Raw genomic sequence first — 57,671 nt, forward strand, 5'->3', positions numbered from 1 at the left:
GCTCCCTCGCCACATGAACCGGGTTGCAGCCCTCTTGTGGTGAGGGGATTTATCCCCGCTGGGCTGCGCAGCAGCCCCAAAAAGGATGGACACGGTCAGCCTGTTACCCAGAGGTGTCTGGTTCTGGGGTTGCTTCGCAACCCAGCGGGGATAAATCCCCTCACCACAGGGTGGTGTTTGGTCATAAATACTTTGTTGGCCTGATACACCTAACCCTCCAGCCAACCACAAACCCGTGGCGAGGGAGCTTGCTCCCGCTGGGCTGCGTAGCAGCCCCCAAAAAGGCTGAACACGGTCAGCCTGTTACACCGAGGTGTCTGGTTCTAGGGTTGCTTCGCAACCCAGCGGGAGCAAGCTCCCTCGCCACATGGTCCGGGTGGTGGTTCTGTTACCACGGGTCATTGCCCTGCCTTGGCTTCTTGCAACAACTGCTGGATGACCTGTTCCTGCTCACCGTAGCGCCCTTCGCCGAAGTGGCTGTAGCGCACCTGCCCCTTGGCGTCGATGAAGTAATGGGCCGGCCAGTACTGGTTGTTGAAGGATCGCCAGATCGCGTATTGGTTGTCGATCGCTACCGGGTATCGGATATCCAGCTTGCGCACCTGCTCGCGGACGTTGTCGATGATCTTTTCGTAGCCGTACTCCGGGGTATGGACGCCGATGACCACCAGCCCGTCCTTTTCATACTTTTTCGCCCAATCGTTCACGTAGGGCAATGTGTGCTGGCAGTTGATGCAGTCGTAGGTCCAGAAATCCACCAGCACCACCTTGCCCCGCAATGACTCGCTACTCAGTGCTGGCGAGTTGAGCCATTGCACCGCGCCGTCCAGCGAGGGCATGGCGCCTTGGGCCTCAAGCGTTGGCATCGACGCGGCGCCCGCCTTGCTCACCACGTAATCGATCGCCATGGGCACTTTTTCCAGCAGGCTCTGTTCCAGGCTCGCCGAGCCCTGGGAAGACGTACTGGCCAGCAGGCGATCATCGACCCCCGTGCCAATCGCCACGGCAGCCAGCAGCACCACGGCACCGGTACCACGGCGCAACCAGGTGGTCACCGGCAAGGAGAGTCTGAGGCGCCCGACCAACCCGCGCCCGGCGAGGATCAGCGTTCCCAGCGACAAGGCGCTGCCCAGCCCATAAGCAAGCAACAACACGCTGGTTTCAGCGCTGGCCCCCTGCAGCATGGCCCCGGTCAGGATCACCCCCAGTATCGGCCCGGCACACGGTGCCCAGAGCAATCCGGTGGCGACCCCGATCAACACCGACGCCACAGGCCCAGCCATCCGCCCTGCCCCCGCGTCAATGCGATTGCCCAGGCTGACCAGCGGCCGCGCCAGCCAGATGCCGACCCGGCTGAAGATCAGCGACAGGGCGAACAGCACCATCACCCCCAGGGCGACTTGCCGGCCGACGCTGCTGGCACGCAACACCCACTCGCTGCTGACCACCGCCAGGCTCGACACCAGGGCAAACGTCAGCACCATGCCGCCGAGGGTCAGCAGCACCGAACGGCGAGAACGATCGGCCCGGGCGAACAAAAACGGCACCACGGGGAGAATACAGGGGCTGAGGATCGTCAGGATCCCGCCGAGAAAAGCGATCAGAAGCATGGCATCACCTCAACAGTGAGTAGTGAATCAAGAAAATCAGGCCTGCACCTGTGGCGAGAGAGCCTGCTCCCTCGCCACAGGACGGTGACCGCACCTCAGTTGTCGTTATTGCAGTTGTCGGCAAACTTGCGATAGTCCAGCGCCTGCTTATGCCCCGCCGAGTCCAGGTAGGTCATGTGGGCGTTGACCACGCCGCAGGCCGGGTTGGCGTCTTCGGACGTGGAGAGCACTCTCTGGATGTCCAGGTGGGTGCCGTAGTGGTAAGTCTGGGGCTGGACGTTGCTCTCGGCACGGGCCGACAGGGTGCAGATGTTCAGCGCGGCGAAAAGGCAGGCGGCGTAGATGGCTTTGGTGTTCATGGCATGGACCTCGATTCGTTCAATGGGAGTTTTCTGCCGAGGCCTGTTGTGTTGCCTCGATGGAAGCCATTGAATGCCGCTGAGGTATCGCGCCTGTATCGAGCCGGGTGGCTTTTTGCATCGCTGTGTATCCGCCGCGCGCCAGATACACTGCAATACAAACCGTCGCGAGCCGGGTTGGCCGGCGTCTGTAGACTGATCACAACAAAACGCCAAAGGGGTCTGGACACCATGGAACATGTCGATCACGTGTTGATAGTGGATGACGATCGCGAGATCAGGGAGCTGGTAGGCAACTACCTGAAAAAGAACGGCCTGCGCACCACCGTCGTGGCCGATGGCCGACAGATGCGCGCGTTCCTGGAAACCACCCCGGTGGACCTGATCGTTCTGGACATCATGATGCCCGGCGATGACGGCTTGGTGCTGTGCCGCGAGCTGCGCGCCGGCAAGCACAAGGCCACGCCGGTACTGATGCTCACGGCCCGCAACGACGAAACCGACCGCATCATCGGCCTGGAAATGGGCGCCGACGACTACCTGGTCAAGCCGTTCGCCGCCCGCGAACTGCTGGCTCGCATCAACGCCGTACTGCGCCGCACACGCATGCTGCCACCCAATCTGGTGGTCACCGAGAGCGGTCGTCTGTTGGCGTTCGGGCGCTGGCGCCTGGACACCACGGCGCGCCACTTGCTGGACACCGACGGCACCATGGTTGCCTTGAGCGGCGCCGAATACCGTCTGCTGCGGGTGTTCCTCGACCATCCGCAACGGGTGCTCAACCGCGACCAACTGCTCAACCTGACCCAGGGCCGGGACGCCGACCTGTTCGATCGCTCTATCGACCTGCTGGTCAGCCGCCTGCGCCAGCGCTTGCTCGACGATGCGCGGGAACCGGCGTACATCAAGACCGTGCGCAGCGAAGGCTACGTCTTTTCATTGCCAGTGGAGATCCTCGAGGCGTCGGTATGAACTTGGCGCTACGTTGGCCGCGGACCCTGGCGTCGAGGCTGTCGCTGATCTTCTTGATCGGCCTGATCCTGGCCCAGGCGCTCTCTTTCGGCGCCCAGTATTACGAGCGCTACGAGAGCGCCAAAACGACCATGCTCGGCAATCTGGAAACCGATGTCTCCACCTCGGTCGCCATCCTCGACCGCCTGCCCGCCGCTGAACGTCCGGCCTGGCTGCCAAGACTGGCCCGACGCAATTACGGTTATCTGCTTGACGAAGGCCAACCCGGCCAACCGATGGATCTTGCCGGCGCGCCCATTTCGGTAAGTTCTATCCAGGAAGCCATCGGCCAGGCCTACGACCTGAACTTCACCCATATTCCCGGCCCGCAGATGCACTACCAGGCCCACCTGCGCCTGGCTGACGGCAGCCCGCTGACCATCGACGTGCGGCCGGCGATGGTGCCCCTTTCGCCGTGGTTGCCGATGGCGTTGCTCGGGCAGTTGGCGCTGTTGATCGGTTGCACCTGGCTGGCCGTGCGCATCGCCGTCCGGCCCCTGACCCGACTTGCCGAGGCGGTGGAAACCCTCGATCCGAACGCCCATGGCGTGTGCCTGGACGAAAAGGGTCCGACCGAAGTCGTGCATGCCGCGAAAGCATTCAACACGCTGCAAGCGCGCATCGCGGCCTACCTCAAGGAGCGCATGCAGTTGCTGGCGGCGATTTCCCATGACCTGCAGACACCCATCACGCGGATGAAGCTGCGCGCCGAGTTCATGGACGATGGCATTGAAAAGGACAAGCTGTGGAGCGACCTGAGCGAAATGGAGCACCTGGTGCGTGAAGGCGTCGCCTATGCCCGCAGCATCCATGGCGCCACCGAAGCCAGTTGCCGCATCAGCCTGGATGCGTTTCTCGACAGCCTGGTGTTCGATTACCAGGACACGGGCAAGGACGTGGAGCTGTCAGGGAAAAATGCCGCCGTGATCGATACCCGTCCCCACGCCTTGCGGCGGGTGCTGGTCAACCTGGTGGACAACGCGTTGAAGTTCGGCGGCGCGGCGCAGATAGAAGTACACGTCGTTGATCATGGGCAACTGGCGATCCGGGTACTGGATCGTGGCCCTGGCATCAACGAACAGGAACTGGCCGAAGTACTCAAGCCGTTCTACCGGGTGGAAAGCTCGCGTAACCGAGAAACCGGTGGCACGGGGCTGGGATTGGCCATCGCCCAACAGTTGGCGATCGCCATGGGCGGTTCACTGACCTTGAGCAACCGCGACGGCGGCGGCCTGTGTGCGGAGTTACGTCTGAGCCCCGACGCCTCGCTCGCCAGTTAAACAAACCCCTGTGGGAGCGGGCTTGCTCGCGAAAGCGGTGTGCCAGCCGGCATTCGGTCAACTGACCTGACGCCCTCGCGAGCAAGCCCGCTCCCACAGGTGAATGTCAGGTTTTGTATTCCAGTGTGTCTGCCACGGCCAGGCATACACAAACTTGCACATTGGGCCATTGCCGACACACCCCGCTTACACCCGCTTGAAAGACTCCCTGTGTCCCCGGTCGCTGCCATGGCCGGGCCCCGACACCCAGGAGCTTCATCATGTCTACCGCCCCCCCAACCTCTGCCGTTCGCTTCCAAGGCTGGTCGCTGTTCGTCCTGCTCGCCGCCCTCGTGCTGCTGATGACCGCGCTGACCCTGGCATTCAACCCGGACCTCACCGAAGGCGTACGCAGTGCCATCCGCGCCACGGCTCGCTCATCCTTTGCCTTGTTCCTGCTGGCTTTCACTGCCTCGGCCTTCGCCGTGTTGGTGCCCTCGCCCTTGAGCCGGGCGCTGGTGCGCGAACGGCGCTTCATCGGGCTGGCCTTTGCCTTTTCCCACTTGGTACACGCCGTGCTGATCTACAGCTACGGTCAGCTCAACACCGAGTTCTGGCCCGGCCGAACCACGGTAGGCAACATCCCGGGCACCGTGGGCTACGTCTTCATCCTGCTGCTGGCCCTGACTTCCTTTAAAAGCACCACGCGCCTGATCGGTTTCAAGGCCTGGAAGCGCCTGCACGTCACCGGCATGTGGGTATTGGCGGCGATTTTTGCCTATTCCAACTTCAAGCGCATCCCGATGAGCGCCTGGTACGTGCTGCCGTTCGGGCTGATCTGCGCCGCCACCGCCATTCGCCTGGTCGGCAAGCTGGCCCAGGCCAGCAAACGCCGCCAACCCTTGCCACGCACCGTTTGATTCCGGAGATCCGTCATGTATTCAAGAACCTTGCAAGCCCTGCACACCCCTTTGGATCGAGCCGGAGCATGGCTTGCGCCGCTGAGCCTGCGCCTGTTCCTGGCCTGGGAGTTTTTCGAGTCCGGCCTGGAAAAATGGAACGGCACGAACTGGTTCGCCGACATCCAGTCCGCTTTCCCCTTCCCCTTCAACCACGTGCCGGCCAACTGGAACTGGGAGCTGTCGATGTGGGCGGAGCTGCTTTGCGCCGTCGCCCTGTTGATTGGCCTGGGCACCCGGTTCTCGGCGCTGGTGCTGATCATCGTCACCGTGGTTGCGACCGCTGCCGTGCATTGGCCGGCGGACTGGTCAAGCTTGGCCGAGCTGGCCCAGGGTTACGCGATCACCAATAAAGGCCATGGCAATTTCAAGTTGCCGCTGATTTACCTGGTGGCGCTGTTACCGCTGGTGCTGCAGGGCGCCGGGAAATTGAGTATCGATGCGCTGCTGGACAAAATATTGCAACGTCGCCACCGAGTCGCCTGAAAAAATCGAAACCTTGGGCGGCATGCAGGGGTCCAGTCTCGTATACACGCCAACCGCTGCAGGCCGCCCCGCGCCGCCGCAGCTCAGGAGACGAGGGGACAGACATGAGCATGACCGTCGGTGATTTTCTGGTGGAGCGCCTTTATGAATGGGGGGTTCGCCGCATCTATGGCTATCCGGGCGACGGCATCAACGGGGTCTTTGGCGCCTTGAACCGGGCCAATGGAAAAATCCGCTTCATCCAGGCCCGCCACGAGGAAATGGCCGCGTTCATGGCCTGTGCCCACGCCAAGTTCACCGGCGAACTGGGGGTTTGCATCGCCACCTCGGGACCCGGGGCGTCCCACTTGGTGACCGGTCTCTACGACGCCCGGATGGATCACATGCCGGTGCTCGCCATCAGCGGCCAGCAGGCCCGCGCCGCTTTGGGCGGGCATTACCAGCAGGAACTGGACCTGGTCAGCCTGTTCAAGGACGTGGCCGGGGCGTTTGTCCAGCAAGCCAGCGCGCCTTCCCAAGTGCGCCACTTGCTCGACCGCGCCGTGCGCACGGCGGTGGGCGAGCGCCGGGTTACGGCGCTGATCCTGCCTAACGATCTGCAAGACATGGAATACACCGCACCGCCTCACAAACACGGCACCGTTCATTCCGGCGTCGGCTATCGCAAGCCCAGCGTGGTGCCATACGAGGAGGATCTGCGCAAAGCCGCCGAGGTCCTCAATGCCGGCAAGAAGGTCGCTATCCTGGTCGGCGCCGGTGCGCTGCACGCCACGGATGAAGTCATCGCCATCGCCGACAAACTCGGTGCCGGCGTGGCCAAGGCCCTGCTCGGCAAGGCCGCCGTGCCAGATGACCTGCCGTGGGTCACCGGCTCCATCGGCCTGCTGGGTACCGAACCCAGCGACAACCTGATGGCCGGCTGCGACACCCTGTTGATGATCGGCTCGGGCTTTCCCTATGCCGAGTTCCTGCCGCCCGAGGGTCAGGCCCGGGGTGTGCAGATCGACATCCAGCCAGACATGCTCAGCCTGCGCTACCCCATGGAAGTCAGCCTGCACGGCGACAGCGCCGACACCCTGCGCGCCCTGTTGCCGTTGATCGAAACGAAGACCGATCACACCTGGCGCAAGAAAATCGAACACTGGCGGGAAAGCTGGGACAAGACCCTGGAAAAACGCGCCCTGCTCTCAGCCAAGCCGATCAATCCGCAACGGGTCGCGTTCGAGCTTTCGCCCCGGCTGCCGGAGCGCGCCATCATCACCTGCGATTCCGGCTCCTGCGCCAATTGGTACGCCAGGGACATCAAGATCCGTCGCGGCATGATGTGCTCGCTGTCTGGTGGCCTAGCCTCGATGGGCGCCGCCGTGCCCTATGCAATCGCCGCGAAATTCTGTCATCCGGACCGGCCGGTGGTGGCCCTGGTGGGCGACGGCGCCATGCAAATGAACAACATGGCCGAGTTGATCACGGTCGCCAAATACTGGCGCACCTGGGCCAACGGCACTTGGGTCTGCGCGGTATTCAACAATCGGGATCTGAACCAGGTGACCTGGGAACAACGCGTAATGGAGGGCGACCCGAAATTCGAGGCCTCCCAGGACATTCCCGACGTGCCCTACCACCTATTCGCCCAGTCCATCGGTTTGAAGGGCATCCTCGTGCTCGACGGAGACGACGTGGCCGCCGCCTGGGATGAAGCCCTGGCGGCGGATCGCCCGGTCTTGATCGAATTCCGTACCGACCCGGACGTCGCACCGTTGCCGCCGCATATCAAATTGGAACAGGCGAAGAAATTTGCCACAGCCCTGCTCCAAGGAGACCCGAACGAGGGCGGTATCGTCGTGGAAACCGCCAAACAGGTGCTCGGCGCCTTGTTGCCGGGCCATCGCAAGGACAAAGAGTGAGGCGTGACTGAATGCACACGGGTGAGCTGACTCGTCGGTATGAACGGGCCCTGCTACTGGCCTTCTGCATATTATGGGGTTGGCTGGCGATCGCGCCGGTCAAGCGTAGCGACTGGCTGGCGGAAAACCTGCTGGTCATTGCCTTGTTGGTCGTCCTGGTGAGCGTCCACCGCCGATTCAGCTTTTCCCGGCTATCGGCCACGCTGGTATTCGTGTTCCTTTGCATTCACGAAGTGGGCGCCCACTACACCTACGCCAAGGTGCCTTACAACGCGTGGTGGCAGGCCTTGACGGGGGCCCAATCCCTGGACCAACTGATGGGGTTCCAGCGCAACCAGTTCGATCGGCTGGTACACCTCAGCTATGGCCTGCTGTTGGCCTATCCAGTGCGCGAGGCCTTGCTGCGGGTCGCGCCCGTAACCGGGTTCAGCAGCTATTTCATGGCTTGGTGCCTGATTCTGGCGTCGTCGGCCGTTTACGAAATCGTCGAATGGTTGGGCGGCGCCTATATAGGCGGCGATACCGCCAAGGCCTTTGTCGGCGCGCAACAAGACCCTTGGGACTCACAAAAGGATATGGCCTTGGCGGCGCTTGCCGCGTTCATGGCCTTGCTGGCTGCCGCCGCAGTCAGCTACTTGCGCCAACGGGACTTCGCCCGTGAATGGGCACTGCGCTTCAAGGCGCCTACATAACGACGATAACGCAACCGTGCATCATTTTTGATCATGACTAAGTAAATCTGCCCATCAGCCGATACAAGACAGGTGCGGGTGAAATCGCTTTTTGGCTGACGATTTATTTTTATGATTGAAGATACTGGCAATGACTCAACCGTTCTTACCCCGGGTTCGTCTACCCGAAGCTTCACCCGTCGTACCCTGCCGGCCATCATGTTCCTGCTGTTCGCCATGTCCGCACTGGCAATCGCCGTACTGCTGAACATTACCCAGGCGCAGGATCAGCGCGCCCGTGAACAGAGCCTGTTTTTTGCCCAGCGGGCCATTGACGGCATCCGGACCGGTATCGGCCGGGATTTGAACGATTACTCCAAATGGAGCGACGCCTACCGGCACCTGCACGTAAAGGTGGACAAGACGTGGGCCTATGATGAGGAAAACGTCGGCAGTAGCGTTTATTCGCTTTATGGCTATCAGGCCGTGTTCGTCATTTCCCCGGCAGGCAAGACCGTCTATTCCGTCATTGACGGCCAGATGAGTGATGCCGATGCCGGCACATGGTTGGCCGGCGACCTGAAGGCGTTGAGGAAAAAGGCCAGCGCCCCGGACAAGCGCGATGAGGTGATTGTCGAGCTGCTGCATCACGGCGATGCGCCAGCATTCGTTGCTGCCTCCGCCATCTCCACCGGCACGGACAACAGCGTGCGCGAAATACCCGGCCCCCCCAGCCTGATGCTTTTCGTCAAAGTCCTCGACCCTGGATCCCTGCAAAACCTGGCAAGGGACTTTGTCCTGCCCGAGGCCCATATCGCCAGAACGCCAGGCCCGGATGAGACCGCCCAATGGGTCCTTGATCCGTTAAGCCAGGAAGCCCTGGCATGGCGCCCCTTGACCCCTGGCCAGGACCTGCGCAAGGTTCTGCTGCCGTTGCTGGTCGTGGCACTGCTGATCCTGGGAATCCTGGCGCTGTTGGTGTTGCGCCATGCCCTGGCCATGCTGCGCGAGCAGGAACGCCAGTATGCCAGCGTCCTCGCCCACCGAAAGGCGCTGGAGCGCAGTGAGGAACGTTTCCGGGACATCGCCGAGGTGTCTTCTGACTGGTTGTGGGAAGTCGACTCGAACGGCGCACTGACTTATCTGTCGGAACGTTTTGAACAGGTGACCGGGTTCGCCCCCCGGGAGTGGCTGGGCAAGCCCCTGCACCGGCTGTTGCACCCCCACGGCGGATCGATTTCGATCGCCCAATGGCTGCTCGGCGGTGCCAACAGCGGCGCCTCGGTACCGCTGTTGTGCGAGTACACCGCGCGCAACCAACGTGTGCGCACCTGCAAACTTTCCGTGCGGGCCATTGATGCCGGCACCCTGGGCTTTCGTGGCACCGCCACCGACATCACCGACGAGCTGCGGGCACTGGCCCAGATCAAGCACCTTTCCCTCCACGACCCGCTGACCGGGCTGGCTAACCGCAATCGTTTGTTCGATTGCCTCAGCGAACACCTGGACCCGGCCAATGGTGCGCCCTTGGCGCTGTTGAACCTGGACATGGACCGGTTCAAGCCAGTCAATGACTCCCTGGGGCACGCCGTGGGCGATAAGGTGCTGAAGGAAGTGGCCCATATTCTTCAACAAAACGTGCGCGGCACCGACCTGGTGGCCCGCCTGGGCGGTGATGAGTTTGTCATTGTCATGCCCAACCCCGGCAGTGCGCAGGACCTTGATCAACTCTGTGCACGCCTGATCGACTGTATGCAACGGCCCATGCACCTGGACGGTAATACTTTGTACCTGGGGATGAGCATCGGCGTTGCCTGGTCGCAGCCGGGCGAGACACGGGCAGACGAGCTGTTGCGCCACGCCGACATCGCCTTGTACGCGGCCAAGGCGGCAGGCCGTAATACCTGGCGCGTGTACGTGGAGGCCATGGGAGACCTGGCCCGCGACCGTCGGCGATATGAGCAGCAACTGCGCGATGCCATGCAAGGCGACCAACTCGAGCTGCGCTACTTGCCGCGCTTCGACATGAATGCCGAGCAATTGCACGGCTTTGAAGCCCAGACCTTCTGGCATCATCCGGAGAAAGGGGAACTGGGCGGCTCTGACTTTATCCCGGTCGCCGAAGCGTCGGGCCAGTTGGAAGAGCTGGGGGCCTGGATGCTGATCAACGTCTGCGAAGAAGCGGCGACTTGGCCGCCAGCCGTCAGCGTCTCCGTCGCCGTGTCACCCAAATGGTTCAACAGCAGCTTTCTGCTCAACCAGGTGCAAACGGCCCTCCAGGCGAGCGACCTGGCGCCTCATCGCCTGACACTGGAAGTCGCCGAAGGCGTCCTGCTGTCCGACCACCAGACCGTCGCCACGACGCTCCATGCGCTCAAGGACCTTGGCGTGCGAATCAACATCGACAAGTTCGGCACCAGCATCGCGTCCCTGCGGGAAGTATTGAACCAGCCGTTCGATGGCATTCGCTTCGATCGCAACATCCTCTCGCAACTGGGCCTGGAGCATGACCACGAAGGCGTCCTGGCGATGATCCGCCTGAGCCGCAGCGTAGGGCTGATGGTCACCGCCGAAGGCATCGAGAATGCCCGCCAATTCAGCCAACTGCGCAGCGTCGCGTGCGACCATGTACAAGGCCCCTACTTCGGCTCCGCACTGCCCCGCTCGGAAATGGCGTCGTTCTTCACGACACCGCGCTGGCTATAGACTCGACACCTTGTGGCTTGCTCGCGAAGGCGTCGGCACAGCCAGCACCATTGCCAACCAAGTCAACCGAGTCAACCGAGTCAACCGTGCAAGCAAGCCCTTTCACTGCAAACGCTACAAACTCAACCGCCCCCGCTCTTCCTCGGTCAATCGCTGCCGTGTCTGTTCATCCAAGGGGCCGGCACCGAGGACCTGGACCGGGCTGGCCGGGTCGTAGGTCCGGGGGGCTTCGCGGCTGGCACCGTCGCGGGACGGGGCCAGTTGCTCGGAGCCGAAGCTCACCACTTGTACGGTAAATACCGACGCCTGGTTCTGCCGCGCCGCGTTCTGCTGCTGGCGCGCCACATCTTCGGCCGCCTGGGTGGCCGAGGTCGCTGCCGAGCTGGCGGAGGTGATCGCACCGGTGTTCACCGAGGCTGCCAGCGGCACGCCGGAGGACTTGCCCTGGGTCTGGATGTTCGCCGCGTTCACCACCGTCAACGCCGCGATGTTGACGTTGCCCGACACCCGGATCCCCGCCTCGCCCGCATCGATGGTGCCCAACGGCGCGATCAGGTCGATATCCCCCGGCGCCACTTCGGCAATCGGGTTGAGGGTGGCGATACCGGCACCGGTACTCGGCACCGACGGCGACAGCGTCACGTTGCCCCAGGTGTCGTACAAGCGCTTGGGCGGCGTATACACCACGGTGGTCTTCGAGCCGCGGCCGGCGTTGATATCGCCCTGGGCCGACCAACCGAGGATCGAGCCGCCAAAAGTGGTCATGATTCGGCTCTGCCCCAGCAGGATGCTGTTCTGCGCATACAACTGGATATCGCCCTCACCCTGAGTGATGACCCCGGCGGTGGATGGCGGCGCATTGCCCTCAATGCCGAATGTTTGCCCGCCGCCCGGGGTAAGCATCTGGATACTGCCGCCGAAATCGGTGTGCACCCCCGCCCCGCCGAACATCGTGATGTCGCCCTTGTAGGTGATCGGATTGCCCGCCACGTCCTTGGTCGGGAACAACAAGTCGATAGCCTCCCGGCCCCGCAAGTAGCTGCCCTGGCGCACGCCACCCACTTCGTTGTACTCACGACCACCGGCCTTGAGCTCGGCGAAGTACACATCCCGGGCAAACACCCGCTGCTGCTCGGCCGGCAGTGCCGCGAAGTAGCTGCGGGCCTGCTCGCTGTCGCCGCTGAAGCCGAAGCGTTTCTCCAGCCAATCCACCAATTCGGTTTCATAGGTCTTGGCGACCTTGCCGTCCTGGTTCGCCAGCGGCACACCGGCCAGGGCCTGGTTCGCCGGGTCCAGGTAGGCCTTGACGAAGCGCTCGTAATCCGCGCCGTTGAGGCCCGCGCCAGCTTGCAGCACCAGGCTCGCGCCAGGGCGCGAATCTCCCGGCACCACGGCGCCGAGGCTGGTGATGCTGACCTTGTCGTCCATCAGGATATTGCGCCCGGCGGTGATTTCCAGCAGGCCGGGACCGGCGACATTGAAGTTGCTGTAGAGGATATCGCGCCCGGCTGACACGATGGAGATGTCGGTGGGGTTGTTGTGGATGAAGAGGTTGCCGGCGCTGGTGTACTGCCCCGTGACAGACTCACCACCCTGGCCGCCACTCAGCGGTGTTCCGCTGCTGACGATGTCCCGCCCGGCCATCATCCACACCGACCCGGTTCCTTCGTAATAAGTCTGGCCGAATCGGCTGTCATTCGTGGTGGTGAACGTCATCGTCCGCCCGCTATTGACGGCCAGCAAGTCGCCCTTGAGCGCATAGAAACGGGCAGGATCGGTGTTGCTCGCCCATTCGTCGGACGCGCTGCTGCTATCAAAAGCAAACAACGGCAATGTATTTGCGCCTATAGAGACACGATTGGCATCGGCGGAGAGATTACTGACCACCACAGCGTTATCGACAAGCCCCATGAAGGCCGGCCGAAATGGTGTGGCCACGGCCGTGGACGAGGCACCAGAGCGACTGACCGTCAGGTCACCGCCATAGATGGAGTCACCAGCGAGGAACTGCAACTCGCTGTTGATGCCGGGGGCAAGCAGCAAGGCTGAGCGATAGCCGTTACTGGAGTTACCGGAGCCTGCGACCTTGGCCTGACCGTAGTAAAGACTGCCACTGGCCGCAACGGCCCGCAGAATCGATGGGTAGACTACCGCCAAGTCCGTCTCGCCCCCAGACATCAGCGGCGTCAGATTGCCCCCCGATGACCAGAGATCAATCGCAGTATTAGCCGTCCACAACGAAAACCAGCTCACGCCCGAGCCGTTAGTCGCACCATTTTTGAAGGGCGACACGCTCATCATCGGCACCCGGCCCGGGTCGGCAACGTCCATCACGACCAAGTCGCCCAACGTACGCAGATCGAAGGTAGCATCACCAGGCATGAGGGTCAGTCCACCGGTTGCAGATCCTCGTGTGGACTTGAAGGAGTCGTAGGCCCGTGTTTCTCCAGGGGATTGCACAGGGGCACTGTTGCCGTAGAGCAGGTCGATACGACCAATGGCACCACCATCGATTTGGGCGTGTCCTCGCAAATTGATGACCGCGCCGTTGAGATGCCCCATGGTGAACGAGCTCTCGGGATTCAAAACACCACCCACACGCAGGTTGAGATCGCCACCGCCGGTCAATTGCAGGCTGCCATCAGAGCCCACACGTCCGGTGCTGCCCACCGCCAACAGCAGCCCCTGGCTACGAGGGTTGATGTTTGAGTTGAAGTCGTTACCGGCGAGCCGGTTCAACACCCCCGCGTCACCCTTCACCTGTACATCCAGATCACCGCCACCCAAAGTCCCGAACCCGGTGAAAGCGGCCATTTGATCAGCGCCACCTGACACCGTCGACGCGGTATGACTACCGAAGTTGATCCACCAGGCGGTCGGCTGGCTGCTAGCTGAATCACCATTGCCCTGGCGCCAGAGCCAATTGCCTACATTGGCCGAATCCTGGCCCATGTCGGTAGGGTTTGGTCGCCCGCTAGAGTTGACAGGCGCGGTCAGGTTGCCACTGAGGTCACCGCCGACCTTAAGCAACAGGTTACCGCCCGCGTCCGGATACCAGGCGCGATAGAGACTTTCAGTGCCGCCATCGACTAGCTTTTCGTTACTGCCATCCTCGTCGGTGAGCACCTTGCCGTTGGCGCCCAGGGCCTTGGGCTGGTTGTAGGGATCGCCTGGGAACGTCGGTGCCGACGAGGTTCCGGCGGTGTAGATGCCGAACAACGAATCCATGCGCAGGCTGCCACCGCTGAGCAGTTCCAGGTCGCCGGTGCCGGTGCGGATGACGCTCGGACGGACACTGCCGGCAACCGCTTCATACTCCACGTCTGCGGGGGCACAGACACTCGGCGCCGCGTCGCAGAGTGACTGAACCGAATCAAACTGGAAAAACTGCGCAGCGGCCTGGCTGATCAGCTCGCCGGCCTTGACCTCAAAACCGGAACCTGCCAATTCCTCCTCCGCTGCCTTGGTCCATCTGTAAGAAGCTTGAAGCGCGCAAATACCAGCGAAATCCGCACAGAACGCGTCAACCGAGTCGTAGCCAAAATTGCTCACGATTGTCAGGTCGACGGTTTGTCCGAGCGCTACCGTGAACCCCGCGCCCGCCAGCTCATCGACCCCTAGTTGAGTCCACTGATAGGTGCCCTTGGCCGGCACGGATTTGCCAAACATGCCGTAGTGGCTATCGGCAAGACGCAAGTCGCCTTGTACCGGATCGGGCTGGACGATCCGGCTGTCCGCCGCCGTCGTATCGGCCCCGGCCACCAGCCGCAGCGACCAGGATTGCGAACCCTCGGCGAGCATCGGGGCGATAGCCCACATGCGGCCATCGCTGCCGGCGATTTCCGGACGTAGCTGGATCGACTCGACGCCATTGGGCAACTTCACATCGGTGCCGGACGGGATCAGCGAACCGCGGTTCAACGCCAGGCTGCCATCCAGCTTGAGGATATTGCTCTGGGCATTGCTCGCATTCGCCACATTGGGCAGCGCCACGCCCTTGGGCCAGGTGAAACCGAGCAGTGCGGCGGCACCGCTCAGCACGCTGCCGGCGCCCAACTGCGAGCCGGCTTCGAGGGTCTGGGCCCGGCTCAGCAAAGTGCCCGCGGCAAACAGCAGGTTGCCGGATGCATCGTGCACCGCTGCCGCCAATACCGTGCCGGCCGGCAGCTCCAAGGGTTGCTCAAGGACTGCGGCCACCGGCAGTCGAGTACCCGCCGCCAGGGTCACGCCTTTGATCGGCAAGTCGTAGTTCAGCGTGGTTCCCGCCGGGAACGCCGTACCGTCGGCCAGCGTCACGCCGGCACCGGGGACGACGATGTCGCCACCGGTGAAATCGATGCCGGGCAGCAGCATCCAGCCTTTGTCATCTTGGGTGGCGGGCGGCGGAGCGAATCCGTCGTTGATGCTGCCGTAGATGCTCAGGTCGCCACCGGCGCGCAGGGTCAGCGCACCGGCCTCGCCGGAGCCGTACACAGCAGTTTGCCGGGTGCGCGGGTTGACACTGGCGTAGCGATAGCCGGACAGGTCCAGGTCACCCTGCACCACCAGGTCGCCGTCGGCCGTGGCGCTGACAATCTCAACGCCGGGCCGCAGGTGGAACGCATCGGCGTAACGGGCGTTGTCCAGGCCGGCGAGTCTACGTTGCATCAAATCGCTGTTGGCCAGCGCCGCGTTGATGAAGGCGAGGCTATCCTGGTGCTTGCCATCCAGGTAGGCCTGGTCGATGACCTGATAAGGACGGCCACTGGCCGCCGGATCGCTGCCAAAGGCTGCATCGTTGTACTGCCACATACCATTGACGGCGATGGACCGCGCGCCCTGGATATCCAGGTTCCCGCTGGCGTCGATGGCGATGTCACCGTCGGTGGCATCTGGCCCGGCACGCCGGGCATTGAGTTCCAGGGTGCCGCGAGCGCGGCCATCATGCTGCCCCGCAGGCGCCGCGGTGCCATGGCGCAGATCGATGCGTGCGCCGTCAGCCAAGGTCAGCACACCGCCCCGGGAGGTCAGGTCGACCATCGCGCGGTTCGGTGAGTCGATGATCTTGCCGTAGCTGTCTACACGCAGGCGATTGCCGTGGGCATCGAGCACCGCGCTGCTGCCCAGGGTCAGGGACCGCCCGGCGGCGAGCCGGATGCTGCCGACCCGTTCGCCGCTGGCGTCTACCTTGCCATTGACCAACAGGTTTCCATTGTCGACCGATACGCTGATGGTCGAGGCCTTGAGTTCGTTGCCGATCACCAGGTCGCCCTGTTTGAGCTGGAAGCCACGGGAACCGAACACCTGCCCGTCGTTCAATCGTTGGTTCAAGGCCGCGAACTGCTCGCTGAGGCTGCCGTTGCCGCCCAGGCGCTGGGCCTGGACTTCCACACCGCCGGCCAGGTACGGCATGGCGGTGCCGCCGGCGTCATATTCGCCCGTGCTGCTGCCGAGAATCCGACCCTGCAAATCAACGATCCCGGCGGCCTCGTCCAGGGCCACGGCACTGAGCCGACCAGCCTGGTTGTTACGGGCCGAGAGGTCGATGCTTGAACCATCCGCCTGGCGGATGTTGCCGTTGCGGCTTTGCAGGATCACCTCACCACCGGCGCTGTAACGCGTCACATCGTTGAAGGTGACTGCGCGCCCAGCCAGGTCGATCTGCGCCGCATCCGTCAGGGTCAGGTCATCCGTCGCGCTGAGGGTGAGCTTGCCGCTGGGCAGCACCACTGCGCTGGCGAGATTGAGGCTCGCGCCCTTGAGGGACAGCTCGCCCCCTAGCCCGGAGACAGCGCCAGGCTTAGCGGTTGTGCCCGTTACATTGACCACGCCGCCTGCAGTAATGCGGTTGACCGATCCGGCTTCACCCGTGAGCAACGGCGTGAGGATATTCAGGTTGCCGCCGCTGTAGACGTAGCCTGTTTTTGCGTCATAGGCGCCCTGGCTTTGATACACCGCCAGGCTGCCCTTGTGATTGGCGGTCAGGCGTTCGCTGGCGCTGAGGTTGACGTTGGCGAATCCCAGGGCTAGGCGGTCCAGGGTGGTGACCGAGCTGGGCTGGGCGAAGTCACCGTAGCCGAATTCGATGCGCTGGGCCTGGATGTCCAGGCGACCGGCACCGGTACCGGCCCCACCGGCAATCACCGAACCCGGCGCGCCGACAGCGCCGTTCCAGATCAGGTTGGTGGTGCGAATGGTCGCCACATCATTGGCGCTACCGGCACCATAGATGGCAGGGGTGCTGAGCATCAGATTATTCAGGCGCGACTTGCCTGTTGTCGGGTCATAGGTGTCGAGACTGACAGTGCCGTAGAAGTTCAGCGCCTGGCTGGCCGACAGTTCGAGGGTTTCCAGGGCCGGAGCACCGTATTCGGTGTCGCCGCGCAACAGGCGATCGAGCACGGTCTGGCTCAGGGTCAGGCCGGCGGGCAAGACCTGCCGCGTCGCCGCATTGCTCAGGGCCTGGGCGGTGCCGACGTTGATGTTGCTCAGGGCCAGGGTCAGATGGCGGGTGCCGTAGCGCACCTGGTCGTCCAACTTCAGGGTGCTGCCGGAGGCAGCAACGATGCTGCCTTCGGAATGAATGCGGGTCACGCCGCTGCACGGCGTCAGGCTGCATCCGCCGATGTTGACCGTGCCGCTGGTGCCTGACACAGGGGCCAATACATTGAGCAAGCCATTGGAGGCAGCCAGCAAGCTGTAGTTTTGGAACGTCACATTGAGGTTATAGATAAAACCATCACGGGCATCGTAAGCGGCCTTGCCCCGTCCGATGGTGTTAATGGCGGCGCCTTGTTCCACCAACAGTTCGCCGCCGTCGGCCAGCAGGAATACCTCGGGCGCCGACAGGGTCGCACCTTCACGTAGCGCGACGCTACGGGACACGCGCTGCGGCGTGATGTAGTTACCACCTTGACCATAGAGCACTGAAAACTGGCCGCCGATCACTTGGCGTGAGGCATTCAATGCATTGAGGCTTTCGGCGTTGAGGGTCACGCCGTCGAAGCCGGCCGTGGCCCCCCGTCCTTCGGCGACCACTTCGAGCGCGGTGCCATTGCTGGCAACCACCGCGACAGTGCCGCCGTATCCTCCGGTCTGAGGCGCGAACTTGCCGATCCCCTTGAAGGAGAAGGCCTGATCTGCGGCGCCCTTGGCCAGGTTCAAATTCAACGTCTTGGCATCTACCGGCAACAGAGCCCTGGGAACACCCAAGCGCGCGGCGTCAGCCACGGCGAACTGGGCGTAGCTGGTTTCGTTGTATTGCGAGTAGCGACGCAGCACATCGCCCGAGGTCAGGATGACTTGGCTGGACAAACTGTTGCGCTGCCCGGTATTGGCCACCGATAGCACGCCACCGGTGGTCCAGGAGCCGTTGCGCATCTGTTGCGCGCCCGTTGTCACGCCTTGCCCCGCCAAGCCATTGACCTCGACTCGAAACGCCCCCGGCAGCAAAGCATAGGTGGACGGCATCAGGGTGTAGGTACCGGCAGCCAGCCCAGGCACACCGGCACCTATGGTGATTTGCTGACCGACCCTAGGGTCCACCGCACCGCCCTCAGGGGAGACCGGCGCATACTGGCTCTGGTTGCCCGGCACGATGGCATAGACCGGGTTGCTGGACAGTCCCGGCAAGGTGAAACCGCCATTGGCGCCGATTTGTACCAGCGGGTTGAAGCGAGCATCGGTGGAACCGCCACGGCCAGAGATAAAACCGGCGCCAAGCAGTTCACCGCCACCAGAGAGATCGAGCACCGAGCCTTCCTGGGCCGCCACCGACTTACCGCCGAGAATCACGCCGATATTCAGGTCACCATTTCCGGAAGCCGCTCCTTGCCCTAGCAACACAACCTTCTTTCCAGCGTACTGATAACTCTGGCCATCGACAGTGCCACCATAAGGCAGCACCAACCCCAGGCCGCTGACCGAGGTCAGGCTGCCCGGCAACAAGTCTACTCGAGCCGAGACACCCGCCAAGCTGTCGTTTGTACCGATTTCAAGCAACCCCAAAGGTGCACGGACAACACCACCTTGTTCGATTTTCGCGCTACCAAGCTGCAAGCGACCGAATACCGAATAAGGCACTTGAGGTACTACCTGGGTGGTGCGTCCAATGACCAGGCTGCGCGCCGGATCATAGAGAATCATGCCGCTACCGGGTTCAGTGCCCCAGCCATATCCTGCCAATATCCGTGCGCCGACCCCAGTCGCGGGATATAACTGCGCCGCTTGCAAGATCATGTCCGAAGGGGTCAGCAATTGGGTAGTGAAGCCTTCAGGCATACCGCCGCCAGAGAACCCGGCCAGAAATCGTAAATCACCCCGACTGCTTAGCTGGACCCGGTCGAAACCGGCGCGTTCCAGCTCGACGATCGTGCCGTCGGCCTGCCTCAGCATGCCTTTGCCGCTAAATATCACACTGCCCTGTACATCCAGCAGGTCTGCGTTAACGGAAAACACTGCCTTGTTTGCCAACAGCGACACACCGCCGCCCTCGACCGCTGGCCGAGTATACCCTTCCATATTCGGCAGAGCCGCCGCCGGCCCGGACAGCAGCACATGGGAGGCATTGAGTTGGACCCGGGTATTGGCTGGCGCGTTTGCACTCGGCCCAAAGCTGCGGGCATACAGACTCAGGCTTTGGCCGAGAGACAGTGACACGTCGCCATCGACGCTCAACAGGCCGTTGCTCAACAAGGCAAGGCTGTCGAAGCCGCCCGACTGGACCTGGTCCACGCCCAACCGCCCGTGACCGTAGACAAGTGAATCCGCCGAAGTCTCGGCCGTGTCGCCCAGCAGGGTCGCCTGGGCGTTTTGCCCCAGCACCAGCTCACGCACCTGCAAGACCCGGTCACTGACAGCATCGTTGCGGTAATACGGCGTTTCCAAGGCTACTGACAAACTGCCGCCTGCCGCCCCTGTGCCACCCGAACGAGCGCTGAACGCGCCGTCCAGGTACAAACCATTGGCCGACGCCAGGGAAATACTGCCGCCATTGCTCGCCACCGACGTACGTCCCTGGCCGGGAATATCCAGCACGGCCTGGCTGCCATCCGCTTGCAGACGCGCCCCCTCGCGCATCACGACAAACAGTTCGGATGCGGAAGCCGATCCTTTCGCGGTATCGATCTGACCGCCGATGACAATCTGGCCGCCATCGCGCACCAGGCCATAGGTCTGCCCGCGCATGTCCCGGGCGGTCACCGCCCGACTGGAGACATCGATCAACGCCTGTTCGCCCAGCCAGATCGAACGACCGTGGCCCTGAGCGTTGACCGCTTCACCCTGCGCACCGATGACGCTCAACGCGGTGAGGCTGACCCGCCCACCCCACGCATTAAGGGTGCCGTTGGCGGTCAGTTGACCGATGCTGCGCACATCGATGCCCTGCCCCGGATCGACGCTGATCACGCTGCCCTTGCCCAGGTTCAACACCGTGCTGACCATGTCGGCGGCACTGGAGTTCGCAGTACCGGCAGTGAGGCTCAGGCTCGCACCACGACGCTGGGTCATGATGCCTTTGATCGCGTCTTCCTGGTACAACTCCGGCGTCCAGCGCTGCAAAGCATCCGCCGGTTCTGCGCCACCGCCGGTGCTCAACGCCTGCTCGCTAAAACGGTACACCGGCATCGTCACATCGACCTGGGTCCCGTCGGCCACGCTCAGGCCTTCGTTACCGGTGATGTCATAGGCCGAGAAGCCTTTGTCAAAAAAGTCTCCGCCCAGTTGCAGGGTGCCCGGTTCAAGCGGCGAGCCGCTGTCGCCGATCAGCACTTTATTGGCCGCCAGCGTCAAGGTCCCGCCGCCATTCACGCCGGTGCCGCGCAGTTCACCGTCAAGGTTCAAGGCGCCGTTATCGGACGATGCGCCGGTACTGGAGGTCAGGGTCAGGTCACCGCCCTTGCCGCCGCGGATCTTGCCATCGGCCATGACCGCAGCACCGGAACTGACGTCAATCCGGCTGCCCTGACGCACGTCAATGTCGCCACTGCTGCGCACGGACACCGTGCCGCCATTGAGAAACGGCAGGCCTTGGCGGTCGTTGTCGTCAAGCAGCAAATTGCTCCACCGTCCGGCGGCGTTCAGCTTGACGCCTTCTCCCAATGTGACCACTGCCCGCTGTCCCGTGGCGGGTGAAAGCGTGACGTCTCCAATCTGGAAGTTATCGGTCCTGACCTGTTTGAGGATGTTACCCAATACAATGCGACCACTGCGGGCCGTCAGGTCGGCGCTCACCTCGACCCGCGGAGCATAAAGCGTGATGTCGCCGCCGTCGGCTACCTTGAGTGCTCCGTCGACCTTGATGCCTTCAGCAGCCGCTACCTTGACCGCGCCGAGCTGGAAGCCATTGAGCAGTTCGTTATCCAGCACCAGCTTGCCTTGCCGATCGGTGTCGACCACCGAGGTCAGGTCCAGGCCCGCGGCAATCTTGTCGGCCACCTTGCCGACGGTGACCTGATCGAAGGTGGGGTTCAGGCCACTGTTGATCATGCCGCTGGTCTTGTCGTAGATCGGCGTGTAGCTGCCCACCCACAACTGCGCCCGTCGGGCCACGGCGTTTTGCGATTGCTGGTAGCCGTCGAGGTTGAGATTGGGTGCCTGGGTCTGGCGTTCGCCCTGGTAGACCTCACCGACAATCTGGCCTTCCAGCACCGCGTTGCGGGTCGATACCACCAGCTTGCCGGCGTCACGGCCGACGGTGTAGCCCGCCTCAAAACGCTCGCGAGGGGCGATCAACGGGTTGTAGTAGTAATCGGTCTGGCCCCAGCGTTGGCTGTGGTCTTCGTAGCCCTTGTAGATGCCGGTATAGAGAATGTCCCCCGGCGCCTTGGACAATTCATACAAACGCCCATTGGGGCCTTTGAGCCAGGTCTGACGCAGGTAGCCGCTCTGCACATCCAGGGTTCCGCCAGACAGGTTCAGTTGCGCTGCCTGCTGGGTCACCACGTCGTTGCCAGTGAACGTCAGGGTGCCGCCTTGAGCAGCCCATTCACCGGCGCTGTGCCCTCGGGTCCCCAAGGAACCGCCGACTTCCAACAGCCCACCCGCCGTGTACCAACGGTCGGTGGCGTAGCCATTGGTGCCTGCCGGCACGTAGATCAAGTCACGCACATCCACCCAGACATCGTTGTTGGTCAGCTTGCCGCCGTCGCGGTTGACCGGCGCATCACGCTGCTCATTGCCCTGCACGTTGACCTTGATGGAGTTGGACTCCATCGCCACCTTGACGCCAATGGCGCCGGACACGTCGATCACCGCGCCATCGCGCACCAGGCTGCGCCCGGCGGCGCTGACCGCGACCTGGCCGCCGGTGGCCAGGGTGATGGAGCCGTTCTGGAAGTCGACGCTACCGCCACTGACGATCTCGACCCGCGACTGATCGGTGCGGTCGACCACGCTGCTGAGGTTGTTGAACTGGCCGGTGATCAGGTTGTTCGGCGTGCCATCCAGGCCGGCCGGTCCGGCATTGCGCTGACTGTCCAGGGCACTGCCGCCGGCGGCGTCGAGCAACACCGCCGTGGCGCTGCCCAGCCCCAGGGTCACGCTGCCAGTGCTGTCGCTGAAGGCGTTGAGCAGGTGCACGGTGCCGCGGGTGTCCACTGAACTGGTGGCGACGGCCACGCCGTTCTGCTCGACCCGGTGTCCGGTGAAGGTGATGTCGCCGGTGCTGGCCTGGATCAGGCCGCTGTTGATCACCGTGCCGGCGCTGCTGCCCGGTTTGAGGGATGTCGCGACCTCGTTGCCACGGGTGGTGGAACGCAGGTTGCCGCTGGTGCCCTGGCCGCGCCGGATGTAGAAGCTGTCGCCTGCCGCCAGGGTGGTCTGGCCCTTGGCGGTGATGATGGAGCCGGCGTTCTCCACTTCGCTACCCAGCAGCAAGGCATAGCCGCCCCCCGCCGTGGAGGTGGCGGCACGATGGGTTTCGATCAGTGCGCCCTGCTGCACTTCGACCTTGCCCGCCGCGTCGGTGAAGGTCGGCTGGGTGCCAGTGGCATCGACGTACAAGCCGCGCTTGCTGAATTGCTCATCGCTGATGTTGGCCGCCACCGCCGCCAGGTTGCGCACGTTGACCTGGCTGCTGCCGCTGAAAATGATGCCATTGCGGTTCACCAGCATCACCGTGCCGTTGCCCTTGATCTGGCCCTGGATCTGGCTCGGTCGCGCCTGCGGATCGTTGACCCGGTTGAGCACGGCCCAGTCCGACTGCTGCTGGAAATCCACGGTGGTGTTGCGCCCGACGTTGAAGGTTTCCCAGTTGAGAATCGCCTTGTCGGCGGTCTGCTCGATCTTCACCGTGGTCTTGCCGCCGGCCTGGGTCTGCTGCGGTCCCTTGGCGTTGAGCCAGCCCTGGGTCAGGCTGTTATCGACCTTGAGCCCACCGTCGCCCAAACCATCGGGCACGACCTGCACCTGCCCCAACGCCGCTTGCCGCCCGGCGGCCTGGGCAGCCTGCTGGGCGGCGATGGCGGCCACGGTGTTGTTGAGGTTGGTCAGCGAACGTTGCAGCTGCGCATTGGCCCTTTGCTGCTGCGCCAGGGGTGGCGGCATGCCTGGTTGCGCGGTCGTGGGTCGCCCTGCGCCACCGGTCTGGGACGCGCCCTTGGCGGCAAACCAGGCCGAACTGAACGCCGTCGCTGCATGGGCATTGCCGGCCACCATCAGCAACGCAATGGCCTGGGCCAGCGGTTTGAGCCGCAACATCGACAACTCGCCATCGCGACGTGGGGCATTCAGGTTCGTCTGGGGTTTGCAGCGCAGCATCCTACTCATCCTTTCGGGTTCGCTTCTTAAGGGGGCGCAACGCAGTGCTATCAAGCTGCCAGCGTTGGTTATAGGGGATAGGCGGTTACAGCCGCACGGGACCGAACGGATGTCATGAAAATTTCATGTGGCTGTGTTGGTTCGGACATGACGCAAAAATCAGCAACGGCTCGCACCGTTGCTGATCGGGTGTTGCGGGTCGTTCAAGCGTGGGCTTACAACGGACGACCGATGGCGTTGCAGACGCTGGTGTTGCCGACGCTCAGACCGCTGGAAGCCGTGACGAAGGAGTCACGAATAGCGGTTTTCCAAGCCGAAGGCAGTGGCACGAAACGGTTGGCGGTGATGGCCGAGTCGTTGTTGGTCAACGAACCGTAGTGACGGCTGAAGAAGTTGCGAACCTGAGTGGTCTGGGTCGCATCGGCGTAGCACTGGCTGAAGATCACGTTGGTGAAACCCAGGATTGGGTAGCCGGTGGTTGGGTAGGCCACGACGCTAGGGTCGCTTGGGTTGGTGGTAGCAGCGAACACCGGTACCCAGGCGTTCGGGTTGGAACGGTTGGCAACTGCCGGTACCGCAACAGCAGCGATGGCGGTCGAAACGTTGGCAGGAGCTGGGGAAACACCGGCGACGCGAGCGACCTTGGTGGCGTCATCCAGACCGGCCAGGGTGGTAGCGGCGTAGTCCGGGCTCATGTAGGTGATGCGGCCCTGGGCAGCGTTCAGTGCAGTCATAACATTCGCACTGCCGGAGGCGGAAACGGCACCGGATGGCAAGCCACCGCTGTAGCTGGAGGCGAAGGTGGTGGTGATGGCAAAGGTGCCGGTTTCAGCGCATTTGGCGTTCAGGAAGCGAGTGAACAGTTCGGTGGTGCCGCTGCTCTCGCCACGGTAGACCACGGTGATCGCGCCGGTACGGCCAGAACCAGTGATCTGACTCCAGTCGGTGAGGCGGCCGGAGAATACGCCGCACAATTGGTTGACGCTCAGGTCGACGTTGGCGGTGCCAGTCTTGTTGAACGGAATGGCAACCGAGGTGGCGACCGAAGGCACCTGGATCAATGGACCCCAGGCGGCACCGTGGGCACTGACGTAGGTGCTCAGTTCAGTGGCGCTGAGCTTGGAGTCGCTACCAGCCCAGTGCACTTTCTTGCCGCTGGTGTCGCCAGGCACGAACTTGGTGTAGTCGTTGGTCAGGAAAGCGGCCTTGCCGGCACCGCTGCCCACGCCGATGTAAGGGGCGAAGCCGGTGGTGAGTACACCGGACGTCTGGTACAGAGGCTGAGGCAAGGTAGCACCACCGCCGTTGACATCAGCCATGGCGGCCTGAGCGACGCAGAGGCCGGCGAGGGTCAGGGATACCGCGAGAACGTTGCGCTTAAACATGAAGAATCTCCTTTCATCGTGTTCGTACGAAGGTTGGGTGACGCGTGCTTGCCGTCATGGCGCTCGGTCCTGTGCCGATGGCGATGGGGTGAGGCCATGGCTTAGAAATTCGCAGTTTCCGGTGACAGATAAAGGAAAAAACCTCGGGAGCTGAGGGCTGTTTTTCGGCTTTTTTCCTCGGGTGTTCGAGGGCTCTGTGCCGTGGGTTCAGGCGGTTTTTTCAGGGGGACGATAAGGGCTGGCCGTGGAGGTGGCGGCGGACGGTTGCCGGGCGGCGAAAGATGACAGAACGAGGAACCCGAGTTTGGCGACGGAAAGGTTCGGGAGGTGTTGCGTCACTGCAAAATCATCGGCTGCTTTTGTGGCGAGGGAGCTTGCTCCCGCTGGGCTGCGAAGCGGCCCCAAAAAGATTGCATGCCATCTGCCTGGCACACCGAGGAGCTTGGCTTTGGGGCTGCTGCGCAGCCCAGCGGGAGCAAGCTCCCTCGCCACGTTTTTTTTGCGCGGTGGCTATTGCACCAACTGATTGATCTCGATGATCGGCAGCAGCACCGCCATGACGATCACCAGCACCACACCGCCCATGACCACGATCATCAGCGGCTCCAGCAGTGCGGTCATGCCCATGGCCCGGCGTTCGATGTCGCGGGAGAGGGTTTGTGCGGCGCGTTCGAGCATCGGCGGCAGGCAGCCGGTTTTTTCGCCGCTGGCGATCAGGTGGATCAACACCGGCGGGAAGACTTTTTCCACCCGCAGCGCCGCCGCCAGGTTGACCCCTTCGCGGACCTTGGCGGTGGCCTCGCTGACGCTCTGGCTCAGGCGGTCATTGGACAACGTCTGGCGCGCCGCCTCCAGGGCGCGCAGCAGCGGCACCCCTGCTCCGCCGAGAATCGCCAGGGTCGAGGCAAATCGCGCGGTGTTGAGGCCCAGTACGAAACGCCCGATCAGCGGCAGGCGCAACACCCGCGCGTGCCAGCTCAACCGCGCCGCCGGTTTGCGCAAGTACATGCGCCAACTCCAGAACCCACCGGCCAGCACGCCAAAACACAACCAGCCCCAGGCACGAATGAAATCACTGGCGGTGAGCATCGCCACGGTCAGCGCGGGCAGGTCTTGCCGGGCCTGGGAGAACGCGCTGACCACCTGCGGCACCACATAGCTGAGGAGGAAAATTACGATGGCAACCGACACCAGCCCCACCACCCCGGGGTAAATGAACGCCGTGAGAATCTTGCCCCGCAGGTTGTTGCGTTCCTCGATGTAATCCGCCAGTCGCTCCATGACCTGAGCCAGGTCGCCGGACTCTTCACCGGCGGCAATCAGCGCTCGATAAATGTCCGGGAAGTCCCGGGGCCGCGCCGCCAGGGCTTCGGCCAGGCGCATGCCGCTGCGCACGTCGGCGCGCACCGCGCTCAGGGTCTGGGCGATGTGCTTGCGCTCGGCCTGTTCCACCGTGGCGCTCAACGCGGCTTCCAACGGCAGGCTCGCGCCCAGCAGGCTCGCCAGTTGCCGGGTGGCCCAGGCCAGGTCGTTGTCCGAGAGTTTGGCGCTGAACAAACCACCGCCATTGGCCGGTGTCGTGTTGCGCTCGGCCTGCACCTGCAACGCGGTCAAGCCACGGCTACGCAACAGGTTGAAAGCAGCGCCCTGGCTGTCGGCTTCCAAGTGTCCGGATTCGATCTTGCCCTGGGCGTCGGCGGCCTCGAAACGGTAGCGATTCATCAGGCGTCCCGTGTTACGCGCAGGATTTCTTCAGGGGCCGTGGTGCCACTGCGCACCCAGCGCTCGCCATCCTCGCGCATGCTGAACATACCGGCCTGGCGAGCGGCGGCGCGCAGTGCCTGCTCCCCTGCCCCCTGGTGGATCAGCGTGCGGATGTCGTCGTCGATGCAAAACAATTCATGGATGCCAGTGCGGCCGCTGTAGCCGGTCTGGTTACAGGTCGGGCAGCCAACAGGTCGCCAGGTGCCGGGCGTGGCCGGATCCGGCTGCTTGCACTGCGAGCACAACCTGCGCACCAGCCGCTGAGCCAGCACACCAAGCATCGACGAGGCCAGCAGGAACGGCTCGACGCCCATGTCGATCAAGCGGTTGACCGCCGACACCGCATCGTTGGTGTGCAGCGTGGCCAGCACCAAGTGCCCGGTAAGGGACGCCTGCACGGCAATTTGCGCCGTCTCCAGATCGCGGATTTCACCGATCATGATGATGTCCGGATCCTGGCGCAGGATCGCCCGCAACGCCAGGGCGAAGGTCATGTCGATCTTGGCGTTGACCTGGATCTGGCTGATGCCCGGCAGATCGTATTCCACCGGGTCTTCCACCGTGAGGATGTTGTGGACGCTGGCGTCCAGCCGGGCCAGGGCGGCATACAGGCTGGTGGTCTTCCCGCTGCCCGTAGGACCGGTGACCAGGACGATGCCGTGGGGCTGGCGGATCAGGTGATCGAGCTTGCCCAGCACGTCCGGGTCCATGCCCAACGTTTCCAGTTGCAGGCGTCCGGCCTGCTTGTCCAACAGCCGCATCACCACCCGTTCGCCGTGGCCGGTGGGCACCGTGGAGACGCGGATATCGATCGGTCGGCCGGCCACGCGCAGGGCAATGCGCCCGTCCTGGGGCAGGCGTTTTTCGGCGATGTCGAGCTGGGCCATGATCTTGATCCGCGACACCAACGCGCCGTGCAGGGCCTTGCGCGGCGAAACCACGTCGCGCAGGGTGCCGTCGACGCGGTAGCGCACCACCGAATGGCTCTCGTAGGGCTCGATGTGAATGTCGCTGGCCTCGTCCCGCGCGGCCTGGGTCAGCAAGGCGTTGATCATGCGGATCACCGGCGCGCCGTCCTGGGTGTCCAACAGATCAGTGATCTCGGGGATGTCTTGCATCAGCCGGTCGAGATCGACTTCGTTTTCCGCCGCGCCCACCACGGCCGCAGCACTGCCGGTGTCGGCATAGACACTGTTGAGCAGCCCATCGAGTTCCTCGTCGCGCACCCGCTCCAGCCGCACTTCGCCGAACTGACGGCGCACCTCACTGATGGACCAGCCAGGCGTGGAGGGACACACCATCAGCACCGCCCCCTCTGCGGACTCGCGCAGCACCAGGCGCTGGGCCTTGGCCCAGGCATATGGGAGGGTGTTCATGGGCTCAACTCCCCTTCTACCGACCGACACGGTATTCATTGTCCAACCGGCTCCGTCACAGGCACCGCCTTGATCGCCGCCCTGGGTGTTTGCAAGCTGACCGGCGCGGCGCCCGGGATCGCCCGGGCCGAGGCGGGTAGTTGCGGGGCCTGCATGTCCGGCATGGCCCAGCTGCGCTCCGGTTGCAGCAGGCCCTGGGCACGACGCATGAAGTCGTAGCGGTTGAGGGTGATGCCGCGTCCCGCCGCGGTGTCGCGGATGATGTACGGCCGCAGGAACACCATCAGGTTGGTCTTGGTGATCTGCCGGCGCTCGTTGCGAAACAGCGCACCGATACCGGGGAGGGTCGACAGCCACGGCACCGCGTCATTGCTCTGGCTGTAGCCATCCTGAAGCAACCCGCCAAGGACCATGATCTGCCCGTCGTCGAGCAGGATGCTGGTGTCGATGGCGCGCTTGTTGGTGACGATCCCGGTGGTGCTCGAGGCGCGATTGTCGACGCTGCTGACCTCTTGGTAGATATCGAGCTTGACCGTACCGCCCTCGGAAATCTGCGGTCGGACATTGAGCTTCAAGCCGACCTCTTCGCGAGTCACCGTCTGGAACGGGTTGTTGCTGGTGCCGCCGCCACCGGTGACGTAGCTGCCACTGACAAAGGGAATGGTCTGGCCGACAAAAATGCTCGCCGCTTCATTGTCCAGGGTCAGCAGGTTCGGCGTCGACAACACGTTGGTGCCGCCCTTGCTCTTCAAGGCCCGGGCCAGGACCTTGAGGTCGAGGATCTTGCCAATACCGGGGATGTCCACGGTGCCGTTGACCAGGCCCAGGTTCAGCCCTTGGGGCAACACATCGATGCTGGTCTTGCCGTTGAGATTGAGTCCCGTGCCGCCGAGATTGACCCCACCGATCACCCCGTTGCCACCGAGATTGCCCGTCTGCCACTGCACGCCAAATTCGCTGGCGTCATCCTCGCCGACCTCTACGATCAAGCTCTCGATCACCACCTGGGCGCGACGTTGGTCCAGCAGGTCGATGACTTCCCGCAGGTTGCGGTACAGCGGATCCGGCGCGGAGATCAGCAAGGTGTTGGTGGTGGCGTCGGCCTGTATCGTCACGCCGCCAGCGCTGAAGGCAGTGCCCTGTTCGTTTTTCGTCGAAGCGGAGGGTGTCCCGTTGCTGCCCTGGGCGTAGCCGGTGCTGGTGGTCGACGCACTGCCACTGGCGCTGGTACCGCCGGTGCCGTCGCCACTGCTGCTTTGCCCGCTCTGGCCATTGGTGTTGCCGCCCATGCCACTGAGCACCGAGCGCGAGTTGTCGTTGCTCTCGCCTTCGCTTTCCCCGGTGAGCAAACCGCGCAGGGCCTGGGCCAGTTTGCCGGCCTGGGCATTGCGCAGGTACACCACGTGCAGGTTGCTCGGGTTGTTCTGGGCGTTGTCGAGCTTGTAGATCAGGTTGCGCGCCAGCTCCGTGCGCTCGGGGCTGCCAGCGCGGATGATGATGGAGTTGGAGCGCGGATCGCCGATCACATTGATCTTCTGGGTCTGGTCGCCACCCTGGGTTTCCAGCAGGTCGGAAACCATCTGCGCGATGTCGACAGCGATGCCGTTGTGAATCGGTACCACGTCGGTGTCGATGGCGCTGGGGGTGTCGATGCCTTCGATGAGCTGCGCCACCCGCGACAGGTTCTCGGCGTAGTCGGTGACCACAATGGTGTTGTTGCCTGGGTAGGCGTTGATCGGGTTGTTCGGCGAAACGATCGGACGCAGCACCGGGATCAGGTTCACCGCGTTCTCGTATTGCAAGCGGAACGTGCGGGTCAGCATGCCGTTGCCGGCCGGTTTGTCGGCGCTGTAGATCGGCCCGCCGAGCAGCTTGGCGTCGGCCTCCGGCACCACCTGGGCGACGCCGCCGACATCCACCACGCTGAAGCCCTGCATGCGCAGCGCGGCCAGCAGCATGTCGTAGGCCTGGTGAGCCGGAACCTGGCCTTCGGAGACCAGCGTCAGGTTGCCCTTGACGCGGGGGTCTACCAGAAATTGCTGCCCGGTTGAACGGGACAGCGCTCGCACCACCGCCTGGATATCCGCCTCGACAAAATTGAGCGTTACCGGTTGATCGCCCAACGGCGTACGCGCCGGCGCAGGGCTGCGGGGCTCGCGGGCACGGGACGTGAGATCGACCTGATGCCTGGCGGGCGGTTTCTGCTCGCGCAGGGCCTGGGCACGCTGGCGGTCCAGCAACGCATCGCCGCTGCGCTGGGTGCTGCCCAACGGTATGCCCAGTTCACTGTCCACCAGCAACGGCGGCTGCGACGCGGGCGGCGTGTTGTTGCACGCACTCAAGGCCAACAGCAACAGCGGCGCAGCCTTGCGCCAATGACCCGGGAATCTGGACCCCTTCATGAAGCTTCCTTAGCGCTTTGCGCCTGATCCATGCGAACGGTTCCGGACAGTGTGCCGGGGGTGTTGTCAGGAGCGGTCGGGGCTGTGCGTAGCAAGCGGGCCTCGATCACTTCCAGGGAAAACTGCCGAGGGTTGCCCAGCAGCCAGCCGATCACTGCCTCCGCCGGGGCATCTTGAAAGGACAATTGCCAAGCGTGGGAGGCATCGGCGCCAAGGGTCTGCAACTGGTAGCGCTCACTCAACCCGCTGGCGTCCAGGGATTGGCGCAGAGCCGCTTCAAGAGGCTGGCCCTGGGCAGCGCCGCCGACATCGCGCAACAGCACTTCGAGGGCTTCGGTTTGCGAGCGCAGCTTCGGGGTTTCGGCTTGCCAATAGGCGATGGTCTTCAGCGCAGGCTGGATCAACGCCAGCCAGACCAGGCCACCGCCCAGCACCAGTGCCGCCACGGACACGGCACGTTGTTCGCGCACGGCCAGCCCCTGCCAGAATGTCCGGCAGCGAGTACGCCAGGCCCGCCAACGCAGCCGCGCCAGTGCCAGGGATTGCTTATTCATCATCGGCGTCCGCAGTGGAGTCGGGGTTGTCCTCAGTGCCTTGGCCGGCCGGGGCCACACGCAGGGTCCAGCCCTGGTCGATGGCGGCGACGTCGATGCCAGCCTGGGCCAGGGCGGTTTTCCAGTCATCGGTGGCGGTCGTTTTCGGCGCTTGCGCGATTACGCTCAGGTGCAACTCGCCGTTCTCGAATACCAGCGCCTGCACGTTGCCGCTCATGAACGGCATGGCGCTGCCTGCCTGTTGCACCAGGTTGGCGAAGCGTTGGCCCGGGTCGGTCGCCGTAGCGCCCTGGCGAACCGCGATTTGCTGGCGCGCCTGTTGCAGCGGGTTGAGAATCACCGGCAACTCGGGAAACACCTGCTTCACCCGCTGGACCATCTGCATCTTCAGCCGCTGACCCTGCGCCGCTTCCCGGGCGGCGTAGAGGTTCAGCCCGACCACCCACACCGCCAGCGCCACAGCGCAGATCGCCACAGCGCGGCCCCAGCCACCACGCTCGGCTGCGTTACGTGACAGGCCGGCATGCAAGCCCCAGCCCGGCGCAGGACCGGTCCAACGCTGGGGGGCGGCCAAGGTGTCGACCGACGCGTGGGGCGGCGAATCTCCCAGCCAGTGCAGCCCCGCCTGCGCTTCCATCAGCCATTCGGCCAACGCCTCTTCCTGCAGCGGCTGGACCACGGCGTGCTGCAAGTCATGACGCACCAGCAGGTGGTCATCCTCGACGCAGGCCACCGGCCCCGACAGCACGGGCAAGGCGTAGGCCGCCGGATAAAGGCCACGCAGTTTCAACCCGGCCTGATGCAGCAGCCCGGCCAACCTGGCGAGCGATTCACGGTCCAGCCAGGCGACCTGTACCTGCCCGTCAATCCCGCGTGGACTGTGGGCCACCTGCATGCGTTCGCTGGCACCGAGCATCAGGGCCTGGGCGGCGCACGCTACTGCGGCGGTGATCTTCGCTGGTGGCAACGGCGGCAGCTCCACGCGGGCCAACAGGCTGTCTCGGGGATGTAGAAAACATTCCACCGCAAGGCTCTTGGCGCCCCTGCCCAGGGCCCCGATTCGACTGACCCCTTGTTCGCGCACCTGGCCCTGGCGATCGAGCCAGGCAAACGCCACCGGAGTGTCGAGACTCAGGCCGGCAAGAGGCGCCAGCCCAATCCGCAAGCGCGTCATACGCCCACCCTTGACCAGATCACCTGGGGCAAATGGTCCGGACTGCGTTGCAGCAACGCGTCCAGTTCGACCCGTCGCTGTCCGCTGCGCGCCTGGCCCCGCAGGCGGAACCAGTCGCTGGTGATGCCGACCCTGACGGTGCTGATCTCCAGCTCCGGCATGCGCAGGCGATTGACGAAATCCCCTCGGTTGATGAACCAGTGACCACCCTCGCGCTCCCTGACCAGCGCCTCGGCCCGTTGCAGCGACAGCCCGGGCACGTAAGCCGCAAGCACCGGCGCACTGGCCGTGTTGCCGTTGAGCCAGGTATTGGCCGGCAGGATCGTCACGTAAGGGGCCAATGTCTCCAGCACCTGCGATGTGACGCCCTTCACGCTGCGCAAGTCTTGCAGCGTGCGGAGCATGGGCCGTGTCGGCGCCTGGGGCGTGTTGGCGGCGTCGGGCGAAGTGTCCCGGCCGCTGACAAACGTGCGGCTCACCGCAGCCTTGGCCGCCTGCTGCGGGTCCGATAATCGCGGATAAGCCTCGACCACCCGTTCGACAATGCGCTCGCGAACCGTCGCGGCAACGCCAAGCTGCTGGCACAACCGTTCGAACGCCCGCCGCTGTTCTTCATCCACGCGCTCCTCGGCGACGAGGTTGCGCAGGTTGAACTTGCCCTGTTCGTCTTCCAACTGGCCTTCGAATGGCGTGTCGATCTGGCCCGAACCGGGCATGACGATAGGCTTGGCCCAGGGTTGGCCAAGGCGCGTCAGCGGATCACGCTGGCGGGCCTCCCAGAGCAACTGGCGGCTGAGCTGCAAACCGCCTTGCAACCGTCCTGTCCCCTGGACACGCAACTGCTCGGCTTCCAGGCTGCGGGTGAACAGGGTCTGGCGGGTCAGCATGCCGCCGGCGATCACCGCCACCACGGCGGCGATGAGCAAGGCACTGATCACCGCCATGCCGCGCTGCTTCGCCGCGAGGGGCGAATCCGTTCGCATCACGGCCCTTACAACTGCCAGGAGCCAATGTCGGCGTTCACGCCGTCGCCGTCAGGTTGGCCGTCGGCCCCCAGGGAAAAAATATCGACTTCACCGTTGGCGCCGGGGTTGAGGTAGTGATAGGCGCGTCCCCAAGGGTCGTTCGGCAGGCGCTCCAGGTATGAACGCCAGGTGCCGCTTTTCGCATCGGCGGGTTTTTCCACCAGCACCTTGAGCCCCTGGTTCATGCTCGGGTAACTGCCGTGGTCCAGCCGATACAACTTCAAGGCTTGCATGAGGCCGCCGATGTCCTGTTTCGCCGCCGTCGCTCGCGCCTGATCTGGACGGTCCAACACCTTGGGCACCACCATCGCCGCCAGGATGCCCAGGATGACCACCACGACCATGATTTCTATCAGGGTGAAGCCCCCCTGCCCGCGTGGGCCTTGGGGACGGGCGTTGTAACGGGCGATCTGCATCTCGACGGTCCTTCGCTGGATTCGATTCGAGGCGCAGTGTTGCAAGAAAATATGTCAGTGATATTGAAATTGCTCAGGAGCTTGCGTCGTCAATCGGTCACGAACGCCGGCTAGCCTTGGGGGCTGCTTTCGCCCCACGAGCCCGCGCCCATGCCTCGCCCTGCTGCCCAAGCCGGATTCACCTTGATCGAAGTGCTGGTGGCCCTGGCGATCATCGCCGTGGCCATGTCGGCCGCCGTGCGCGTGGCCGCGGTGATGACCCAGAGCAACGGCCTGCTCCGGGACAAAGCCATCGCGTTGCTGGCAGCCCGCAGCCAACTGGCGCAGTTGCGCCTGGAAGGACGGTTTACCCAGGGCTCGAAAGTTTTCGAATGCGACCAGGGACGCTTGCTGTTGCGGTGCGAACAGCATCTGCGCACGACGGAAAATGGCCGGCTGCTAGAGGTTGAATTGACCGTCTCGGATCGCAGCCGCGAAGCGCCGCCGCTGGCCCGGTTGGAGACGTTGGTCAGTCAAAAAAAATAAAAGTAACCACCATCCTTGAGGCTCTCAGGGCCCTGTCAGCGAAGGCAAGCTCACCGAATCCGGCAGCCGGGCGAGGACCAGGCGGGTTCGTTCGTTGCCACGCTCGATCACCACGGCCTGCGCCTCGATCGATACCAGCCGCACCCCTTGGGCGATCCGTTCTCCTGCCAGGAAACTGCGCGGCGGCCCGTCGTTGAGGCTGAGGATCGCCACGGCGGCGCGGGTGCCGGCCATTACGCCGCTGACCTTGATGTCCACCGGTGCCGGCTGGTTGGAAAACCACTGCAACGCCGGGTTATCGGAGCGCTCGGCCAGGCGCTGCGAAGCGACATCCGGTGTACGGGACTCAGCCGATGTCATTAGCAGTGAAGACCAGGTCGCCACCCCGGCCAACGCCGCCACCAGGCCCACGACCTGGACGATCTGCGCCGGGGATACCCGCTCGATGAACACCATGGCCCGACTCTCCTTTTCTGGTTCCGGCCCCCAGGGTACCCGTCAATTCTCTCCGTTTTATTTCACACGCTTATCATCTTCGCCGTGCAGGATGGCCTGGACGCAAAGGAGCGCGCTATGGCCCGGGCCCGGCAACACGGTTTCACCCTGATCGAATTGATGGTGGTACTGGTGATCATCGGCATCGCCAGCGCCGCCGTGAGCTTGAGCATCAAGCCCGACCCGCTGAAACTGTTGCGCCAGGACGCCGAACGGCTGGTGCAGCTGTTGCAATTGGCACAAACCGAAGCCCGCACCGACGGCCGCGCGATTACCTGGCGCTGGGATGCCAAAGGGTTCGGCTTCAGTCGCCGTGCCGATCAGGGGGCGGGACTGGATCGTTTCAAGGACGACCCGCAGCTGCATTCACGTCGCTGGCAGAGCCCGACGATGGAGGTTCGCGTGGAGCCTGGGCAGCGGGTCGTGTTGAGTGCCGAATGGATCGGCGAGCCTTTGCAAATCCGACTTTCGGACGGTCAGAACAGCCTCAATGTGCAACGCAGCGCCGCCGGACGGGTGCAGGTCCAATGAGCGCCCGGCAGACAGGCTTCACCTTGCTTGAAGTCATGGTAGCTATTTTGCTGATGGCGGTGGTCAGCCTGATTGCCTGGCGCGGGTTGGACAGCGTCACCCGCGCCGACAGCCACTTGCAGGCCAGCACCGAGCAGACCGAAGCCTTGCTGCGGGTGTTGAACCAACTGGAGCGCGACGTGGCCCTGCGCGCCAGTACCGAGCTGAGCGAACCGGCAAAACCCGGCGTCGACGACGCGCCCTCCACAGCCCCGCCCGCCCTTACGGTGCGCAGCGCCGAAGGCCGGGGGTTTCGCCTGGACGTAATCCGCGTGGGAGCGACACGGGAAGGCGAGTTGCAACGGGTACGCTGGTGGCTGAAGGGCGACACTCTGTACCGTGCCCAGGGCCAGGCCCGCGACCGTTATCCATTGCCCGCGCCTGGTCCAGGGGTGGCCGTGCTCAACGACGTCAATGACGCCGCGCTGCGGTTCTGGGACAAGGAAAAAGGCTGGCGCAAGCTCAGTGGCAATCGCCAGGAGAATCCGGCAGGCCTCGAAATCAGCTTGACCCGCCAGACACCCCAGGGCACCGAAAAATACCGGCAAGTGCTGGGGCCGTTGGAATAAGTCGAACCGACATAGCGCCAGCAGGAAGGCCCGAGGCGGGCCTCATATCCGAGAACATGCACAAACCCAGTGGGAGCGAGCTTGCTCGCGAAGAGGCAAGCAGGTTCGATATCAATGCCGTCTGTTATGCCGCCTTCGCGAGCAAGCTCGCTCCCACAGGGGATTTGTAGTCGGTCGATATCTGGGCAAGCCCAACGATCCTGTGGGAGCTTGCTCGCGATGAGGCCACCCAGGCCGCGCGTGGCTCAACTCAGCACCACCACCCCACCCGGCAACTCGGTGCATTTGGCGCCGTAGGCATCGCGGATCAGCAGGGCCACGCCGGCCAGTTGATCGAGGCGAAAGCGCGCCTGGACCTTGCGCAGGCCCAGTTCGCGATTGAGCAATAGCAGCATGCCCGGACGGTAGCGGTTGATTTCGTCGACGACGCTGGCCAGCGTTGCGTCGTTGAACACCAGCACCTGCTCGCGCCAGGCAATGGCGGCCGATACATCGGCATGACGAGGGCTGCCCACCCGGCCACTGTCGTAGATCAACTGCATGCCCGGCTCCAGGCGAAAGCGCTGGCCTTGCACCGCCACTTGCACCACGCCTTCCAGGCATGTCGCACAAACGCTCTGGTCGGTGTAGCGGACATTGAACCGTGCCCGGGCGGCGCTGATCCAGCCAGCACCAGCCTGGACGCTGACCACCTGTGCATTGCGCCCTTGGACCTCGATCTCGCCACTGAGCAATTCCACCCCTTGGCCGCCATCGTCCAGCGCACGGCGGCTGAGGCGGGTCTGGGTGTTGAGCTCCAGGCTGACGCCCTCGGCCAGTTCCACGCGACGCTGCTCGCCGACTTCGGTGATGTAGTCAGCGCCCAGCCCGGACACGCCACCGGGTACCGTGATACGGATCAACAGGAAACCGGCCGACGCCGCGATTGCCCCCGCCAGCAATGCCCGGCGGCCGAACGGCCGAGGTGCCTGCAACGCAGCGGCGGCCGGTCGGAGTTCCTGCCACAGGAGCTTGGCCTGTGCAAAGGCCTGCGCATGTTCGGGGCTCTGCCCGCACCACTGGCGCAAGGCCTGGGCGTCGGCCACGGTGGCCCGCCCCGAGGTCAGCAGAATCAGCCAGTCACGGGCTTCATCGGCCAATCGGGCCGCAGGCATGGCGTCAGGGGAAGTGATGCTGAAGATGTTCAAGCGCACGCACACTCACCAATTGATCGGTTCTCTACTCTCAAGACGGTTTTCCCGCACCGGGACCGAACCGTTGAATGACTTTTCTTTCCAGGCGCAGGGCGCAATGGCCCAGCGCAGCCTTGATTTCCTTCTCTACCATGCGCGTGGAAATGCCGAATCGCTGGGAAATTTCCAGATGCGGCGCCTCCTCCAGGCGCGCCGCGATGAAGATCCTGCGACGGCGCGCCGGCAATTCATACAACGCCTTGAGCAGCACTTGCAGTTCCCTTTGCCCGCCCACCACACGCGCCGGATCCAACGCTTCATCCGAGACATGCAGAAGCTCCTCGACCTCGTCGCCGGTGAGCAGACGCGCATCGGCTTGCCGACGGTCGGCGGCGATGTTCAGGGCCATTCGATACAAATAGGCGTTGGGCTGGGCGATGTCCTGCGTGTCGACCATGCGATCGACACGCAAGTAGGTTTCGTGCAGCACATCGTTGGCCAGTTCTTCGGAACCCAGGCGCTTGCGCAAGCGTGATTTGAAATCCTCGTAGGAGCTCAGGAACAACTTGACCAATGGGCTGCGACCGGTGTCCTTCATCGCCCCGACACCCCTTCCCCTGTTGTGCATTCCATGCGTCTTCCTGATGAGTCGGGTAACAAAAGCAGGGTCACCGGCTGGCGCAACGAACTCGGCGCCGGACGATCGATCCTGAGGTTTTGCAAGCTGTTGACCAAGGCCTTGTCGCGCATCTGATCACCCGTGGGACTGACCAGGCGGCTGTGCTGGATCACGCCATCACGGCCGATCCACACCTGCAGCACGGCGCGGAAACTGCCCGGGCGCGTCAACGCCGATCGACACAAGTTGCGCTGGATAACCGCCTGGATCGCTGCCGCGTAATTGCTGTCGCTCAAGCCGGGGCTGACACCGGGAGGCAGTGGCACTTCGCGGACCCGCACCGGTTGCAAGGTAAATGCATCTACCCGGGCGTATTGCGCCACAAGCCCGGTGCCGCCAAGCAGCACGTTCAGCCCTTGCGAAGGTGTGAATCGCCCCTGGACCCCCAGCGTATGACGCTGGCCCGATAACTGGCGGTCCACCAGCACCGCCATGCCGGTTGCGCGACTGAATTGCTCCAACGCGGTGGCCAATTCTTGAGGTTCAATGTCCAGGTCCACCAGGTCCTCGGCCTGGACCGACCCAGCCAGCAGGCACAGCGACACCATCAGCCAGGCCCACGGCGCCCCAGTCCAACCACGCCTGCGTCCGCCCCCGGCTCTGCCCTGCTGCACGACTGACGTATCCGTTGAAAAGCGTCATCCTGAGGGCTGTTTATGAATGTCGTATGACAACCGCTACAAATCCACCGGACCGCACTAGACTGATGCCCTGACAACGAACCGTCCCACGTGGCGGGCCAGGAGGTCGATGATGAAAAAGTGGATGCGCATGACGGCGGGCCTCGGACTGCTCATGGCCCTGCCCTGGGCCCAAGGCGAAGAGGCGCCGGCGTGTATCGAGGTGACCGTCGGCGGCTACAAGACCCCGGACTACCATTGCCTGAGCCGGCAAATGGGCAACGACCCACAGGCCGCGTCTGCCGCACAACGCACGCAAGATGCCCTGAATGTGCCGGTCAACGAACGCGCGCCGAACAGCATCGGCCTGGCAACCCCGGCGGCCACTGGCGTGCGCATGGGCAACACGTTCGGCACTTCGGTCAAGCCTCAACGGCCACCGACGCCTGCGAGTACCTCGCCATTGACCAAGTGAGGGGGCTCTTGTGGCGAGGGAGCTTGCTCCCGCTGGGCAGCGCAGCGGCCCCAAAAGAGAGCGGTCGCTGCGCAACCGAGCGGGAGCAAGCTCCCTCGCCACGGGATTTGTCTGGTATGACCCTGGGGATCAGCCGCTGGGACTCTGGCGAAAGCTCACCGCCAGCCGGTTCCAGCTGTTGATGGTGCTGATCGCCAGCGTCAGGTCCACCAGTTCTTCTTCGCTGAAGCTGGCACGAGCCAGGGCATAGACGTCGTCGGGCACCTGGCTTTCGGCCAACAGCGTCACCGCTTCGGTCCAAGCCAGGGCCGCGCGTTCGCGGGGGGAAAAGAAGCCGCTGTCACGCCACACGACCACCGCGTACAGGCGCCGTTCGGTTTCGCCCTGGCTGCGCGCCTCCAACGAATGCATGTCGGTGCAGAAAGCACAGCCGTTGAGTTGCGAGGCGCGAATCTTGATCAGGTGCAGCAGCGCCGGTTCGATGCTCAGGCGACTGACCAGGGCTTCCAGGCCGATCATGGCTTTCATCGCCCCGGGAGACGCATTGTAATAATCCAGACGCTTGCTCATGGCTGGCTCCGTGACGATCAGGACGTTCACGGTAGGCCCTGCAAGCCACCCGCGACAGCTCCAATTTGGCGAAAAAACCGGGGCCACGCCGCAAAAGACCAATGAGCGGGTTTTTCTGCACGCAACTTCTGCGCCGCTGCACAATACGAGTAATCTTGCGCCTTTGACGCTGGCCGCCAAACAATCGCCCGGGAGCTTGCGGTTATGGAACTTCATGTAGTCATCAACGGCCGCAAGGACCTGGCGGGCCAGTTGTACCAGCAGTTGCGCAGCGCCATCGAAAGCGGTCGCCTGGCCGCGGGCATGCAACTGCCCCCTAGCCGCCTGCTGGCCGAACAACTGGGCGTTTCGCGCAAGACTGTTTCCGACACCTATGCCCAACTGACTTACGAAAGTTATCTCACCGGCATCATCGGCAAGGGCACTTATGTCAATGCACGGCCGGCCAGGATCGTGCGTAAACAGAGCCACCGCGAGCTGGCCGGTGCCGATGTTGTCGAGGCCTGGCGCAACATGCCGGACCTGCTGCGCCATCCCACCAGCGAGGGTGCGTTGCGCTATGACTTCATTGGTGGCGCCACCGGCAAGGGCCAGTTCCCGCTGGATGACTGGCGGCGCTGCACCGCCCATGCACTGCGTCAGATCGCCAGCGCCAAGGGCTTCTACAGCCAGCCGGAAGGCTTGCCGGCGCTGCGCAATGCCATCGCGCGACACATCGCATTCTCCCGCGGGGTCAATTGCCAGGACGAAGACGTGGTGGTGTGCAATGGCGCGCAGCAAGCCCTGGACCTGATCGCGCGGGTATTGACCCGCCCCGGCAGCCTCGTGGCCATGGAAGACCCGGGCTATCCGCCGGCACGGTTGTTGTTCGGCTCCCAGGGCGCCACGGTGGCCGGGGTGCCGGTGGATGACCAAGGCATGCGGGTGGACCTGATTCCCGACGGCACGCGGCTGATTTATGTCACGCCCTCCCACCAGTTCCCCCTGGGCATGCCCATGAGCCAGGCGCGCCGTGAGGCCCTGTTGGCACGGGCCTATGAGTTGGGCGCGATCATCATCGAAGACGATTACGACAGTGAGTTCCGCTACGAAGGCCGGCCTGCCGACTCCCTGCAAAGTCTTGATGAGCGTGGCATCGTGGCCTACGTTGGCACGTTCTCCAAGACCTTGCTGCCAGAGCTGCGGCTCGGCTACGCGATCCTGCCACCGGCCATTCTCGAAGCGGTGATCCTGGCCAAGCGCCTGACCGACCAGCACACCTCCACCCTGCCCCAATGGGCGCTGGCCAAGTTCATCGCCGAGGGCTGCCTGCTCAAGCACATCCGCCGCTGTCATACCCTATATGCCGGCCGGCGCGAGCGGATCCTGGCACGCATGGCCGGTGATCTGTCGCCCTGGTTCGAGGCCGTGCCTACCACCGCCGGCTTCCATATGGCGGTGCTGTGCAAGGTACCGATAGACCTGGCGCTGGTGATCGAGCTGGCGAAAAAAGTCGAAGTCGGGCTCTACAGCCTCGCGGGTTTCTTCAACGATGTCCCGGTGCGACCTGGGCTGTTCTTCGGTTTCGGAGCGATCGAAACCCTCGACATCGATATCGCCCTGGACCGTTTGCGGGACATTTTGCAGCAGGTCACCTGACCGATTGGAGTGGGTGTTTTTCCGCCCATTGGCTGTTTGAGCGTCGCCCCGGCAAGCCTATCCTGCACCGGTGGCATCGATAATTGAGCAAACCCGTTCGACTTGATTCAGGAGCCTGGACAATGTCTCGCCAAGTGATCAACACCGTACAGGTACAGGCCGCCGCCGGCCGCTCGGAAGAACTGGGCCGGCAGTTGCAGCAAATCGTCGACACCCTGCGGGCGCTGCCCGGCTGCGACGCCTACATGGTCGACCGCTGCCCGGAGGATAGCGACCGCTGGAGCGTCAGCGCCCGCTGGCAATCGGAAGCGGCGATGCAGGCCCACTTCAACTGTCCCGAGGTCCAAGGCTTCATCAGCCTGATCGACAACCGCCTGGCCCGGAGCGTGGATTTCAATAGTTTTCCGGTTGTCTGAGACGCCCCAACACTGTTCCCGTGGCGAGGGAGCTTGCTCCCGCTCGGCTGCGCAGCAGGCGCCCCAGCCGTCCTGCGAAATGTGGACTCGGCCCCTTGGAGGGCGGCTTCGCCACCCAGCGGGAGCAAGCTCCCTCGCCACAACGCTACAGGCCAGTCAGTTATAGCTTGGTAGCCACATTGGTCTCCCCACCTTCCGAAAAATTGGACGTTTGCTTGCCCCAGTGCCGGCCTTAGGGTTGTACCTGTCGCCGCGCAACGCGCATCCACCCAACCATCCATGAAGGTCACCCGCCATGAAAGCCCTCTATCTGATCACTGCCCTCAGCCTGCTGCCCGTCGCCCAGGTCTATGCCCACGAAGCCGCCCCTTCGGAGAAAGTCTCGGTATTGCAGGAAAAAATGCTGAAAAACCTGCCCGGTAAAAAAGCCATGATGCTGACCGTCGACTATGGCCCCGGCCAATCATCCATCGCCCACAAACATGAAGGCACAGCCATGGCCTACGTGCTCGAAGGCGCCATCACCTCACAGGTCAAGGGCGAGCCTGCGGTCACCTACAAGGCCGGGCAATACTGGTACGAAGCGGCAGGCTCCGAGCACCTCGTCTCCAAAAACGCCAGCGCGACCCAACCGGCCAAACTGCTGGTGTTCATGGTCATGGGTGAAAAAGAAGCGGTGCTGATCCCGTTGAAGAACTGACCGACCCGCGTCAGCCTGTGGCGGTGGGGCGAGGCTCACCGCATCAAACACACTTCATGAAGTGTGGTTTCACAGCCTGGCGATTGATCGAGCCTGCGCTTGGGCCGGAGTATCGAGTCCCCGCCTCTACAAGTGTCCGGACCTTCATGAATACGCCTCGCACCCTCTACGACAAATTTCTGGACTCTCACACCGTCTGCCGCCTCGACGATGACGACCATCTGCTGCTCTACATAGACCGACAAGTACTCAACGAGTACACCAGCCCGCAGGCATTCACCGGGCTACGGGAAGCCAATCGTCCGGTCTGGCGCCCCCAGAGCGCGTTAGCCGTCGTCGATCACGTCAACCCCACGGCGCCGACACGCACCGTGGCGATGGCCGATGCAGGCGGCGCTCGCCAAGTCAGTTATCTGGCGGAAAACTGCGCGGACTTCGGTATCGAGTTGTTCGACATTCTCGATGCCCGGCAAGGAATCGAACACGTCGTCGCGCCGGAACAGGGCTTCATCCTGCCCGGCATGGTGGTCGCTGCAGGAGACAGCCATACCACGACCTACGGCGCATTGGGCGCATTTGGCTTCGGGATCGGGACGTCGGAAATAGAACATCTGCTGGCCACCCAGACGCTGGTCTACAAGCGTCTCAAGACGCTGCGCGTGACGGTCCACGGTGTGCTGGATCCGGGGGTCGAATCAAAGGACATGGTGATGGCTTTGATCGAGTCGATCGGCGCTGACGGCGCAACGGGCTATGTCATCGAGTTTACCGGCCCGGCCATCGCCGCACTCAGCGTTGAAGCTCGGATGACGGTGTGCAACATGGCCGTCGAAGCCGGTGCCCGAGGTGCTTTCATGGCACCGGACGACAAGGTGTTTGCGTACCTCGCCAGCAAACCACGCGTGCCGAAGGGCCAGTGCTGGGAGCAGGCGTTGCACCGATGGCGCGAACTTCGCAGTGACGAGGGCGCGCTGTTCGACCGCGAAGTGACGCTGGACGCCAGTCGCTTGCAACCCATGGTGAGCTGGGGCACCAGCCCGGACCAGGCCGCGCCCATAGGCGACGCGGTGCCTGATCCAATGGCCGAACCCGACCTCATCCGCCGTGCCGACCTACAACGTGCCCTGCGCTACATGGGCCTGCACCCAGGCCAGCCCCTGACAGATATCGCCATCAGCCATGCCTTCATCGGATCTTGTACGAATGCGCGCATCGAGGACCTGCGCAACGTTGCAGCCATTGTCCGGGGGCGGCAGGTTGCCGCTGGGGTGCGAGCCATGATCGTGCCCGGATCAACGCAGGTGCGAGCCCAAGCGGAGGCAGAAGGCCTGGCGGATATTTTTCGCCAGGCAGGATTCGAATGGCGGCAGTCGGGCTGCTCCATGTGCCTGGCAATGAACGACGACGTGCTCGCCCCTGGTGATCGCTGCGCCTCCAGCACCAACAGGAACTTCGAAGGCCGCCAGGGCGCCGGAGCACGCACGCACCTCATGAGTCCGATCATGGTGGCCGCTGCTGCCTTGACCGGCCATCTCACCGACGTACGTAGCTTGAATCAGGAGTAATGATCATGGAACCTTTTATCACTGTGTCCGGCATCGCCGCTCCCTTCCCCGCCGCGAATGTCGACACCGACGTGATCATGCCCAAACAGTTTCTCAAAGGCATCGACCGCAATGGCCTGGATCGCGGACTGTTCTTTGACCTTCGCTGGCTGCCGGACGGCGCGCCAGATCCGGCTTTCATCCTCAATCGCCCGGGTTGGCAGGACGCACGTTTCCTCGTGGTCGGGCCGAACTTCGGCTGCGGGTCCAGCCGCGAACATGCCGTGTGGGGGCTCAAGCAGATGGGCATACGCGCGCTGATCGGCACGCGCTTCGCGGGCATCTTCTACGATAATTGCCAGCGCAACGGGGTCCTGCTGATTGAACTCGACGCCGTCCAGCATGACCGGGTCATGGAAGCGATATCGCAAGCGCATAGCGCCGAAATACACATCGATCTACCGGCGCAGTGCATCCGCCTGAGCGACGGCAGCGTCGTTGAATTTGCCATCGATCAGTTGCGCAAGCAGGCGCTGCTGGACGGGCTCGATGCGATCGGTCGGACGTTGCACAAGGCTGAGGCGATACGGGCGTTCGAGGCGCTGCACTTGAAGGAAAATCCCTGGTTGCGCTGATTGTTTCTCTCCGCCGCCGCCCGACCAGTTGCATAGGTATAGGGGGTACCCCTATCGTGTGCAACGCATCGACGGGGGTATCCCATGGGCCATATCGCAGCCAACAAAGACGATCTTCTCAAACGTGTAAAACGTATCGCCGGACAAATCCAAGCCGTTGAACGGGCTTTGGAGTCGGATCTCGATTGCGCCAGAACACTGCACCTTGTCGCCGCCACTCGCGGAGCCATCAACGGCTTGATGGAAGAAATCATCGAGGAACATGCGCGCGAACATGTCGCCAATCCTGCTCTCAGCGAAGCGCAGCGCAACAAGGGCATCGAGGAACTTCTCGAAGCCATTCGCCGCTATTCCAAGTGAACGCCTCAAGGTACGACTCATGAACAGCACCCGTCACCCCCACATACATGACCATGTGTTCCTTGGCTCGGCCCATGACGAAAATGCCAAGCGTACGCTTTGGGTCGTGGCACTGACCGTCGTGATGATGGTGGGCGAAATCACCGCCGGCTATATCACCGGTTCGATGGCATTGCTGGCCGACGGTTTTCATATGGCAACCCATGCCGGCGCATTGGGCATCGCGGCGTTCGCCTACGGATACGCGAAACGCCACGCTCGCAGCCAGCACTACAGTTTCGGCACCGGGAAGGTCGGAGACCTGGGCGGGTTCGCCTCGGCACTAATTCTCGGCATGGTTTCCCTGGGCATTGGCGTTGAGTCTGTCATGCGCCTCCTGCAACCAACGCAGGTCCAGTTCGGTACCGCTACGCTCATCGCGATTGCCGGTTTGATCGTCAACATTATCAGCGCCCTGCTGCTGGGCCACGGACACAGCCATGGGCACGATCATGACGATCATGACCATGCCCACCACGGGCATGACAACAACCTGAAATCGGCGTATGTCCACGTCGTCGCAGACGCACTGACGTCTGTCCTGGCCATTGCCGCGCTGCTCGCCGGCCGGTACCTGGGTTGGGTGTGGCTGGATCCGGTCATGGGCATCGTCGGCGCCATCGTCATTGCGCGCTGGGCCTGGACCCTGATGGGCGTCACGGCTGGCGTACTGCTGGATCAGACCGATGCGCACGTGGCCGAGGAAATCCGCGAACTGGTCGAGAAACCGGGGGACGCCACCGTCACCGACTTGCACGTCTGGCGGATTGGTCCGCAAGCCCATGCAGCCATCGTCAGTGTCCTGGGAGAGGCCACTGCGAACGCCGAGAGCATTCGGGGACGTCTCAAGCCCGTTCACGAAATCAGTCATCTGACGGTCGAGTTTCGATCGCTCTGAAAAATGGCCGGCGCACCACGGCGATGTGCCGGCCTTTCAGGTGATGATGCGTGTCCAAATCATCACCTCAGAGAACACTCGCGCCTGAACGGAAAGCATCGGCATTCAATCCGAACCGATTCATCTTGTTGTACAGCCCGCCACGGGAAACGTTGAGCTGTCTGGCGGCCAGGCGGATGTTGCCGCCGGTGTCCTTCAGGGCGGCGATGATCGCGTTCATTTCGTGGGCACTCAGGTCCAGGGTTGTCCTGGGTCCAGGCACAACGCCCGGCGCCGATGATCGCAGCGCCTGCTTGATTTCCAGCGGAAGATCACTCGGTTGGATGAGTGCGGTGACCGCCAGATTCGTCGCCCGTTCAATGGTGTTTTCCAGCTCGCGCACGTTACCCGGCCAGTGATAGGCGGACAGGATCTCCAGCGCCTCGGGCGAGATGCCCTGCACCGATTTGCGCAGCGAGCGGGCACATCGCCCAAGGAAATGCCGCGCCAACAGCGGCACGTCCTCGCGACGCATGCGCAGCGGCGGCACCGTCAGGTTCAAGACATTGAGCCGGTAGTAGAGGTCCTCCCGGAACGCGCCATCGGCCACCGCCTGGCTCAGATTCCGGTGTGTGGCGGCAATGATGCGCACATTCACCTGCTGGGATTTTTTCGCGCCGACCCGCGTCACCTCGCCTTCCTGCAAGACCCGTAGCAAGCTGACCTGGGCATCAAACGACATGTCGCCGATTTCATCGAGGAAAATCGTTCCGCCATCGGCCAATTCGAATTTGCCGGCCGATCCACCGCGCGCCGATCCGGTGAAAGCACCTTCCACATGACCGAACAATTCGCTCTGCACCAGGTCCCGCGGTATCGCTCCGCAATTGACGGCCACGAACGGTCCGCCGCTGCGGTCGCTGGCGTTATGGATGGCCTGGGCAAACAACTCCTTGCCAGTGCCGCTCTCCCCCAGGATCAGGGTTGTCGAGTCACTGCGACTGGCGATCCGCCCCAGGTGCAACGCGTCCAGGATCGCTCGCGAACTGCCCTGGATGGTTTCGAAGGTGTAGCTGGCCTGGGTGCCGATGATCCGCCGGGTGATTTCCCGGATACGGCGGTTCTCCCGCAGCGAAACAATGCGCCCGCCCTGCTCCAGTGAACACACCGACACCAGGCAGGCCAACTGGCTGCGATCATGCAGCTCGAAGATGCAGTCCAGGTCCCGTGGACCTTCGCCGCTGCCCAGCAGAATCTCGTCGGTCAATTCACTCTGCCCCAGACGCTGGAACGGACTGCCCAACAAGTCGCGGCCCACTCGAAACAATTGCCGGGCATAGCGGTTGAGGGCCTTGATGCAGCCGCGCTCGTCCAGCACCACCAACCCCTCATTGAGCACTTCCAACACGGTTTGCTGCTCCGCCAACAAAGCCTGTAGCGCCATCTGCCGCGCGACCGCTTCGGCAGCGGCCTGGACGGTGCCCAGCGTGTGGAAATGGAACCAGCCGGGCTCGGCAGTCAGGGTGAGCATGGCCAGTGTCCGGCCCTGGGCATCCCTGATCGGTGCGGCAGCGCAATGCATGCGTCGACGACGCAAGCCGGTGGCGAAATTCTCCTCGGCCAGCACGTACACCAAACGGTCTTCGGCCAGCGCCAGCCCCGTGCAATTGGTGCCTTGCACCGACTCCAGCAGGCGGCTGCCCACCGGGGTGAGGTCCAGGCCACAGAAATACAGTGTCGTGCCTTGGGCATCGGTCAGGTTGATATGGCCCCTGGGGTTGTAGGCCAACAAGCCGCGCATCACCTCTGCCGCGGCGGCGATCAACACACGATGGCTCGCCAGTGTCGCGGCCAGTTCAGCCGGGGCGACGAATTGGTATTCGCCGTCATTCGGATCCAGGCCTGCTTCGACACTGCGCAACCAGGAGTTCCAGATCACCTGCCTGACCCTGGCTGGCCGCTCAGTCTGTCCGCTCAGGCATTGCCGCCAAGCCTGCTCCAGCTCAGCGATGGGACCCTCGCTCAACGAAGCTGGACCGAGCCCGGTGAGGTAATCGAGGTCCTGCACACTCAGGGCCGTGGGTTGTGGGATCACGCTGCCACCTATGTTCATATTTTCAACATGTCAGTATAGACATGTCATTTAAATGCGCACTTATTCAAAAACCGCTTAATAAATTCGTTAAATATCAATAAGTTAATTTATGGCACAGCCCTTGCTCCTTGCCTTGTACCGGCGAAGGCCTGTCTGTCGTCGAGTCGCTGAATAACAACAAAAGGGGAGTCATTCATGGATACAACCAAAATCATCCGCCTCGGCCTCATTGGCGCCGGCCGCATGGGCAGCTTCCATGGCCTGACGGCCGCCAGGCATATTCCAGGGGCCTGCCTGGCCGCCATCGCCGACCCGACACCCGGCCAAGCCGCGCGTCTGGCGGCAGAGTTGGGTGTGCAGCAGGTCTACACCGATCCACAACACCTGCTCGACGATCCGGACATCGACGCCGTGCTGATCGCCGCCCCGGCCCGCAGCCACGCCGAACTGGTGATCAGTGCCGCTCGCGCAGGCAAGGGCGTGTTCTGTGAAAAACCCATGGCCATCACCCTGGACGAAGCCGACCGCGCCATCGCCGCGGCTGCGGACGCACGAGTGACGCTGCAGGTCGGCTTCAACCGCCGCTTTGTCAAAAGCTTCCGGACCGCTCACCTGGACGTGGTCGCCGGCCGTATAGGAACGCCGCAACTTCTGCGCTCGCTGACGCGCGATCCGGCATTGAACAATCCAGCCGCCTCGCCGCAGTGGGTGATCTTCCTTGAGACCCTGATTCATGACTTCGACACCCTGCGCTATCTCAACCCCGGTGCCGAAGCCGTGGAAGTCTTCGTCATGGCCGACGCGCTGATCGCACCGGACTACAAGAGCAAGGGCTTTCTCGACACCGCCGTGGTCACGATCCGTTTCGACAACGGCGCCATCGCCACCGCCGAAGCGAATTTCCAGGCGGTCTATGGCTACGACGTGCGCGGGGAAGTGTTCGGCAGCGCCGGCATGCTGAGCATGGGCAGCATCAGCGACTCAGACCTGGTTCGTTATCTGGCCGATGGCATCCAGGCGGACACCCAGCGGCTGGACACTGACTTGTTGCGCGATGCCTATGTGGCCGAGCTCAACCACTTTGTGGACTGTCTGCGCACCGGCAAACAACCACTCGCCAGTGGCGCAGATGCCCGGGCGGCGCTGGCTATTGCGCGTGCGTGCATCGAGTCGTTCCAGCAAGGCAAAGCCGTGCGCGTGCAGGGAGGTCGCCCATGAGTTTCACCCCGTTCAAGCTGGCCGTCAGCGCCGAGATGGTGTTCCTCGACCTGCCCTTCACCGAGCGCGTCAAACGTATTCACGCGCTGGGCTTCAGTGCCGAAATCTGGGACTGGACGACGAAAGACATTCCGGCCCTGGTCGCCACCGGCGCTGACTTCACCTCGATGACCGGCTACATCAGCGGCAACCTCACCGATCCCGAGGACATCCAGCGCCTGCTCGACAGCGCCCGGGAATCCCTGGCCATCGCCGCCCAATTGAATTGCCCGAGCCTCAATTTGCATGGCACCGGCCTGGGCGACCAGGGCTTGCCGGTCAAACCCGTGGCCCACGCCACCGGCCGCATGTGGTTGAGCGCTTGCAAGACCCTGGAAAAAATCGCTCGCCTGGGTGAAGACGCCGGCCGGGTGTTCCTGCTGGAAAACCTCAATACCGAGGTCGATCACCCCGGTACTCCGTTCGCTCGCGCCGACGACACCCTGGCGCTGATCGAAGCCGTGGGCAGCCCGCACCTGAAGATGAACCTCGACCTGTACCACGCCCAGATCGGCGAAGGGAATCTGATCGAACTGATTCAGCGAGCCGGCAGCGCCATCGGGGAAATCCAGGTGGCCGATGTCCCCGGACGCAAAGAGCCCGGCACCGGTGAAATCCATTATCCAGCCATTGCCAAGGCTTTGTTCAGCATGGGATACACCGGTGTCGTCGGGCTCGAAGGTTGGGCCAGTGGCGACAGCGAAGTGGCACTGGAGCGCTTTCGGCAAGCCTTCACGCTGGATTGAGCGCCGGCGGCACGCTGCGGCGTCAAGCCAACGCGTGCCGGTCGGTCCCAGGTTTGATCTTGATGAATTTCGACTCATAACAACAAAAGGAAAACCATCATGCGTCGCAGCACACTTCTTTTCGCCGCACTGCTACTCGTCTTCAGCCAATGGGCAACCGCCAGCTATCGCATCGGCGTCAGCATTGCCAGGGTCGACGACAACTTCATGACCTATGTACGCCGCGGCCTGGAGGACGCTGCCAAGAAAGAAGACGTGCAGATCCAGTTCGAAGACGCCCAGGGCGACGTGGTGCGTCAGCTCAATCAGGTCCAGGGCTTCCTCAATCAGAAAGTCGACGCGGTCATCGTCTTGCCCGTGGATACCTCCGCCACCGCCAGCATGACCCGCTCAGCGGTCGAGGCGAAGACGCCGCTGGTCTATGTCAACCGTCACCCGGACGAACACGTCCTGCCCAAAGGCGTAGTGACGGTCGCTTCCAACGACATTGAAGCCGGGCAATTGCAGATGCGCTATCTGGCGGAAAAACTCGGCGGCAAGGGCACGCTCGCGATCATCATGGGCGACCTGGCGCAAAACGCTACGCATGACCGCACCGAGGGCGTCAAACAGGTGCTCAAGGATTATCCCGGCATCAAAATCGTCGAGCAGCAAACGGCGGAATGGCAGCGCAACAAAGGCATGGACCTGACCAGCAACTGGCTACTGGCAGGCACCCGTTTCGATGCCATCGTTGCCAACAATGACGAGATGGCCATCGGCGCCGCCATGGCGCTCCAACAGGCCGGCAAAGCCAAGGGCGAGATTGCGATCGTCGGCATCGACGGCCTGCCCGACGGACTGGCGGCGATCAAGCGCGGGATGCTGGTCGCTTCGGTCTTCCAGGACCCCAAGGCCCAGGCCACCGTTGCCTTGCAAGCGGCCATCAAAATGATCAAGGACGAACCGGTCCAGGCGGATGTCTGGGTGCCCTTTGAGCTGATCACCCCGGAACAGGTGGCCGTGTTCGAGCAGCACTACAAATAGCGCTGGGGTTGGGGTGTTGAATATCCCGACGCTTTCGCGGGCAAGCTCGCTCACAACAGATTCACGGTGTGCAGAAAAGGTGTGAGCAGCCGCAACCCCTGTGGGGGGCTTCGTTAGCTGGGAGAGTGCTCCTACCGTCGCCCCTTCAGAAAATGCCTACGAAAGTACCTTGCAGATCAAACAACGCCGGCTATGCTCCCAAAGCTGACTTTCAGGATACTGGCTCCGAGCCACAAGACCCCCGATCTTGCCGTCCGGACATCGCAACGATGATTAGCAGGAAGCTACACATCTGACGACGCGAATGCGTTCGCCAAGGTGTTCCCCAGGAGGGAGCCATGTCCGCACCAGGACAGTACCTGATTGCCATAGCGGCCCATGATCGCGTGGACTTGCTCGACGTCAGTGCCCCAGACAAGCGGTTCCACCGGATGGCTCGAATCGAACCGCCGTACACACCCGCCCTCCCTTGCGCCATTCAACTGCCGGCCCCGCCGTCTGCCCCAGGTCGCACCTGCGACTTTTCTGGCATGGCCGCGACCAGCGTCCATGAGCTCAAGCGCAAAGTTCATTCTTGGAAAACCTGCAGCCTCACCGCAGGATCGATGCCGGTTCCCAGATAACGCAGTTGATCAAAGGACACACGGCCACCAAGGCCGTCGCCTATTTCCGCGCAATGGCGCAGGGAGAACAACATGACTTCGCTTCGTATGGCCCTGGCCGGGTTGTTGGCCTGTACAACCTCCTCGGCAGCGTTTGCCGAACTCGCCCCCCAGCCGTTCCTGGCACCGCCCAGGCTTGTTGAAAAAGGCGCGCCGGGCACGTTGAAGGCAACTGAGTCGGCCACCGTGCAAACGGATTGCAACCCGCAGGGCGACATCACTCGCGACGGGCAAACGGTCGAACTCAACCTGCAAGTGCAGAAGCGCGAAAACTCTATCTACAACCCAGGCAATCCCGACGGCGCCAAGGACAAGGTCAAGCTGCGGTCCTATGGCGGTTGCCTGTCGGGGCCGCTCATCGATGTGCAGCCAGGCAATACCTTGCGGGTCCACCTGGACAATCAGCTGGATAAGAACGATCCCAGCTGTCCAGGTGGAGGTGACCCGGCGAATGGTCAACCGGGCTGCTTCAACACGATCAATCTGCATTACCACGGGATGCATGTTTCACCGTCGGGCAACAGCGATAACGTGCTGTTGAATATCGCCCCGCAAACCCGATTCGAATACGAGATCAACATCCCCACGGATCACCCTTCAGGCACTTTCTGGTACCACGCGCACCGGCATGGTTCCACTGCCCTGCAGGTCGCCAGCGGCGCTGCGGGCGCGCTGATCGTGCGCGGTAACCGACCCTATACCGGCGGCAAGCCAGGAGACATCGACACCATTCTCAAGAACGTCGCCGGAGACCCCATCATCGAGCAAGTCTTTCTGTTCCAGCAGATTCCCTATGCGTGTTTCGACGACAAGGGCGCCATCATCACGCAAAAAGATGGCACCTGGACGTGTCCCAGCGGCAAGACCGGCGTCGTGGAGAACTTCCAGGCGCAGCTCTCGTCACCCACCGTCTGGGACGAGAGTGGTCGCTTCACCAGCATCAACGGCGTGGTACAGCCGACCCTCCAGGGCATCGCCGCGGGAGAAATCCAACGCTGGCGTTTTATCCACGGGGGTATCCACGACACCGTGAACCTGCAAATCGTGCCCATGAACCCGACCAGCCCCACAGCCACGCTTGCGCTCAAGGGTGTACTCAGCGGCACACCGAAGGAACAGGCCGCCACGATTGCCGACCTGTGCCCGGCGACTGTGCCGGGTACCAGCAAACCGGTCGAACTCGTACCGCAGTTCGAGATCGCCGCCGACGGACTCACGCGCACCGCGATCCGTCCCATCGGCGTCAACAAGAAGAGCGTGAGCGGCGGCATCGGCAGCAATTTCCTGCAACCGGGCTACCGCAGCGATGTACTGCTGATGTTCCCCCGCGACGGCACCTACTGCGTGCTGAACCAGGCGGCAACCCCCGCTGAACGCGCCAATGCAGGCCCCAACGGTGGCCCCGGCGGCCAGGGTCCGAACGAAACACAATTGCTGGCCACGGTCATCGTGTCAGGCGGCAAGGTTGTGACTGACGATCCGCAAAGCTACATCCAGCAAGCGCTGTACGACGCCAACAAGGCGGATAAATCGCTCCCTGCCGCAGCCTTGGAAGGGCTGCGAACCGGAGACCTGAACCCTTGGCGCGGGATGGATGACCTGAAGAACGCGGTGGTCAATGATGACATTCAGAAGGCCGACTTTTTTATCGGCAATCCGCCATTCCCGCCCTCGCCGCCCGCCAATGCGCCACAGAAACCGGGAGATCCGTGGACCGGCCCGTTCGGCTTCTATATCAACTACAAGTCCTACGATCCGGACCGCATCGATTTCACCCGCCAGGTCAACACGACAGACGATTGGGTCCTGACCTCCCAGGGTGAGCCTCATATCTTTCACATTCACGTCAACCCGTTCCAGGTGATGGACGTGCTCTATGCCAAGCCCGGCGAGAAGCCCAAGAGCATCTTCGGCCCCAACGGCGAGTGCCTGGTGCCAGCCGACGAACTGGGCCTGCAAAACCAGTACTGCGGGATGTGGCATGAGTTCAAGGACACCGTCTTCGTGCAGAACGACTATCAGGTTCTGGTGCGCACGCACTACGACCGCTACATCGGTGAGTTCGTCATTCACTGCCACATCCTCGACCACGAAGACGGCGGCATGATGACCAATATCCAGATCGTTCCGGACATCACTGCCGTCGGCGGTGGCATTGGCATGGCCGGCATGAAGCACACCGCCCATCAACACTCGGACTCCAAGCAACCCTGATCAGGAGCTATCGGCAATGAGTAATCCCTTTGCAGGAAAATGGACATACAGAAGCTTCCTCAACAACCCTGTGCTGACTGACGGCGACCCGACGAAACTGGAGGCGCTGTTGTTCGCCGAAGGTGTGTGGACCGTAGAGGACACCGCCGATGAGACGTTCATTGGCGAACTCAGTTTCGGGGCGAACGCCGTCATGGACTTGAAGGGGGTCATCACCCATGGCCACGGTCGTCCGGACCATGTGCACATTGCAGGCAGCGGGCGACCCGGGACTTCGACACAAGACTACTTCTACGACTATGACGGATCGCTGACGGAACACTGGCCCAACGGCGTGAGTCAGGTTCCGGCCATCACCGGGTCGGTGATCCGCATGAAACCTCACAATGGCGAGCCCGCCGGACTGGTCGCCTCGTTCATCTCCGTCAAGAGTACCTAGGTGCTATTGGCCGGGACACTACCGGGCCGCCACGGATGTCGAGCAAGCTGCATGTGTTGAGCATGCGCAGGCTGGCGACCAGGATCCGATCCACTGCAACGTTCATTCGTTATTGATGACAAGGAGTCGGGCATGACCACTACTTCCACCACAGCGCCTGTCGCCCAACCTACCTGGTACGGGCAGATCCGCGATATGTTCACCTCAGTAGACAGGGCGCACATGGCCACGCAAGGCCTTGACCTGGCCAGCTACTACACGGTGATGAAGCACGCCGGCGATATCTACCAACAGGTGGCGGGGGGCAATATGCCGCCGAACCGACCCTGGCCCGCTGACTGGGTGGGTACCTTTCTGAACTGGATGAACAACGGCTATCCCAAAGGAGTCCCCGCTGCCAGCGCCAACGCAACGGACTTCGCGGCGCGGTCACTGTCCAGCGCAGACGCGTCCGCCGCCAGGGTCCGCAAGGACATCACCACGCTGTCCAGCGCCGAGCTCGGTCTGCTCAAACAGGCGTTTGCCGGCATTATGGCCATGGACGCCGCCGACCCCAACAGCTACTTCACACAGGCCGGTTATCACTGGTTTCCGGTGCCCAATACCTATTGCATGCACCATGTCCCGGGCTATAACCCTTGGCACCGCGCCTATCTGGTCAGCTTCGAGAACGCGCTGAGATCGGTCCCCGGCTGTGCGAACGTGACCCTGCCCTACTGGGATATCACCACGCCCTTCCCCGACGTGCTTAAAAGCCCGCCCTTCGATCAATACACACTGCAGCAAGCCGCCAGTTCCGATTATCCCGAAGGCTACGTCACCACACGTTTTGACTACGACACGATTGGCCAGAAGCTGCTGACCTACGGGGTGACCGATGATGTGAACCGAGCCATGAGCAAAACCGACTGGGAAGACTTCCACGGCTATTGGTCCGGTGCCGCTCACAACACCATCATTGCCGCCCACGACAGCGGCCACAACTCCATCGGGCCAACCATGCAGAACCAGGAAGTGGCGGCGTTCGACCCGGTGTTCTGGTTCTTCCATTGCAACTGGGACAGGCTGTTCTGGGAATGGCAGAAAAAGATGCTGGCCACCGATCTGCATGGGCTGCTCACCACCATCAACGAAGTCACCGATCCGGTCAGTTATCAGATTTTCAATGATGCGGCGCTGCAAACCCTGAACCCTTTCACCAGTTCCCCACCAGAACTGAACACGGTTGCGATCATCGACTCGGTCAGTCAACTCGGCATCGACTATGCACCCGCAGCGACAAGCTCGGACGTCGATTTCATGCCGAAGACCCAGCGTACGCTCGCCGCATCCAAACGCTTCACCGTTGAAGCCGATCGAGTCAATGTGCGAGTCAGCGGTATCAATCGCCTGAAGATCCCCGGCAGCTTTTCGGTGCACTTGCAGAAGGACGCGAAGACCATCGCCTCCAGAGCATTGTTTCAACCGGTGGAGACGCAAAGCTGCGCCAATTGCGTGGCCAACGCCATGACCCAATTCGATTTCGAATTACCCATGGCGGCCGTGTTGGGCGGCAAGCTGAGCGTCTGGGTGGAGCCGGTGAACAAGGACTTCGTCGGCGATCGATTCCCGCAGAAGCTGATGGGCGACCCCGTTATCGATGTGCATCTGTTGCTGCAGACTCAGTAGCAACCTGGACCGACGGTGCCGGACTTCAGGCGTTGAAGTCCGGCTTCAGTCGCTGGTGAACGCCAGATAGACATCAGTGTCGAGAACGACCTTATGCGGCCAGGCTCTGTTCTACGCCAATTTACCTGTGACCCCTGGCCGGTGCTTTTGGCAATGGCGGGACTCGGCTTGGCCTTGTCCGTCTACAACGACATCAACACCAACGGACCTGCGTTTTGCGTCACTGCGAATGGGCTGTCGATTTTTACGAGTTGGCCTGCCGCCCTGCAAGCGGAGCTGGCACTCAACCCACCCCAGCGAATCCTGGCCGGTTGGGCCTTGATGCTCCTGGCCATGATGCCGCCCCTCCTGGCGACGCCACTCACGCACGTCTGGCGCTCCAGCCTGCCAAACAGGCGAATACAAGCGTCAGTCGGGTTCCTGCTCGGTTACGCTGCCATGTGGATGGCCGCCGGACCGCTCCTGATCGCCCTGGCGCTGTTGCTACAGATGGCTGCCGCAGAAAATACCCTGGCCGTGGCGCTGCTGGTTGCAATGCTGTGGAGCGCGAGCCCGTGGCACCGCGCAGCCCTCGACCGTGGCCACCGAATGGGGCAGCTAAGCCTGTTCGGCTGGGCTGCCGACAGGGATTGCCTGATCCGTGGCCTGGCGCACGGCCTCTTTTGTATCGTTTCGTGCTGGGCCTGGATGCTCGTGCCGCTTGTCAGCGGGTCCTGGCACATTCCGATGATGTTGTTGGCGGGCGCGATCCTGCTGGCTGAACGGCTCATCCCTGCCAAAGCGCCGCGCTGGAGCTGAGCGTTTAAAACAAGGCTTCACGCATGCAATCCGTCTGGACCTTCCCTTCACTGCGGGGTTACTGACTCAACCAGGAGGACGCGCGATGTTCGCGTATTGCTCCAACAGCCGAGCCAAGTCTTGATAAGAGATCGATAAATGATGAGCCCCTAACCTGCTCATCGACTTAGAGGTGCGCCGTGCCTGGGCGGCGCTGATCGCTGGGGCATGGGCGTACCGAGCAATCCGCCGGGCTCCGGTTTGCGCGCATCGAGCAATCGGAGATTCAGGATCAATACAGCTGGCTTTACGCTGTAGCCGGTTCAATTGCTTACTCAGCTGCAGCGACAAGTAGCCTGCGTGGTAAGCATCCGGGTGATTGGCGCCAAGCAAACCCTTCAACGCAACTAGCCGGTGTTGTTGTTTCGCTTGCCATTTGGGGTGATCGATATTGCTTGCGTGGCGAAGTAGCCGGAGTGTGTTCTTGTGCAATGAAAGTTTCAGAGCCTGAATATGTTTCGCTCGATCTTTCGGCAATATCTGGAACGCCAACAGGCAGATAAGCATCGCAACGATCCAAGCCAGCGCCTGGTTCGCGAAATCGACGAAATCGTATAAGGCGGTACCGCCAGTGCTCACCAATGTATTGAACCCGATCAGGTAGGCAATACCTTGCAGGGCGTGGCGAGGTTGGCTCGTTGCATGGATCCCGAATGACCAGAACGTAGCCAGCAGCAGGAATAACAGAGGGAAACCGTTGATCTGGGGCATCAGCAGGAATTTGCACAGCGCTGCCGCCAGAATGGCGTAGAGCGTTCCCCGTATGAAGCTGGCAATGCCTTGGGCAGGCGCGGGAGCCATCGCGACCAATGTGCAGCACGGGCCCATGACCGCCAACAGCGCCGGCCCTTGATCCCAACCACTGAGATACCAGACCGCACCAGCCGCCAAAGTGGCAAGCAGCGCCCGGAAGCCGTTGCGCGCCGCATCGCCGAAATTGCGGTGATACCCCACGGCGCGCACCTGCTCCCGGCGAGCGTGGTCGAGACTGGAGAAGTTCAGCAAGGCCTCGCCCAGGTCCTTCAGTTGTTCGTCCAACCGTTC

44 protein-coding genes (1 of these 44 running past the window's edge) are annotated in these 57,671 nt (G+C 62.8%); 25 read left to right on the forward strand and 19 right to left on the reverse strand.

What is annotated here, in order from left to right:
• Positions 1 to 398: 398 nt before the first annotated feature.
• Both AD663_RS15515 and AD663_RS15520 read right to left on the reverse strand, forming a co-directional pair.
• Entirely contained in the window at positions 399 to 1,610 is a 1,212-nt protein-coding gene (locus AD663_RS15515; protein ID WP_053214083.1) for a cytochrome c biogenesis protein DipZ, read from the reverse strand.
• 95 nt (positions 1,611 to 1,705) lie between these two features.
• Entirely contained in the window at positions 1,706 to 1,969 is a 264-nt protein-coding gene (locus tag AD663_RS15520) for a DUF2790 domain-containing protein (protein WP_003182450.1), read from the reverse strand.
• A 231-nt stretch (positions 1,970 to 2,200) separates the two neighbouring features.
• Between AD663_RS15520 and AD663_RS15525 the strand changes: the two genes are divergently transcribed.
• The 7 genes from AD663_RS15525 to AD663_RS15555 all read left to right on the forward strand — a co-directional run bounded on the left by AD663_RS15525 (position 2,201) and on the right by AD663_RS15555 (position 10,965).
• A complete protein-coding gene (locus AD663_RS15525; RefSeq protein WP_003182453.1) occupies positions 2,201 to 2,941 on the forward strand; it encodes a response regulator in 741 nt (246 codons plus the stop codon).
• Positions 2,938 to 4,260 carry an ATP-binding protein gene (locus AD663_RS15530; RefSeq protein ID WP_003182455.1) on the forward strand — a complete coding sequence of 441 codons (1,323 nt, stop codon included), beginning with the start codon at positions 2,938 to 2,940 and terminating at the stop codon, positions 4,258 to 4,260. The genes AD663_RS15525 and AD663_RS15530 overlap by 4 nt, the downstream gene beginning before the upstream one ends.
• Positions 4,261 to 4,520: 260 nt before the next feature.
• The gene (locus tag AD663_RS15535) at positions 4,521 to 5,159 is read left to right on the forward strand and encodes a ferric reductase-like transmembrane domain-containing protein (RefSeq protein ID WP_053214084.1); all 639 of its coding nucleotides are present in this window, start codon (positions 4,521 to 4,523) and stop codon (positions 5,157 to 5,159) included.
• A 15-nt stretch (positions 5,160 to 5,174) separates the two neighbouring features.
• On the forward strand, positions 5,175 to 5,684 hold the full coding sequence (locus tag AD663_RS15540; protein ID WP_003182459.1) for a DoxX family protein: 510 nt from the start codon (positions 5,175 to 5,177) through the stop codon (positions 5,682 to 5,684).
• Positions 5,685 to 5,788: 104 nt separating this feature from the next.
• A complete protein-coding gene (locus AD663_RS15545; RefSeq protein WP_053214085.1) occupies positions 5,789 to 7,588 on the forward strand; it encodes a thiamine pyrophosphate-requiring protein in 1,800 nt (599 codons plus the stop codon).
• 11 nt (positions 7,589 to 7,599) lie between these two features.
• Complete coding sequence (locus AD663_RS15550; RefSeq protein ID WP_053214086.1) at positions 7,600 to 8,280, forward strand: DUF2238 domain-containing protein; 681 nt, start codon at positions 7,600 to 7,602, stop codon at positions 8,278 to 8,280.
• 111 nt (positions 8,281 to 8,391) lie between these two features.
• Entirely contained in the window at positions 8,392 to 10,965 is a 2,574-nt protein-coding gene (locus AD663_RS15555; protein ID WP_053214087.1) for an EAL domain-containing protein, read from the forward strand.
• A gap of 114 nt (positions 10,966 to 11,079) precedes the next feature.
• On the opposite strand, the gene AD663_RS15560 is transcribed toward AD663_RS15555, so the two are convergent.
• The 9 genes from AD663_RS15560 to gspG all read right to left on the reverse strand — a co-directional run bounded on the left by AD663_RS15560 (position 11,080) and on the right by gspG (position 33,799).
• Entirely contained in the window at positions 11,080 to 23,703 is a 12,624-nt protein-coding gene (locus tag AD663_RS15560; RefSeq protein ID WP_053214088.1) for a filamentous hemagglutinin family protein, read from the reverse strand.
• Between the two features lie 215 nt (positions 23,704 to 23,918).
• A complete protein-coding gene (locus tag AD663_RS15565) occupies positions 23,919 to 25,088 on the reverse strand; it encodes a substrate-binding domain-containing protein (protein ID WP_003182469.1) in 1,170 nt (389 codons plus the stop codon).
• A 510-nt stretch (positions 25,089 to 25,598) separates the two neighbouring features.
• Positions 25,599 to 26,810, reverse strand: a complete 1,212-nt coding sequence (gene gspF, locus AD663_RS15570; protein WP_003182472.1) for a type II secretion system inner membrane protein GspF — start codon at positions 26,808 to 26,810, stop codon at positions 25,599 to 25,601.
• Positions 26,810 to 28,228, reverse strand: coding sequence for a type II secretion system ATPase GspE (gene gspE, locus AD663_RS15575; RefSeq protein WP_053214089.1), 1,419 nt, complete (start codon positions 28,226 to 28,228; stop codon positions 26,810 to 26,812). Before gspE ends, gspF begins: the two co-directional genes overlap by 1 nt.
• 35 nt (positions 28,229 to 28,263) lie before the next feature.
• Positions 28,264 to 30,630: a type II secretion system secretin GspD gene (gspD, locus tag AD663_RS15580; protein ID WP_053214090.1), complete on the reverse strand. Its 2,367-nt coding sequence runs from the start codon at positions 30,628 to 30,630 to the stop codon at positions 28,264 to 28,266.
• Positions 30,627 to 31,184 (reverse strand): type II secretion system protein GspM, encoded by a 558-nt coding sequence (gene gspM, locus AD663_RS15585; protein WP_053214091.1) that lies wholly within the window; start codon positions 31,182 to 31,184, stop codon positions 30,627 to 30,629. Before gspM ends, gspD begins: the two co-directional genes overlap by 4 nt.
• The gene (gene gspL, locus AD663_RS15590) at positions 31,177 to 32,358 is read right to left on the reverse strand and encodes a type II secretion system protein GspL (protein ID WP_053214092.1); all 1,182 of its coding nucleotides are present in this window, start codon (positions 32,356 to 32,358) and stop codon (positions 31,177 to 31,179) included. Before gspL ends, gspM begins: the two co-directional genes overlap by 8 nt.
• Positions 32,355 to 33,341: a type II secretion system minor pseudopilin GspK gene (gspK, locus tag AD663_RS15595; protein WP_053214093.1), complete on the reverse strand. Its 987-nt coding sequence runs from the start codon at positions 33,339 to 33,341 to the stop codon at positions 32,355 to 32,357. The genes gspL and gspK overlap by 4 nt, the downstream gene beginning before the upstream one ends.
• A gap of 8 nt (positions 33,342 to 33,349) precedes the next feature.
• Positions 33,350 to 33,799, reverse strand: a complete 450-nt coding sequence (gene gspG / locus AD663_RS15600; RefSeq protein WP_003182486.1) for a type II secretion system major pseudopilin GspG — start codon at positions 33,797 to 33,799, stop codon at positions 33,350 to 33,352.
• A 150-nt stretch (positions 33,800 to 33,949) separates the two neighbouring features.
• On the opposite strand from gspG, the gene gspI reads away from it, so the two are divergent.
• Complete coding sequence (gspI, locus tag AD663_RS15605; RefSeq protein WP_053214094.1) at positions 33,950 to 34,324, forward strand: type II secretion system minor pseudopilin GspI; 375 nt, start codon at positions 33,950 to 33,952, stop codon at positions 34,322 to 34,324.
• Between the two features lie 24 nt (positions 34,325 to 34,348).
• On the opposite strand, the gene AD663_RS15610 is transcribed toward gspI, so the two are convergent.
• Positions 34,349 to 34,780 (reverse strand): general secretion pathway protein GspC, encoded by a 432-nt coding sequence (locus tag AD663_RS15610; protein ID WP_053214095.1) that lies wholly within the window; start codon positions 34,778 to 34,780, stop codon positions 34,349 to 34,351.
• A gap of 117 nt (positions 34,781 to 34,897) precedes the next feature.
• Between AD663_RS15610 and gspH the strand changes: the two genes are divergently transcribed.
• Both gspH and AD663_RS15620 read left to right on the forward strand, forming a co-directional pair.
• Complete coding sequence (gspH, locus tag AD663_RS15615; protein WP_053214096.1) at positions 34,898 to 35,350, forward strand: type II secretion system minor pseudopilin GspH; 453 nt, start codon at positions 34,898 to 34,900, stop codon at positions 35,348 to 35,350.
• The gene (locus AD663_RS15620; RefSeq protein WP_003182495.1) at positions 35,347 to 35,958 is read left to right on the forward strand and encodes a type II secretion system protein J; all 612 of its coding nucleotides are present in this window, start codon (positions 35,347 to 35,349) and stop codon (positions 35,956 to 35,958) included. The genes gspH and AD663_RS15620 overlap by 4 nt, the downstream gene beginning before the upstream one ends.
• A 245-nt stretch (positions 35,959 to 36,203) precedes the next feature.
• Here AD663_RS15620 and AD663_RS15625 read toward each other — a convergent pair whose 3' ends face one another.
• Genes AD663_RS15625 through AD663_RS15635 form a run of 3 tightly spaced genes read right to left on the reverse strand, consistent with a single transcriptional unit; the run spans position 36,204 to position 38,357 of the window.
• Entirely contained in the window at positions 36,204 to 37,145 is a 942-nt protein-coding gene (locus tag AD663_RS15625) for a FecR domain-containing protein (RefSeq protein ID WP_053214175.1), read from the reverse strand.
• A 37-nt stretch (positions 37,146 to 37,182) separates the two neighbouring features.
• Entirely contained in the window at positions 37,183 to 37,728 is a 546-nt protein-coding gene (locus AD663_RS15630) for a sigma-70 family RNA polymerase sigma factor (protein WP_033046090.1), read from the reverse strand.
• Positions 37,725 to 38,357, reverse strand: coding sequence for a TonB C-terminal domain-containing protein (locus AD663_RS15635; protein ID WP_003182501.1), 633 nt, complete (start codon positions 38,355 to 38,357; stop codon positions 37,725 to 37,727). Before AD663_RS15635 ends, AD663_RS15630 begins: the two co-directional genes overlap by 4 nt.
• 205 nt (positions 38,358 to 38,562) lie before the next feature.
• On the opposite strand from AD663_RS15635, the gene AD663_RS15640 reads away from it, so the two are divergent.
• On the forward strand, positions 38,563 to 38,904 hold the full coding sequence (locus AD663_RS15640) for a hypothetical protein (RefSeq protein ID WP_033046092.1): 342 nt from the start codon (positions 38,563 to 38,565) through the stop codon (positions 38,902 to 38,904).
• Between the two features lie 129 nt (positions 38,905 to 39,033).
• Here AD663_RS15640 and AD663_RS15645 read toward each other — a convergent pair whose 3' ends face one another.
• Positions 39,034 to 39,474 carry a carboxymuconolactone decarboxylase family protein gene (locus AD663_RS15645; protein ID WP_003182505.1) on the reverse strand — a complete coding sequence of 147 codons (441 nt, stop codon included), beginning with the start codon at positions 39,472 to 39,474 and terminating at the stop codon, positions 39,034 to 39,036.
• Positions 39,475 to 39,678: 204 nt separating this feature from the next.
• Here AD663_RS15645 and AD663_RS15650 point away from each other — a divergent pair, with 204 nt between their 5' ends.
• From AD663_RS15650 to dmeF, 7 genes are all read left to right on the forward strand, one after another.
• Positions 39,679 to 41,112: a PLP-dependent aminotransferase family protein gene (locus AD663_RS15650; RefSeq protein WP_053214097.1), complete on the forward strand. Its 1,434-nt coding sequence runs from the start codon at positions 39,679 to 39,681 to the stop codon at positions 41,110 to 41,112.
• Between the two features lie 122 nt (positions 41,113 to 41,234).
• Positions 41,235 to 41,528, forward strand: a complete 294-nt coding sequence (locus AD663_RS15655) for a putative quinol monooxygenase (protein WP_003182510.1) — start codon at positions 41,235 to 41,237, stop codon at positions 41,526 to 41,528.
• A 295-nt stretch (positions 41,529 to 41,823) separates the two neighbouring features.
• Positions 41,824 to 42,228 (forward strand): cupin domain-containing protein, encoded by a 405-nt coding sequence (locus AD663_RS15660; RefSeq protein WP_003182511.1) that lies wholly within the window; start codon positions 41,824 to 41,826, stop codon positions 42,226 to 42,228.
• Positions 42,229 to 42,374: 146 nt separating this feature from the next.
• A complete protein-coding gene (leuC, locus tag AD663_RS15665) occupies positions 42,375 to 43,793 on the forward strand; it encodes a 3-isopropylmalate dehydratase large subunit (RefSeq protein ID WP_003182513.1) in 1,419 nt (472 codons plus the stop codon).
• Positions 43,793 to 44,407, forward strand: a complete 615-nt coding sequence (gene leuD, locus AD663_RS15670) for a 3-isopropylmalate dehydratase small subunit (RefSeq protein ID WP_053214098.1) — start codon at positions 43,793 to 43,795, stop codon at positions 44,405 to 44,407. The genes leuC and leuD overlap by 1 nt, the downstream gene beginning before the upstream one ends.
• Before the next feature lie 84 nt (positions 44,408 to 44,491).
• Complete coding sequence (locus tag AD663_RS15675; protein ID WP_053214099.1) at positions 44,492 to 44,767, forward strand: metal/formaldehyde-sensitive transcriptional repressor; 276 nt, start codon at positions 44,492 to 44,494, stop codon at positions 44,765 to 44,767.
• A 19-nt stretch (positions 44,768 to 44,786) separates the two neighbouring features.
• On the forward strand, positions 44,787 to 45,704 hold the full coding sequence (dmeF, locus tag AD663_RS15680; protein ID WP_003182521.1) for a CDF family Co(II)/Ni(II) efflux transporter DmeF: 918 nt from the start codon (positions 44,787 to 44,789) through the stop codon (positions 45,702 to 45,704).
• A gap of 67 nt (positions 45,705 to 45,771) precedes the next feature.
• Here dmeF and AD663_RS15685 read toward each other — a convergent pair whose 3' ends face one another.
• Positions 45,772 to 47,796 carry a sigma-54-dependent Fis family transcriptional regulator gene (locus AD663_RS15685; RefSeq protein WP_003182522.1) on the reverse strand — a complete coding sequence of 675 codons (2,025 nt, stop codon included), beginning with the start codon at positions 47,794 to 47,796 and terminating at the stop codon, positions 45,772 to 45,774.
• A gap of 177 nt (positions 47,797 to 47,973) precedes the next feature.
• On the opposite strand from AD663_RS15685, the gene AD663_RS15690 reads away from it, so the two are divergent.
• The 3 genes from AD663_RS15690 (at position 47,974) to AD663_RS15700 (ending at position 50,807) form a co-directional block, all read left to right on the forward strand.
• On the forward strand, positions 47,974 to 48,996 hold the full coding sequence (locus AD663_RS15690) for a Gfo/Idh/MocA family oxidoreductase (protein WP_003182523.1): 1,023 nt from the start codon (positions 47,974 to 47,976) through the stop codon (positions 48,994 to 48,996).
• On the forward strand, positions 48,993 to 49,781 hold the full coding sequence (locus AD663_RS15695; protein ID WP_003182525.1) for a TIM barrel protein: 789 nt from the start codon (positions 48,993 to 48,995) through the stop codon (positions 49,779 to 49,781). The genes AD663_RS15690 and AD663_RS15695 overlap by 4 nt, the downstream gene beginning before the upstream one ends.
• A 99-nt stretch (positions 49,782 to 49,880) precedes the next feature.
• Entirely contained in the window at positions 49,881 to 50,807 is a 927-nt protein-coding gene (locus tag AD663_RS15700; protein ID WP_053214100.1) for a sugar ABC transporter substrate-binding protein, read from the forward strand.
• Positions 50,808 to 51,375: 568 nt separating this feature from the next.
• On the opposite strand, the gene AD663_RS29340 is transcribed toward AD663_RS15700, so the two are convergent.
• Positions 51,376 to 51,504, reverse strand: coding sequence for a hypothetical protein (locus AD663_RS29340; protein ID WP_256217219.1), 129 nt, complete (start codon positions 51,502 to 51,504; stop codon positions 51,376 to 51,378).
• On the opposite strand from AD663_RS29340, the gene AD663_RS15710 reads away from it, so the two are divergent.
• The 4 genes from AD663_RS15710 to AD663_RS15725 all read left to right on the forward strand — a co-directional run bounded on the left by AD663_RS15710 (position 51,503) and on the right by AD663_RS15725 (position 56,588).
• The gene (locus tag AD663_RS15710; RefSeq protein ID WP_172680607.1) at positions 51,503 to 53,683 is read left to right on the forward strand and encodes a multicopper oxidase family protein; all 2,181 of its coding nucleotides are present in this window, start codon (positions 51,503 to 51,505) and stop codon (positions 53,681 to 53,683) included. The two genes, AD663_RS29340 and AD663_RS15710, sit on opposite strands and share 2 nt — an antisense overlap.
• 16 nt (positions 53,684 to 53,699) lie before the next feature.
• Entirely contained in the window at positions 53,700 to 54,122 is a 423-nt protein-coding gene (locus AD663_RS15715; RefSeq protein ID WP_003182533.1) for a hypothetical protein, read from the forward strand.
• A gap of 132 nt (positions 54,123 to 54,254) precedes the next feature.
• Entirely contained in the window at positions 54,255 to 55,790 is a 1,536-nt protein-coding gene (locus AD663_RS15720) for a tyrosinase family protein (RefSeq protein WP_003182535.1), read from the forward strand.
• A 153-nt stretch (positions 55,791 to 55,943) separates the two neighbouring features.
• Positions 55,944 to 56,588, forward strand: a complete 645-nt coding sequence (locus AD663_RS15725) for a DUF2182 domain-containing protein (protein ID WP_225970832.1) — start codon at positions 55,944 to 55,946, stop codon at positions 56,586 to 56,588.
• Between the two features lie 66 nt (positions 56,589 to 56,654).
• Here AD663_RS15725 and AD663_RS15730 read toward each other — a convergent pair whose 3' ends face one another.
• A protein-coding gene (locus tag AD663_RS15730) for an FUSC family protein (protein WP_003182538.1) crosses the window boundary here: on the reverse strand, positions 56,655 to 57,671 show its 3' portion. It continues 948 nt past the right edge of the window; the window shows 1,017 of its 1,965 coding nt (coding positions 949-1,965); its start codon lies beyond the right edge, outside the window; the stop codon is at positions 56,655 to 56,657.

Origin of the sequence: Pseudomonas sp. Q12-87 (assembly GCF_001269755.1) — a bacterium.
GTDB lineage: Bacteria > Pseudomonadota > Gammaproteobacteria > Pseudomonadales > Pseudomonadaceae > Aquipseudomonas > Aquipseudomonas fluorescens_S.

Bases quoted from the DNA above. Each gene is read 5' to 3' on its own strand.
- AD663_RS15515 (WP_053214083.1), bottom strand. From the start codon at position 1,610: ATGCTTCTGATCGCTTTTCTCGGCGGGATCCTGACGATCCTCAGCCCC.
- AD663_RS15520 (WP_003182450.1), bottom strand. From the start codon at position 1,969: ATGAACACCAAAGCCATCTACGCCGCCTGCCTTTTCGCCGCGCTGAAC.
- AD663_RS15525 (WP_003182453.1), top strand. From the start codon at position 2,201: ATGGAACATGTCGATCACGTGTTGATAGTGGATGACGATCGCGAGATC.
- AD663_RS15530 (WP_003182455.1), top strand. From the start codon at position 2,938: ATGAACTTGGCGCTACGTTGGCCGCGGACCCTGGCGTCGAGGCTGTCG.
- AD663_RS15535 (WP_053214084.1), top strand. From the start codon at position 4,521: ATGTCTACCGCCCCCCCAACCTCTGCCGTTCGCTTCCAAGGCTGGTCG.
- AD663_RS15540 (WP_003182459.1), top strand. From the start codon at position 5,175: ATGTATTCAAGAACCTTGCAAGCCCTGCACACCCCTTTGGATCGAGCC.
- AD663_RS15545 (WP_053214085.1), top strand. From the start codon at position 5,789: ATGAGCATGACCGTCGGTGATTTTCTGGTGGAGCGCCTTTATGAATGG.
- AD663_RS15550 (WP_053214086.1), top strand. From the start codon at position 7,600: ATGCACACGGGTGAGCTGACTCGTCGGTATGAACGGGCCCTGCTACTG.
- AD663_RS15555 (WP_053214087.1), top strand. From the start codon at position 8,392: ATGATTGAAGATACTGGCAATGACTCAACCGTTCTTACCCCGGGTTCG.
- AD663_RS15560 (WP_053214088.1), bottom strand. From the start codon at position 23,703: ATGCTGCGCTGCAAACCCCAGACGAACCTGAATGCCCCACGTCGCGAT.
- AD663_RS15565 (WP_003182469.1), bottom strand. From the start codon at position 25,088: ATGTTTAAGCGCAACGTTCTCGCGGTATCCCTGACCCTCGCCGGCCTC.
- gspF (WP_003182472.1), bottom strand. From the start codon at position 26,810: ATGAATCGCTACCGTTTCGAGGCCGCCGACGCCCAGGGCAAGATCGAA.
- gspE (WP_053214089.1), bottom strand. From the start codon at position 28,228: ATGAACACCCTCCCATATGCCTGGGCCAAGGCCCAGCGCCTGGTGCTG.
- gspD (WP_053214090.1), bottom strand. From the start codon at position 30,630: ATGAAGGGGTCCAGATTCCCGGGTCATTGGCGCAAGGCTGCGCCGCTG.
- gspM (WP_053214091.1), bottom strand. From the start codon at position 31,184: ATGAATAAGCAATCCCTGGCACTGGCGCGGCTGCGTTGGCGGGCCTGG.
- gspL (WP_053214092.1), bottom strand. From the start codon at position 32,358: ATGACGCGCTTGCGGATTGGGCTGGCGCCTCTTGCCGGCCTGAGTCTC.
- gspK (WP_053214093.1), bottom strand. From the start codon at position 33,341: ATGCGAACGGATTCGCCCCTCGCGGCGAAGCAGCGCGGCATGGCGGTG.
- gspG (WP_003182486.1), bottom strand. From the start codon at position 33,799: ATGCAGATCGCCCGTTACAACGCCCGTCCCCAAGGCCCACGCGGGCAG.
- gspI (WP_053214094.1), top strand. From the start codon at position 33,950: ATGCCTCGCCCTGCTGCCCAAGCCGGATTCACCTTGATCGAAGTGCTG.
- AD663_RS15610 (WP_053214095.1), bottom strand. From the start codon at position 34,780: ATGGTGTTCATCGAGCGGGTATCCCCGGCGCAGATCGTCCAGGTCGTG.
- gspH (WP_053214096.1), top strand. From the start codon at position 34,898: ATGGCCCGGGCCCGGCAACACGGTTTCACCCTGATCGAATTGATGGTG.
- AD663_RS15620 (WP_003182495.1), top strand. From the start codon at position 35,347: ATGAGCGCCCGGCAGACAGGCTTCACCTTGCTTGAAGTCATGGTAGCT.
- AD663_RS15630 (WP_033046090.1), bottom strand. From the start codon at position 37,728: ATGAAGGACACCGGTCGCAGCCCATTGGTCAAGTTGTTCCTGAGCTCC.
- AD663_RS15635 (WP_003182501.1), bottom strand. From the start codon at position 38,357: ATGGTGTCGCTGTGCCTGCTGGCTGGGTCGGTCCAGGCCGAGGACCTG.
- AD663_RS15640 (WP_033046092.1), top strand. From the start codon at position 38,563: ATGAAAAAGTGGATGCGCATGACGGCGGGCCTCGGACTGCTCATGGCC.
- AD663_RS15645 (WP_003182505.1), bottom strand. From the start codon at position 39,474: ATGAGCAAGCGTCTGGATTATTACAATGCGTCTCCCGGGGCGATGAAA.
- AD663_RS15650 (WP_053214097.1), top strand. From the start codon at position 39,679: ATGGAACTTCATGTAGTCATCAACGGCCGCAAGGACCTGGCGGGCCAG.
- AD663_RS15655 (WP_003182510.1), top strand. From the start codon at position 41,235: ATGTCTCGCCAAGTGATCAACACCGTACAGGTACAGGCCGCCGCCGGC.
- AD663_RS15660 (WP_003182511.1), top strand. From the start codon at position 41,824: ATGAAAGCCCTCTATCTGATCACTGCCCTCAGCCTGCTGCCCGTCGCC.
- leuC (WP_003182513.1), top strand. From the start codon at position 42,375: ATGAATACGCCTCGCACCCTCTACGACAAATTTCTGGACTCTCACACC.
- leuD (WP_053214098.1), top strand. From the start codon at position 43,793: ATGATCATGGAACCTTTTATCACTGTGTCCGGCATCGCCGCTCCCTTC.
- AD663_RS15675 (WP_053214099.1), top strand. From the start codon at position 44,492: ATGGGCCATATCGCAGCCAACAAAGACGATCTTCTCAAACGTGTAAAA.
- dmeF (WP_003182521.1), top strand. From the start codon at position 44,787: ATGAACAGCACCCGTCACCCCCACATACATGACCATGTGTTCCTTGGC.
- AD663_RS15685 (WP_003182522.1), bottom strand. From the start codon at position 47,796: ATGAACATAGGTGGCAGCGTGATCCCACAACCCACGGCCCTGAGTGTG.
- AD663_RS15690 (WP_003182523.1), top strand. From the start codon at position 47,974: ATGGATACAACCAAAATCATCCGCCTCGGCCTCATTGGCGCCGGCCGC.
- AD663_RS15695 (WP_003182525.1), top strand. From the start codon at position 48,993: ATGAGTTTCACCCCGTTCAAGCTGGCCGTCAGCGCCGAGATGGTGTTC.
- AD663_RS15700 (WP_053214100.1), top strand. From the start codon at position 49,881: ATGCGTCGCAGCACACTTCTTTTCGCCGCACTGCTACTCGTCTTCAGC.
- AD663_RS15710 (WP_172680607.1), top strand. From the start codon at position 51,503: ATGACTTCGCTTCGTATGGCCCTGGCCGGGTTGTTGGCCTGTACAACC.
- AD663_RS29340 (WP_256217219.1), bottom strand. From the start codon at position 51,504: ATGTTGTTCTCCCTGCGCCATTGCGCGGAAATAGGCGACGGCCTTGGT.
- AD663_RS15715 (WP_003182533.1), top strand. From the start codon at position 53,700: ATGAGTAATCCCTTTGCAGGAAAATGGACATACAGAAGCTTCCTCAAC.
- AD663_RS15720 (WP_003182535.1), top strand. From the start codon at position 54,255: ATGACCACTACTTCCACCACAGCGCCTGTCGCCCAACCTACCTGGTAC.
- AD663_RS15725 (WP_225970832.1), top strand. From the start codon at position 55,944: ATGGCGGGACTCGGCTTGGCCTTGTCCGTCTACAACGACATCAACACC.